Origin of the sequence: Bacillus sp. 16GRE42, from assembly GCF_019837435.1 — a bacterium.
Classification (GTDB): Bacteria; Bacillota; Bacilli; order Bacillales; family Bacillaceae_G; genus Bacillus_A; species Bacillus_A wiedmannii.
Map to the genome: position 1 here is coordinate 173,014 of NZ_JADAXF010000002.1, position 57,671 is coordinate 230,684.

The window sequence follows — 57,671 nt, forward strand, 5'->3', positions numbered from 1 at the left end:
TCGATTGAAAACTCTTTTTCCCGCAAAGCAATTTCAACAAAATGATCTTCTATCGTTGCAACCTTTAAATTTCTAATTGTCGCTATTTCATCTAAAGAGCGTCCTTGTCTCCAAAAATTATATGTTTTTTTCGTTGATAAACTAAATAATTCAGCTCTCTCATTTGGATAAGAGATAATCTCAGCTAATAGAGGAAATTCATTTTCTTTATCGCGAACTTCTTGTATAAAGAAGTGAATTGTACCCCAAAATAAAAAATACACCCGGAATATATCTTGTTTCGTAATTTCCGCTAATTGCTGCAATGTACAACCGATACGTTCATATCCTGTTAATCTATATGTTACAATCGTCGCTTCTACCACATCACCTTTTCCTAAAAGATTATGTATTTCTTTCCATAATCTTTTAGCCAATTCACTTCGCCTATATGGTATACCTGTTAAAAAACGTTTTACCCACATCATTATTTCTGTATCTTGTTGAATGGGAATAAACTTCGTATTATTCTGTTGTAAATTAGATATAGTTTGAATAATTAATGATAATCGTTTCCAAAATGTTTCACCTAATTCACCATAGTGTAAACCATGTAAATGCGCGGGAAAAGCATACACTTCCTCCCATGTATGTAACTGCATTTTACCTTTAGATGTTAACAAATATGTATTTTCATGTATTTCTCGAATCAAATCTACTTGCAACAACTTTGCAACTTCCCGATCATAGTCTGTTCTATTTAACGATTTATATATTCCAAACAAAAATGAAATTCGGAACATATTTCCATCTTGTAACGTTTGCGAAGATCGTTTTCCTTTTAATAAATAATAAATAGAAGAAACGGTCCTTTCACCATTCAATTGTTTTAAACAATACAATAAAGTATATTGTAGTTGCATTACCGCTTCCACCTTTCAATCTAGCTTAATTACTTTTTAGTATGATTGCACCATTCTATGTTACTCATTAAACTTATCATATCGGCACTATGTACTTGTATATAGTATATTGTACCAAACGAAATAACATTTACGTATTTTGAAAATCTTATGACATAATGCAAAAATTAGTTGACACTCTAATTGATAAGGATTATCATTATAATTTTATGTTGAAAAGTTTTAAAAACCGTTTTACAATAAGGTTATAATTTTTATGGCGAGCTTTTCACATACATATTATCAGGAGGGAAAAAAGATGGCAAAATATACAATCGTTGATAAAGATACTTGTATCGCATGTGGTGCTTGCGGCGCTGCTGCACCAGACATTTATGATTATGATGATGAAGGTATTGCATTTGTAACGTTAGACGATAACCAAGGTATCGTTGAAATTCCAGATGTATTGATTGAAGATATGATGGATGCATTCGAAGGTTGTCCAACTGACTCAATTAAAGTTGCTGATGAATCATTTGATGGCGACTCTTTAAAATTCGAATAGTCTTTTATTAACTTCAAAAAATATCCCTCATTAATATGAGGGATATTTTTTGTTTTCTATTTTCATTCTACTTAATAAAAAACCACTAGTAGCTCCATACTACTAATGGTTTTATTTTATATTTTATGCATTTTTCATTTTTGCAAACACCCATACTTTCAGGCGTGAGAATAACGCTACAAATACAATTGTCACAACAATTCCTTTAATCAAATTAAATGGTAAGATTGCCGTTACAACCGTTGTTCTTATAGCCTCGCTAGACATAGCTGGTGAATTTAAAAACCAAGTGTAAGCTGGGAATATAATGATGTAATTTAATACACTCATAATGAGCGCCATTGTAATTGTCCCTAGCATTAATCCTGTCGTTAAACTCTTAACAGTACGATACTTTCTAAATAAGAAAGCTGCCGGTCCAATAAATAAACACCCTGCAATAAAGTTAGCAATTTCTCCAACTGGCACTCCCGTTAAACTCCCTTGAATTCCGTAATGTAAAATATTCTTTATCGCCTCTACAATTATCCCTGCAACTGGCCCGAAAATAATTGCTGCAATTAGAGCTGGTACATCACTAAAATCAATTTTTAAAAATGGCGGAAGCCCTGGAAACGGGAAATCCAACATCATCAGTAAATATGCAATACTACTTAGCATCGCTACACTCACCATCTGCACTACACTGTTTTTTTGTTTCATCTTTCTCTCTCCTTTTCCATCGATCTTCTCATGGAAAGTGGAAAGGTTCTGCTATGCCTACTTTTTCATAGAACGAAAAAACCCTTTGTGTTTTACACAAAGGGAGAATTTAAGGCACATCAAACAGACGTTCAAATCCATATCTTTTTTGAACGCTTGAACCTCCATCTTCTCCCATCCAGACTATACTGTCGGCTTTGGAATCACACCAAATCCTGCCTTAACGGCTCGCGGGCTTAGAACAAAATTACATACTGTTCATCACCGCCGGTCGGGATTTTCACCCTGCCCCGAAGATAGACCGATATTCTATTTTCCACTTTATTATACAACAACATAATCGTATTGTGAACAAAAAAAGTGTAACTTATTAAAAATAAGTTATTAATTTTATATAATCAAAACCAATCACTATATTTTACAATACACCCCAGATTTTTTAGTATTCGGCATTTCCCCTATGAATCCCCTAGTCATATATAATGAAAAGTGATAAGATGTTGAATTGTTAAGATAAGAACATTTTCTGGATTATGGAGGAAATGTCATGAAAAAAGAAAAGAGACACTCTATTCGAGAAGCAATGAAAAAAAACTTAAGAAAAGAATACTTTTACTTAAAAAAAGAATTACTTTTCTACTGTCCAATTGATTTAGGCACATTCTCAAGCGAGACATACTATGCTGCTTTCGATGAAGATGGCATCAGTATTTATCAGTATGATAAAAAAACAGAGAGTAAATTAAAACTGTGTGAGCGTCACCCGTGGAAGAGTTGGAATAAAGTGAAGGTGGATCATTATTTGACAACTTCTCAATTTATTTTTCAAGGTGAGCGAAACTGGATATTATCCCTTTTCCAAAAAGGAAAAGAAGCTCAAAAAATAATTGAAGAGCACACATCTTTACAAACTGAAGTTGTTTCCCGTTCTTTCTTGAAAAAACTTCCAGGGTTCCGTTCTAATGCACCGTTGAATAAATACATCGGCAGCATTTGCTACACTGCACTTATTGCATTTTTATTAAAATGGATGATTCCATTTCAAGCGCCACAAATCGCCCTGTACTCCATTTCAATCGGTTGTATGCTTCTTGGTTTACTTTGTTTGACAATCGGTTTAATTGAACCGACTATTGTACTATTTCGAACGAACGAAAAAACAAGAACGAAAGTATTTTACTTATATAGCTACTTAGCTATTTCTGGATTTATATGTGTCTTTATTTTTTGGTAAAAAAAAGAGCTAGTTTAACTAGCTCTTTTTTTTACTTTACGTATAATTGTTGATTTGGATAAATCCAATCTTGCTGCAGTCCATTTTTATCTTTAACTTCCTTAACTGACATACTAAATTTCCGTGCAATACTAACTAAAGTGTCCCCTTTTTGGACGACATATAAGGATGAGGAAACAACTTCATTTCTCTGTTCATTTAGAACAAGCAATGGATTCATCGCATTCTTTTTCGCCATCGTCCATCTTCCTTGATGAACTTCTAAATGTAAGTGTGCACCTCTCGATTCTCCTGTATTTCCTACTTCTCCAATTATTTCTCCTTTTGAAATATAATCCCCTTGAACTACATATCTCTTATTTAAATGCGCATACACAGCCTCATATTCTCCATGTTTAATAAATACAACGTTTCCATAACTACTTGAATAATAAGACTTTGTTACCTTACCTTCTTGAATAGCTGCCACAGGCGTGCCAATCGGTGCCGCTATATCTATACCGTAGTGTTTTCCATGCCTTGTCCCAAAATAATCACTTATCTGCCCTTCAACAGGCCATGTCCATTGATTTCCCTCTGCGTACACATGTAATTGAGATAAAAACAATACCATCAATAACATGACGCCATATTTTAACACTTTCATATACATCCTCCGTTTTCTAATTAACACCATACCTTCTCTTATTTTGGTATATTACAGAAAAAAGTATACAAAAAAAGAAAGTGAATCACTCCACTTCCTTCTCATTTTTATCACAAAAAACGATTGCACTGCGATTATACTCCACATCTTTTACTTGTAATCGAGCGTTTATTACTCTAGCTACCGCAAACAAATAATCAGATAATCTATTTACATACTTTAGAACAACTTCATTTATTTCCCCTTCTTTTTGCAAGGACACTACACATCGTTCTGCTCGCCTTACAACTGTACGTGCAATATGAATAGCAGCTGCCGACTCGCTTCCACCCGGTAAAATAAAACGCTCTAACGGCGGTGCTTCTTCTATATACGAATCAATCCTTCTTTCTAAGCTTTCAACCATTTTGATCGTTACTTTATAAGGTATTTTCCCCTCTACTATCGCCAAGTCTCCCCCGCAATCAAATAGTTCATGTTGAATATTTTCAAGTTCATTGTAAATATCTCCAAAAGGCCCGCCTTGTAGCTTAGTCATTGCATATCCAATATGAGAATTCGCCTCATCTATCGTGCCATATGCTTCAACTCGCATATTATCTTTATCCACTCTACCGCCTATTACACTTGTTGTCCCTTTATCTCCTGTTTTCGTGTATAATTTCATCACTTCACGACACCCCTCTTATTATTCTTCATTCGACTGAGATAGAAAAAAAGTTCTACTATTATTTATTTAATTGATTTTACAAAAAAATAAAAAACAGTAGAACTTTATTCATTATCAACTTTAAAAACGTATATCTAAATTATACGATTCGGTAAATATACAGAGAATGTAGTTCCCTCTCCAACAACACTTGAAACAGCAATTTTACCATCATGGCCTTGCACAATGTTTTTTGCAATCGCAAGCCCGAGCCCTGTTCCACCTTTTTTCCCACGTGTTCTTGCTTTATCAGCTTTGTAGAAACGATCAAATAAAAATGGAATATCTTCTTCTGGAATGCCAGCGCCCGAATCTTGTACTTCAAAAGTAAGACCATTATTTTTCGTATCGATTACAAGCGTTACATGTCCGCCTGCATTCGTATGACGAATTGCGTTATCAATTAAATTCGTCAATACTTGTTCCATACGATCTGCATCAAACGGGTATTGCTCAATTGGATTTTGGAAATCAACCGTTAATGCGACTTCTTTGTCCTTTGCAATCCCTTGGAATTTACGACCTATTTTTTCAACGAAAGGATGAATATCAACTTCACCTATATGTAACTCTACATTACCACTTTCCATACGCGCTAAATCTAATAATTCATTTACAAGTTTACCTAAACGAACGGATTCATCATAAATGATTTGAACAAACTCATTAATTTCTTCTTTCGTTTGCACAATATCATCTAAAATCGCTTCACTATACCCTTGAAGCATTACCATCGGTGTACGAAGTTCATGTGATACGTTCGCAATAAAGTCTTGACGCATCTTCTCAAGACGGCGTTCTTCCGTCATATCACGTAATACAGCTACAGCACCGCGAATTTTCGTTTGGTTGTACAGCGGAGTCATAAGAACTACATAGTTCCCTTTTTGTAAATTAATTTCAACCACTTGTTGTTGTTCGCTTTCTACAACGAGATGGAATAGTTCAACAAGTTCAGAAGGTAGTTTTTTACTGAGCTCGACTTCCTTTTCCTCTTGCCAAACTTGTAAGAAATGTTCAGCCGGCGGATTAATTACAACGACTTCACCTTCTTGATTTAACGTAATAACCCCATCTGCCATACTACTTAAAATACTAGCTAACTGTTCTTTTTCTTGCTGCAGGGCATTCATATTAAACTTCAACTGTTTCCCCATTTGATTTAAGGCCGTTGCAAGCTCACCAATCTCGTCCTGAGATACCATAGGAGCCTTCGCATCAAACTTCCCACGCGCGACCTCAAAGGCAACCTCACGCATTTTACGGAGTGGTGCTGTAATTCGAGTAGATAAGAAGAATGCAAAGAACGTTGTTAATATAATCGCTATCCCTGCTGATAAGAATATAAAATCAGTCGTTCTCTCCATACCTTGTATCGGTACTTGTAAAGATTCGTATACGAACACTGCACTTTGATTTTTTGAATGCATTGGTTTTCCGACAATCATAATATCATTTTCAGTGTTTTTATTCTTTCTACTATTAGAGGCTTTTCTAATGTTATTCTTAATTTCTTTTTTGTCTATAAAAACAGCCGCTAATTCTTTATCTTCTTTCAAATCATCCATTGTAAGAGTGACTAATCCTTCTTGTTTCGGCGAAGAAGATATTTCTTTACCATCTTCTACAATAATGATCCTTGAAAGTGGATCAGAGAATTTGTACGCGATATTCTCAATCGTTTTTACATCGGCACCTTCTTCAATTAACTCTGAAACACTTGTTGCAACTTTTTGAAGCCTAGCTTCACTCATATCAACATAATATGTTCTAAAAAACTGTGAAAGTAAAATCGCAACAAATCCAAGCACAAACGAAACGAGAAGTAATATGGTCATCCATAACTTCCCTACTACACTTCTCCAAAGCATCAGTCGTTCACAACCTCAAACTTGTAACCTACGCCCCAAACGGTAACAATCATCTTCGCAGCATCTGGTGATTTTTTGCTTAACTTCTCACGTAAACGCTTTACATGCGTATCAACTGTACGTAAATCTCCAAAGAATTCATATTGCCATACTTCTTTTAACAATTGCTCACGATCAAATACCTTATCAGGCGCTTTCGCTAAGAATAATAGTAATTCGTACTCTTTCGGTGTTAAGTTTACTTCATTACCATCTGCTGTAACACGGTGTGCATCATTATCAATTGTTAAATGAGGGAACACAGTAACATCTTTTGTCGTTGTATCTTGTGTAAAGAACGTTGTTGGTACAGAACGGCGTAAGACCGCTTTCACACGAAGCACTACTTCACGTGGGCTAAATGGTTTCACAATATAATCATCAGTTCCTACCTCAAACCCTTGTACTCGGTTTACTTCTTCACCTTTTGCCGTCAACATAATAATTGGCGTCGCTTTCTTCTCACGAACCCCTTTACACACTTCAATACCATCTTTACCTGGCATCATAAGATCTAATAGGATCAAATCGTAATCATTTTGTAACGCCATTTCTAAAGCTGTATCACCATTGTCCGCTTCTTCAATTGTGTATTGTTCTCTTTCTAAATACATTTTCAACAAACGACGAATACGATCCTCATCGTCTACAATTAAAATTCTTGATTCATTTTCCATTTCTACCCGTTGCGTACTTTTACCACAACGGTTTACACCTACCCTTCTACACTAGTATGTTGCGCTATTCTCGTTTATTTAAGCAATCTTCTAAATGTTTCACTTCCCATATTATGCTTCACAAGAATAATAAAGTTTGTTCATTTTTTTTCCAAAACTATGTATTTTTTTTGAACAGTACATAATGTCCTCGACATCATTTTACAAAATCAACCGCTACTTTGTCATGTTTTTCTCAAAAAAGAAGAAAAGTTGACAAAAATAAAATAGGAAAGTGACATTCACTCTCCTATTTTATTTCTCTATGCGTATGAATGTAAACCCGCGATAATTAAGTTTACTACAATAAAGTTAAACATAATGATTGCAAAACCAATTACCGCTAACCACGCTGACTTCTCTCCGTGCCACCCTTTTGATAAGCGTAAATGTAATACCGCCGCATAAAAGAGCCAAGTAATAAGCGCCCAAACCTCTTTTGGATCCCAGCCCCAAAAACGCGTCCACGCTATTTGTGCCCAAATCATGGCGAAAATTAATGCACCTAATGTGAAAACTGGGAATCCAATTGCAATAGAACGATATCCGATTTCATCCAGTAAATCACTATTTGTATTCTTTACTAACGGCTGAAGTGCTGCCGATACTCGTTTGCGTAAAACAAGTCTTAATACAATATAAAGTAATGTCCCAACTAACACTGACCAAATAACAGTATTTAATTTTTTCGCATTTACAATCGCTGGAACTTCAACTGTCGGTTCTAATTTATTTTCTGTCAATAACTTTCCTTCGTGCGGTCCTACTAAAGCCGGAAGATTGTACTTCATTTCCACTTGTTGTTCATTTTTATCAATCCATTGAAACTTCGCTTCATATTTCATACTAGAAAATACCGTTGTCACTGCAATAAAACCAACTGTACAAACAAGTGTGAACACTACCGTTTCTAACCAAAATGTACGTTTACTTCTCGTTGATTGATCTACATTTTTCAATAAATACATAACACCCGTAATAAAACTAATTGCTAAAATTGCTTGTCCTGCTGCTGCAGTCGTCACGTGAATATGTAACCAATTACTTTTCAAAGAAGGAATAAGCGGAGATATTTCCCTCGGAAACATACTTGCATAGGCAATTAATAAAAGCGCAACTGGTAATGCAAAGAGTCCGATTATACTTACGCGATACATAAAATACATGACAATAAATGCTCCGACAAGCATCATGCCGAAAAACGTACCGAACTCAAAAAAGTTACTAACTGGTGCATGTCCTGATGCAATCCATCTCGTAACAAAATATACTATTTGTGCAATAAACCCTAAAATTGTAATCGTTATTCCTATATTTGCCCATTTATGACCTTTTTCTTTAATTGCTCCCCCGAAAAATAGAGTTGCAATTAAATATAAAATAAATGCGGTAAAGAGAAAGTTACTACTTATTTGCACCATATCGTTTCCCCACCTTAACTAATTTTTTTATCCACTACTTTATCGCTTGGCTGTGGAATTGCTGTACCTTCTAGTACTCTTTCAATATCTTTCTTTAAACCGAACCAATTTTTATTCGTATGTCCTGCAATCCACCATTCATCATTAACGCGTTGTATCCAAATACGGCGATGATTCCAATACATCCCTTGAATGACACCAACCATAAATATAAATCCTCCAATACCGAGAATCCAAAGCGTTAAATCTTTCCTTACAGTAAGTGCTGTTGCATTTTGCATTTCAACACCTGCAAAGGACATTTTATATTTGTTATTCCCATCTGGTTCTATATTTTGCTGAATACCAACAAAACTCACTTCACCATCTGGTGTTTCAGGCGTAAACATTTTAAACACAAATGCAGGGTTGTTTGGTAATTTCGTTTTCGTATTTGGTCTTCCATTCTCGTCAAAATAAAAATCAGGGAAATAGCTTAATAGTTCTAAAGAATAACCATTTCCTAAATCAAATTTTTCTGTAGGATTCGTTAAATCTACTTTAATCGGTCCCCACTTTTGATTATTTTCTTTGTTTTGCAAATGGAATGACATGCTTTTAAATTCACTTTCTTTGTAATCCACTTGATATACAGCAAATTGATCAAATTTCAGCGGTTCATTCACTCGAATTTCCGCTTCTTTTACTTTTTCTAATTTCGGTTTTTGTCCTGCTATATTTTCGCCGACCGCTTTATATAATACAGCATTCGTTTGGAAGTTTTTCGCAATCATTTTATCACCTACACGGTCAATTGCTTCATCAAAAACTTCCTTGTCCTTACTTTTATCATAAACTTCCTTTATAAATTTCTCGTTTTTTAAATAGTATTGACCATCCGTTCCTGGTATTTCTTTCGTTTCACCATCACGTAACCAAAGCGCTTCGTCTACGTACATACTCGGTAAAAAACGGAGCATTGCACCGAATAAAAAGATAATGAGACCGATATGATTCACATATGGACCCCAGCGTGAAAACCGTCCCTTTTCAGCTAAAATGTTACCGTCTTCCACTTTCACATTATAGTTTGCTTTCTTTAAATTCTTTTGCACTCTTTCCAAGTCACCATCTTGTGGTGTACCAGTCCCGTATAATCTTTGTCTCTTTAAAAAGCTAGGGTGTCTTTTCACCCCTTGCTTCTTTAAAGCTTTATAAAGTGGTATAACACGGTCTAAGCTACATATCACCAGTGAAATACCTATTGAAGCAATTAAAATCATATACCACCACGAACCGTATAAATTATTAAATCCTAATTGATAGTATAATTGCCCTAAAAACCCATATTCTTGCTTATAATACTCAGCTGGTGCAATCCCTGGAGTTATGTACATTTCTTGCGGAAAAATAGTTCCTATCGCTGATGCAGCTAAAGTGATTACAATGAGCCAGACACCCACTTTTACAGAAGAGAAAAAGCTCCAAATTTTATCGACTATCGTTTTTGTTTGTGTGAGAGATCTTCGAGCACTCCCCTCATAGCGCATATCCAATAGTTTTATATTTTCATTACTTTCAAATGGTTTCCCACATGCTTCACAAAAAACAGTTCCTATTGGATTAACATGTCCACATTCACACTTAATTTCTTTCAACACTCTCACCGCCCCTATATCTATATGTACTATTGTATATTCTAACCTCAAGTTACCGCAATACTCAGAATTTTTAAATCAGAGGCACTATAAGTATGCACCTCATATGTAAAGGCTTTCTTTATTACGGAGTAATTTTCTTTAAATATTCTTCTAACTGTTCTTTCGTTTGTTCACCTATAATTTGTTCGACTACTATTCCATCTTTATCAATCAAAAAGCTTGTCGGTAATGGTCCTACCCCATATGTGCCTATGATTTTTGTTCCTTTATCAATAGCAACTGGGAATTTCAAATCATATTGTTTCACAAAGTTCTTAACAGCAATATCTGTTTCATCTGCATCTAACGCAATGATTTCAACGCCTTTTTCTTTATACTTTGGATATAATTCGTTCATATAAGGCATTTCTTTCTCACACGGTTTACACCAAGTGCCCCAAAAGTTTAAAAATACACCTTTTCCCTTTAAATCTTTCAGTTCAATTTTCTTTCCTTCTAAATCTGTCACAACAAAGTTAGGTGCTTCTTTTCCAATTTGCATTTTCTCTTTATCAGCAAAAAATCCTTGATAAAGTGTAAATCCTACAGCACCGCTTAAAATGAGCAGAATAATAACGCGAAATAATAAGCGATTTTTTTTCATATTGTCTCCCCTCTCTTCGACGAGTGATAAATATATGTATTTTTTAATAAATCACCAGCGGAGCATTCCACTGGTGAAAGTTTCACACTATCGATTAGCGCGGCTTTGTAGAAGCCAATGCACGTAATTGTTTCACCTCATGTGGTGACAATTCTCTCGCATCACCAGGTCGCAAGTTACCCACTTCTAAAAAGGCGTAGCGTTCACGCTTTAGTTTCACTACTTTACAATCTAACGCTTCAAACATGCGGCGTACTTGACGATTACGTCCTTCATGAATCGTTAATTGTACAATCGCAGTCTCTTTACGCTTGTCCCAAGAAATAATTTTCACTTGTGCTGGTGCTGTTTTCCCATCTTCTAATGCAACACCTCGTTCTAACATGCGAATTTTCTCACCTGTTAATGGCCCTTTAATTTTTGCAACATATGTTTTTTCAACTTTATATCTCGGATGCATTAATACATTTGCAAATTCCCCATCATTTGTCATCAATAATACGCCAGACGTATCATAATCTAAGCGTCCGATTGGGAATAAACGTTGTCTAATTTCAGGGAAAAAGTCTGTTACAACACTTCTTCCTTTATCATCTGATACACTTGAAATTACGCCAGTTGGTTTATATAGTAAAAAATAAACAGGTTCTTCTTTTTCAAGAGGGATGTTATTTACTTCTACTTTATCTTGAGGAGTTACTTTCGTTCCTAACTCCTTCACTATTTTTCCATTCACTTTTACTTTTCCTTGCTGAATTAATTCCTCAGCCTTTCTTCTCGATGCAATACCTGCTTGCGCAATCACTTTTTGTAATCGTTCCATTTCTTTTTTTCACCTCGAATTTATCTTACCTTACATTAGAAAGACTTGGCAACCGCATACGCTTGACGGCTTTTCGCTTCATCTTACTTAAACAACATAGCGATGATAATAAACATATAAAGGGCAAATCATGTTTTTACCTTTTATTATTGTCCATATTCTTCATATTGCTCACAATAAAAGTTCATCATTTTGTCAAAAATACCGCATAAAAAAACCACTATTAAGCAACACCTTAATAGTGGTCGTATACGTATTATAAGCGAAATAGCATAAAAAATGAATAGCCGCCTTACTTAAACATTAAAGAAACAAACACAATTGAACAAATAATCCCGATTAAATCGGCAAAAAGTCCTACTTTTAATGCATCTCCCATTCTTCTAATTCCAACAGCTCCGAAGTATACTGTTAAAATATAAAAAGTCGTATCCGTACTCCCTTGCATCGTAGAAGCCAATCTTCCAATAAACGAGTCTGGCCCATATGTGGCAATTAAATCGGTCGTAATACTTAAACCAGCAGATCCTGAAATAGGGCGTATAAGTGCTAGTGGAACAATTTCTGCTGGGACATGAATTAAATCTAACATCGGCTTCATTACTGATATCATTGCATCTAATGCACCTGAAGCTCGAAATATAGAAATAGATACGAGCATTCCAACCATAAACGGTAAAATGGAGATTGCAATTTGAATTCCTTCTTTTCCTCCCTCAACGAACGATTCATAGGTTGGTACTTTCTTTATCGTGCCATATAAAAGGATAAAACCAATTACACAAGGGATTACCCATAATGAAATTGTATTTACAATACTCATTTTTTCCGCCCCTTCCTACTCCTTCTTCGGTAAAAATAGCGGTCAATCCAAATCGCTCCGATCATAGAGAGTACTTGTGCAATGAATGTTACCCCAACAATTTCAGTAGGATTCGCTGATTCATACGTCATTCGAATCGAAATGACAGTAGTAGGAATTAAAGTAATCGCTGATGTATTTAACGCGAGAAACGTCACCATAGAACGGCTCGCCGAATCCTTTCCTCCATTTAACTCTTTCAATTGTTCCATCGCTTTAATACCAAGAGGGGTTGCTGCATTACCTAGCCCAAAAAAGTTCGCCATCATATTCGATAAAATAAATCCCATTGACGGATGATCTTTCGGTATTTCTGGAAACAACCTTTTTACTATCGGCATAAAAAGTGCCACTAACTTTTTTAACAACCCTGCTTCCTCTGCAATTTTCATTAAACCGAGCCAAAATACCAATACACTAATAAGTCCTATACAAATTGTTACTGCGTCTTTGGCTCCGTCAAATACGGCTTTATTTATTGCTTCCATCGTCCCATTTATCATGGCATATACAATCCCTATGACTGCCATCGCTACCCATACGAGATTAACCATCGCTCCCAACACCTATCATATGAGAAAAAATTTCTTTCACATTATTCCAATACATTCCCGTCGTAGCTACTAACTTTCGTTTACTATAAAATAAATTCCGTTCTCCAACTTTCTCGTTGCCAACATAAATTTCTGTCTTTCCAACTTTTACTCCATCCTTAAGTTTTGCACTTTTATCGAGTTCAACTTTTAATATGACATTCTTTCTTTCTTGCTCAGTTAAAGGCACCGCAAAACTATTTTTCATATAAACATGATTGGCATATTTCTTTTCTGTTATTTCAGCAAGAGCTCCTTGTCCTACAACGTTCGTTTGCTTGAAACGTTCAAAACCTTTATCAAATAAATTCATATGATCATCCCAATCGCTAGAAGCGCTCAAAGTTACGACAATTAGATCTAGTCCATCTTTTGATGCTGTTGTAACAAGTGTCCGCCCTGCTTTCTTCGTAAAACCTGTTTTTCCTCCTGTCGCAAATTCATAATAAGACGTCACGAGTTTATGTTTGTTTTTCCACGGATAATCCCACGAATCTGATTTATACGTTTTCGTCCCAAAAATCTTCTTAAAGGTTTCGTTCCCCATTGCATACTTCGTTAAAAGTGCCATATCATAGGCTGATGAATAATGGGATCCATCTCCATCCAAACCATGTGGGTTTGAAAAGTGAGTATCTTTCATTCCAATTTGTTTCGCCTTTTCATTCATTAAATATACGAATCCTTCTATACTTCCTCCTACATTTTCAGCAATTACTTGCGCTGCATCATTACCAGATCTAAGCATGAGTCCATATACTAAATCCTCTAACTTTACTTTCTGTCCAGGCTTTAAATAAATTGCTGATCCTTCTACTCTCACCGCTTCATTACTAACCGATACCATTTCTTTCATTTTTCCTGATTCAGCAGCTAACAAGGCTGTCATAATTTTTGTTATACTAGCAATTTTTTGTGGCTCATGTTCTGCTTTTCCGTATAATACACGACCGGACTGTTGCTCCATTAATACAGCATTTCGAGCACTGACATTACTGTTCATCTTTGCATATGTAGGAATTGGCATAACGCTTGCGTACATAATAAGAAGCGTGATTATTACACAAATTCGTCTCATATTTCCCCCCACGTCCTTTTGGCACTTTTTGTACAAGTGTATGCTTGGCCTTTTAAAATATGAACGAAATCTCTTTCTCTTTCTCTTTCTCTTTCTCTTTCTAATAAAAAAGACGCAGAGAACCTGCGTCTAATACGGTGTCCATTCAATTTGTTTCGCACTTTCAAATCTTTTTTCTACATCAGGCCAATTTACAACATTCCACCAGTTTTTAATATATTCATCTTTTCGATTTTGGTATTGTAAATAATACGCATGTTCCCACACGTCTAGTACGAGGAGCGGTATCGTATCCCATTGTGTAAATAATTGATGAAGTGTACTCTGCAAAATTTCTAATCTTCCAGATCGTGGTACCCAAACGAGAAGCGCCCAGCCTGATCCTTCCACTTTAGAAGCTGCTTCTGTGAAATGTTTTTGAAAACGTAAAAAACTCCCAAAATCTTGTTCAATCTGTTGTGAAAGAGCCCCTCTTGGACTTCCGCCACCATCTTTTTTCATGTTATTCCAAAATATCGTGTGTAAGTAATGACCTGATCCATGAAAAGCCGCTTCTCTTTCCCAATGCTTAATTAAATCAAATTGATTTGTTTTTCTCGCTTCTTCCATCATCTTCTCTGCCTTATTTAATCCTTCCACGTAACTGCGATGATGTTTATCATGGTGTAACATCATAATTTCTCTAGAAATATACGGTTCTAACGCATTATACGGATAAGGTAATGGTGGAAGTGTATGCCCTCCAATTGGAACAGCTCGTTCACTATCCCCTCTTTCATATAGTTCATATTCCTCTTCTCCCTGCACGAATACTTCCTGCAAATGATGCTGAATATGTTCTACATCATCACTTATTTCATACATAAACTCTGCATCTGTATCATACTCATGCTCTTTCATACGATCTAATAACGTTTGAATTTTATAAGCAAGCATATGGACATCATACACTTCCATTGCACGGCTATCCAATACGTGAAGAACACTTTCACACCAGCTTTCTACTTCATGAAAGTAATCTGTAAATACACCTTGCTGACTCATGTTACACCTCCTTAATGCTATCCCCATAAATATATTCAAAGGAAATCCCTTATATAACTTTACAAAAGGAAAAGAAGCTAAGTCCCCTTAGCTTCTTTTTCGCAATTAATATTTGTGTAACATCTTTGTTTGGTAATCCGTCTCATAATATTCTAGTTCTTCTCGCATCAATTGAAATTTACCTTCTAAACTCTTCATCACTTGCTCTATAGATGCTGGTGGCGTTTGTTGAAAAACGATGGAGTTTTTCCCTGTATAGGCAGACCGACTATTTTCATACCAATGATCACTCTTTGGTGAGAAAAACTCTGCAATTACTTGATGATAAATTTTATATAAAATTTTCTCAGCTGCTGTTTTTCGAAATGGCTGGCTATTTAACAAAACAAAACATGCATCATGTCCTTCTTCACAAAAAACGAGAAGACGTCTCATTGATGCTAATAACCCTTTATAATATTGCTCGTTCCCTGCTGGTGTTTCTTCTAATAAAGAAGGCAACGTATGATAATTTACATAATTGGTTATCAAAGTAATAACATCTTCTAAAAACATAGAAACTTGTTCTGTTTGATTTTCAACCATCAGATTAGACATTTTTTCCCTCTCCTTTGCCATTTCACGCTATTTCTACTCTTTTATTTTTATGTAATTCAGCCAATATTTCTTGTACTTTCACCACTGTTCCCTCATCAAAATATTGTTGGAATGCTTCTATATTATTTAAATATAAACGTTTTTGCATGCGATGCTCATTCTCTTTCAATAAACAACATATCGCTACAATATCTCGTAAATATATGTCTTGTTCTTCTACTTTACATACTGGATTTCCTTCAAAAGGAGTAATTTCTTGTAAAATTTCTTCAAAATATCGAACGTATAAAACGGAAAAAGTTCTTTCTTTATTATTTAATATATATGTCACTTCAGATCTATTAAAGAAATCTTCTGATGTATTAGGTTTCGCTTTCTCTAACTCATATCCCGCATAACCTATTATAATCATCTACTTCCCCTCTCTTCCTTCTTTCAATTCATTTTAACTTAATTTTCTGACAAACGAAATACTCTTTTAAATATAACCCATATAAAAAATAGCTTCCCTATACAGGAATTTACCTTTTTATTTTTCTTGAAGTTTGTCATAATAATATTATTGTCTCAGTTTTCTTATACAAGGAGAGTTGTATTTATGTCGTTTTCATGGAAACGTTTCTTACAAATCGGGAAAATTATCTTCCCATTTGTTGTATTAACAATTGTATTCTTTCAAGCAAAAAAAGAATTAGCAGGCATTTCTTTTTTAGAAGCAATCAATACAATTAAAAACATTCCAACCGGAGGAGTTTTTTTAGCAATTACACTGGGTGCATTTGCCGTATCAACAATGTTTTTTTATGACTATGTTATGCTTCGTTATTTAAAAGCTGATATACCAGTCCAAAAGATTTTTCGTATCTCATGGATTGCTAATACTTTAAATGGATTTATTGGGTTTGGTGGTCTCGTTGGAGCTGGTGTACGCACAATGCTTTATCGTCCATACATAAAAGAAAATGGCAAACTTATTAAAAGTATTGCCTGGATGACAACCGCTTTTATTAACGGACTCGCAATTCTTTCTTTCCTCGGTCTTATTGGAATATTAGACACAAGTTTTATTTTGCATGAAAAACCGTGGCTATGGCCTGTTCTTATTTTCTTCGCCCTTTTCGTCCCTATATACATTGGCTTTTCTAAACTAAAAAATAGAAAATCAAAGCAAACCGAAGAGCAAGAAGAGGGGGAAGAAGAGAAAAATCCAACTGTTTTATACTCATTAGTTTCATTAGTTGAGTGGGTATCTGCCGGTATTGTTATGTACGTCATACTAATATTATTTGGTATCGATATCGAATTTCAAAAGTTTTTAGGTGTGTATGTAATTGCTGCTTTAGCTGGTGTTGTTAGTCTTGTTCCTGGTGGACTTGGTTCATTTGATCTTGTCTTTTTAACTGGGCTCGGACAATATGGCATTGATACAGGCGTATTACTACCTGCCATGTTATTATATCGCCTCGTCTATTACATTTTACCTTTCTGCCTTGGTCTTATTTTTGCAGCTTTTGAAATGACAGGCGTGGCCATTAAAAAGTTTGAAGATAAACCTTTTATTGCGCCTGCATTAGAAACAACTGGTGTTATATGGACTTTGCAGCGTGATTTTCTAGGAAAACTAGGTTCATGGGCCTCTGCTGCTTTAACAGTATTTGCTGGATTAATGGTTATTTTATCGACCATTCTACCGACAAGTATAAACAGAGCACACGCCTTACATATTCTAGCTCCAAAACATCTTATTCAATTTTCTTTTAGCTTATCACTAACATTTGGTATTCTCCTCCTAATCCTTTCACGAGGCATATATTATGGAACAAAACGTTCTTACTATATGACGATTATTTCTTTAATCGGAGCAGCCATCTTTAATACGCTAAAAGGGATTGATATTGAAGAGACGTTTATTTTATTAATCGTACTCGCTGTATTATATATGCTTCGTAAAAGATTTGTACGCGAGAAAATGGAAGTCTCACTTTCTGATATGGTAAAAGTTTTTATATTCTTACTCATCACTTTATATTTATATAAAAACTTAGGTATTTTATTTGCAGGTGCAAAAGAAGCTTTTAAACCTGATTTTGTCGTTCGTAATATTACGCAAGTGAAACGAAGTGCATTAGCAGCTGCCTTTTTCGTTCCTACATTTTTACTGATTGGTTCACTCATTGCCAATCGTTATCGAAATGAATTTCCCGGGCAACCAGCTAATGATAAAAGATTGCAAAACTTTTTAGATGAACATGATGGTAATGTACTTAGTCATTTAGGATTTTTAGGAGATAAACAATTCTTCTTCAGTAGTGATGGGAAAGCGCTCCTTCTCTTCTCTATAACTGGAAAACGTCTCGTTGTGCTAGGTGATCCAATTGGGGCTCCTTCCTCCTACCGTACTGTGTTACAAGAGTTTTTAGCTGAAGCTGATCGATTTGGATACATTTGTGTATTCTACCAAATAGAAAGTAAATGGATGAGTTTATATCATGATTTTGGTTATAACTTCTTTAAACTTGGTGAAGAAGCTGTCGTTGATTTGAACACATTTACAATAACAGGAAAAAAACGCGCCGGTATGCGAGCAACTTTCAACCGTTTTGAAAGAGAAGGCTATACATTCTCTATTCACCAGCCACCGTTCTCAAACGAATTATTTGAAGAATTAAGAAAAGTTTCAGATGCGTGGCTCGGCGGAAAAAAAGAGAAAGGTTTTTCCCTCGGATATTTTGATCGTGAATATATTAGCCGTGCTCCTATCGCTACATTATGTGATGCGGATGGAAAAATCATTGCATTCACGACCTTTATGCCCGTATATCAAGACGGATCATTGTCTGTTGATTTAATGCGCTATTATCCAGATGCGCCTAGCGGCATTATGGATGCAATTTTCATCCACCTATTCCAGTGGGCAAAAGAAAATGAATACCACTCCTTTAATATTGGTATGGCCCCACTTTCAAATGTAGGTTTATCGACACAATCTTTCTGGTCTGAACGAGTTGCTGCTGCCATCTTTAATAATGTTCGTTATACGTATAGTTTCAGCGGGCTACGTCATTTTAAAGAAAAATATAAACCAGCATGGAGCGGTAAATATTTAGCATTTAGAAAGAATCACTCTTTACCAATTACAATGCTCTCTGTAACAAAATTAATAGGAAAACGAAAAAACAGCTAAACATTTAGCTGTTTTTTCGTTTTTGAACTTGTACAATAAATTCTTTTTCATATTTCTTACCATTTATATAGAAATCTCCCCATATTTTATACGTTCCTTCTATAGGAAATGTAATACGATATTGTAATTGCTCATCTGTATCAACAGGTATTGCGTATAAAAAGTTTTCTCTCGTTTCGTCCACGATATAGAGCGCCTCTACTTCTCCTCTCTCTGAATGTAATTTCAATTTGTCACCCTTTTTCGCTTGGAATTGAAATGTTAACGTCGCTGGTTCATTCGGATGCAATGCACCAAATAAAAGAGAAACTTCATACTCCCCTATTTTTTTTGTAAGTACACTATCGATTGGAAACTTTACTTTTTTCTTATTTTTCTCCTCTATTTCTCTCCCAAAATCTTTCTTCGCAAATGATTTCACAGATTTATTTTTGTCTTCATATAAAAATATTGTATACCCTTCATCTTTCGCTATTTTGGAAAATACCTTATAGGATCCATTTCCTGCAAATGTAGGTTTCATTTGTTGTACATGCTTTAATTGTCCGTCTACAATAACTGCCCGAATTTGATCATTCACACCACGAACTTCGTTATTTTTATTATTTAGTAATTGAAACAAAATATCTACTTTCTCATTTCCTTTTCCATTTGACACATCCCATTTTACTTCCTGAACATCACCTACAGTCTCTGTAGTTTCCTGATACTTTTTTATGTAAAATCCTCCTACTACAATAAATAGCAAAGCAACAAGTCCAATGACAAGATTTTTCAAAACATCACCTACCATTTTTATTGTCTCTGTTCATACAAAACTTCTTACATATATATTCTAGATTATGATTTATGAAATCCTCCTGCTTTGCACATATTACAAATAATTAAAAGATTTTAATTGAAAGGATTGATAGTGTATAATGCAAATGATATTGATTTCTATCGATACATTATAAGGAGGACTTTTCATGAGTGTACATATTGAAGCAAAACAAGGCGAAATTGCTGAATCTATTCTATTACCTGGTGATCCATTACGTGCAAAATATATCGCTGAAACATTTCTAGAGGACGTTACTTGCTATAATAACGTGCGTGGTATGTTAGGTTTCACTGGAACTTATAAAGGAAAACGCGTATCTGTTCAAGGTACAGGTATGGGTGTTCCTTCTATTTCTATTTATGTAAACGAATTAATCCAAAGCTACGGAGTTAAAAATTTAATTCGCGTTGGAACTTGCGGTGCGATTCAAAAAGACGTAAAAGTACGTGACGTTATTATTGCAATGACAGCTTGTACGGATTCTAATATGAACCGTTTAACATTCCCAGGTTTTGATTTTGCACCAGCTGCAAACTTTGACCTTTTAAAGAAAGCTTACGATGCTGGAACTGAAAAAGGCTTACACGTTCGTGTTGGTAATGTTTTAACAGCAGATGTATTTTACCGCGAAAGCATGGACATGGTTAAAAAACTTGGAGATTATGGTGTACTAGCAGTAGAAATGGAAACAACTGCTCTTTATACATTAGCGGCGAAATACGGTGTAAATGCGTTATCTGTATTAACAGTAAGCGATCACATTTTCACTGGTGAAGAAACAACATCTGAAGAGCGTCAAACTACATTTAACGAAATGATTGAAATCGCTTTAGATGCAGCAATTCAACAATAATACATTAAAGAACTCGTCATACGTCTGTCGAGTTCTTTTTATGTGACTTTTTACTAAAAACTACTTTCGGAAGAGACAGATTTTCTCCTCTACTTTTTTGTAACGTTTGTTATAATAAAGAAATCATTTACAGTATTTCTCACAAGAGGTGACGCAGTGAAAAACAGAAGTATCGTCTTTAAACTATTTTTATTAACATCAACATTATTTACAATCATATTCCTCCTTTTTTTCTTAGGACAATCTCTATTTTTAGAGAAATTTTATATTAATAAAAAAGTAAAAACAGTTCAAACTGCTTTTGAAAAATTCGTAGCTAATTATGAAAAAAGCGAAAAAGACCCTGAGGAAGTTAGAAAACTAAAACAAGAATTTCATGATAAAACAAATGCTGATATGCAATTTTTAAATTCTGAGGGCATTATTAAAAGTGACAACAATTACTACATTGATGTAATTAATCCTAAAAATAATGAAACATATTTCATTCCACTCAATAATCTTTTAACGCCTGAAGAATATAAGAAATTCGAAAACTTAGGATTGAAAAAAGATGGCATGATAAACGTCGTCGGTTTGGTACGAGGGAAAACAATAACACCACTAGAATTGACAACAAATTATAATCGATGGCAAAACGAACGTTTCAATTCAGATTTTCAATCCATTAATGGCAACTCTTCTAAAAATAGACTTACAAACCGCTCCAAAACTGTGACTCAAATTGAGTTTACTGGTATTGTATCTAAATTACAGCTTCCATCAAAAGCCGAGGTTCGTCTTGCAAATGATTTTGAAACATTACAAGCCGTTCAATATTTTGCAGACATTATTAGAAATGGCACTGCTAACTCGCACCAATTAAACACTTATATAATAGATGGTGGAGAAAATATAAAAAATAGTATCTTTGTAAAACCTATTGTGGAAAATGGAAAAATTACAGAATACGCTTTTGCCATAGCGTCTTTGCAACCTGTTAATGAAGCAATGCTCGTTTTAAAGGATTATTATGTCTATGCCTTAATCATCGTTTTTCTCGTAATTATTTTATTATCCTTCTACTATTCAAAAATCATTGTGAAACCATTAATTAAAATGAATCGCGTTACAAAGAAAATGGCCAATTTTGATTTTAGTGAGAAATTACCTGTAACAGCAGACGATGAAATTGGTGGGCTTTCCGGCAGTATTAATACGTTATCTGTAAACTTAAAAGACCGAATCGATCGATTAAATGTTGCCAATACAAAATTGCAACAAGATATTGAACGTGAACGTCAATTGGAAAAAACGCGAAAAGAATTCATTTCTGGTGTATCACATGAATTAAAAACACCACTCAGTGTAATTAGAAGTTTCGCAGAAGGAATTAAAGATGGCGTTAGTAAAGATACGACATATTACACAGATGTTATTTTAGAAGAAACCGAAAACATGAACAGACTTATTGTTGAAATGTTAGAATTAGCAAAATTAGAATCAGGTACGTACAAACTAGATATGACGACATTCTCAATCGGTGAATTAATTCAACAAGTCTATACAAAGTTATTATTTAGCATGGAGGAAAAGCATTTACAAGTGAACATAGATGTAGACTCTTCGATAGTTGTTAAAGCGAATCGTAGTCGTATTGAGCAAGTAGTTGTGAACTTACTTAGCAATGCAATTCGCTATACGCCAGATGGAGAAAAAATACAAGTCTCCGTTATAGCAATGGAAGATACAGTAAAAGTCGAAATCGAAAACACAGGAAACCCTATCCCTGAAGAAAGTCTTGAAAAAATTTGGGATCGTTTCTACCGTTTAGATGCATCTCGTAGCCGTCATACTGGAGGTACCGGTCTCGGGTTATCTATTGTAAAAAACATTTTAGACCTCCACCATGCCGAGTACGGTGTATATAACACGACTAATAGTGTTGTATTCTACTTTAATTTACAAAAAGTAAAAGAAGTCAAATAATTTGTCTTAATTTCACTAGGAGTTCACATGAAATTCACACTCTCCCTTTATAGTAAGAAACAAGTTAATCCTTTCCTTTACACACATAAAAGAGGAGAGTGCGTGAAATGAAACAAGCAGGACAACCTATTCAAAATGAAAAACAATTAGAAACTATCAAAAATATACTTTTACAATCTTCGAAACGTGATGGCTTATTATTCGTATTAGCTGTAAATTCTGGCTTAAAAGTAAGTGAAATCTTACAATTAAAAGTTAGTGATGTAATTGATGAAAATGAAAATGTTCGCCATTCCATTTTATTTTACAATGAAAAAGTAAAAAAACATAAATGGTTTGCTGTAAATGAAGACTTACAGCACGCGATCGAAGACTACATGAAAGAACGTAAAACTTGGAAACGTAATGAACCATTATTAAAGTCTCAAAAAGGAACGAAATCTATTACGAGACAACATGCATGGTACATTTTAAACAAAGCTGCAAAAGAAGTTGGATTAGAAGGGATTAGCTCACATACACTTCGAAAAACTTGGGGATATTGTGCATACAAATCAGGTGTTGATATCGCATTTTTACAACACTTCTTTGATCATAGTACTCCATCAAAAACTTTAAAGTATATCGGTATTGCTTAATAACTCTTATACATAAAAAAGGTTACCATTTATAAATGGTAACCTTTTTTATGTTTCACATTCTCTTTTCTTGTCTTGTCTCTCCTATATTGTAGTGGTACTCTAATAGTAAGGGGGAGAAATTATGAACACATTAACAATTGAATTACCGAAAGAAACGGCTGAAAAACTTGATTTATTAAAACAAGCTTATGAAAAGAAAACAGGTGCTTCCATTTCTGAGAGTACTCTTGTTCAAACACTTATCTCAAAAGAGTTTATCCAAGCGATAACTCCTTTTGATTTACAACAATTCATCACTGGAAAAGAACAGCATTAATTGCTGTTCTTTTTTTTGATACTTTATCAATGGTTTACTGGATACCCCGAAAAACTTCTTTGCATCAGCCACACTTTTTTAGAAATCTATCTACTTTTAATGTCTCATAAAAAGTTTTTTATTTATTTTTCGGAAAACTATTGACATTGATAATGATAACCATTATCATTTATTACGAAGCCAACAATTGATGAATCAACCAAACGCTCAGTAACATTGTTACCCCTCTTTTTCATATAGAAAGGCACTGTACATTCCCCCTGTTTGTACAGTGCCTTTCTTGTTTATTATCATTCAAACAAATTTAATTGCTCGGGCTTCGGCTCACCATATGTAATGTCCATCATTTTCATAAGTTGTTTCGCATTATCCGCTGCATCTCCGCCCGAATTATTGTTAAATAGTACATATATGTCCTTTGTCTTCTTTTTTAATTGCTCTAGTCTTTCTACCCATTCTTCTAATTCTTTATTGTTGTAGCGATATAAGCAACGAACCGCTCTCCAATTTTCTCCTTTATCAAGCCAGCCATGAACATTTCGACCATGAAAACGTATTAACACCATCTCTGCATTCGTTACTTCTAATACGAGCGGTACCGAACCTGTCCCGGCCTGTGGCTCATCACAAATGGTATGAATCCATTTCTCTTGTTCCAAAAACTGTAGCGTCTTATCTCTCATTTCCGGATAAAACCATGTTTGGTTCCGAAATTCTATAGCACACGGTAAACCTTCCATTTTTTCTTTCGTATATCGAAGAAAATCCACATTTTTCTTTTTACAATCAAACCATGGTGGATATTGAAATAAAATCATTTTTAATTTATCAGCTTCTATTAAAGGCAGAATAGATTGTTTGTACACATCAAACATCTCGTCGAACGTAGAAAAAGGGATTTCACCTTTCATATGTCCGGTCATCCCTTGATATGCTTTTACGACAAAAGAAAAACCTTTCGGTGTCTCCATTGCCCATTTTGTATAGTTTCGTGCAGGTTGCATCGCATAAAATGAACTATCTACTTCCACAATAGGAAAATGCTCACTATATGTTCGTAATTTATTTCTATTTTCATAGGGATCTATATATAAAGAATCATGATCTCCCCACCCTGTCACTCCAATGAAAAGCAAATATATCCCTCCCTTTTTCACTTCACCTTCTATTCATTCTACTCACTTCCTGAACACTTCGACTAATCAATTTCATTAAGTAGCCCCTTCTTTAAGAGTATCCGTATAAAAATATGATATACTAGATGGAAGAATTTTTAAATTGAGGGGTTATTTATTTATGCTTCCAAACGATGATATTGTATCTCATGAAAAACGAATAGAAGAATTAGAAAATAAAGTACGTTTTTATGAAGAACTTGTGAATCAATTACCACATCATTTCACATACAAAAATCCACATATTGGTTTACAAATAAAGAAAACGAGAACGACTCATTCCATTCAAAACATACAAAAAGAGAATAGAGAGGCTGATTTTCAACTTACTTGCGATTCATTATTTTTATTTAAACAACTTGAAACATACTTTGTTCATATTTTTGATGCTTTTTCACATCATGTAACCTTTGTTGATAATAAAGGAAATATAACATTATGTAATCAAATTGCAGCAGATGATTTTGGTGTAGTACGAAATGATATAATCGGAAAGCCAATTCAACAATTACTACAATTACCAGAAGAAAAAATTAAAGCTCTTGAAACATTAAGAACGGGAACAGAAATATATAATGAAGAAGTTTTAGACAAAAACTATGGCATTTTAAATAACCGAATTATTCGTGATTATAACGGAGAGATTTTTAGAGTTATTAGTGTCTTTCATTATTTAAACACAGAACGTGATGCAGAAAAATTTTCGTTAGCAGGACGAATCGCAGCCGGTATTGCACATGAAGTACGTAATCCTCTTACAACCGTACGAGGTTATTTACAATTTTTACAAGAAACTGTTTCTCCATCTAATAAAGAACTATTTAAAAACTTACTTATTCCTGAATTAGATCGTGCAAATAGTATTATTACAAAATTTTTATCTATTTCAAAAACACGCGAATTTACAAGAGAACCGTTTCCTATTAATACATTTTTACGTGAGTATATTCAACAGTTACTAGCTAGTGAAGTATTTTTACATAACATTTCAATTGATTATAATTTTTCTACCGAATTAGATGATGTATTGGTCCATATTGATCGTCACGAACTTGTGCAAGTTTTTTTAAACCTATTTCAGAACGCTTTCGATGCCCAAGGTGAAAAAAAACTTTCTATCCAAATTACTAGTTATCGCCTAGATAATTTTGTTCGTATTACTTTCACTGATAATGGGATTGGTATTCCTCCAGCCATTCAAGAATACATCTTTGATCCATTCTTCTCAACAAAAGATTCAGGTACAGGGCTTGGCTTGTCCGTAACGAAGAAAATCATTCAAAATCATAACGGTACATTAAAAATGACTAGTACTGAAGATGGTACAACTTTCACTATTTCAATTCCAATCTTACCTAAAACAGCCCTTGAAAAATTAAATCAATGCAAATAAAGGACCAAGCCACAAACTGCATGCCAATTGTTAAACACTCCCAACAATTGGCATGCAGTTTTTTCTGTTGCACGTTTCTTCTTTACATTATATAAACCCTTCTCTATATCTTACTTATTTTTGCTAGATGGGCCAATTACTTATTTTTTTAGAAATGGTAGTTTGTCCATCACGAATTTAGTATGAACTTCATTTTAATATATAGTAATGACTATTGATTCTATGAAAGAAAGGAATGAAAAGATGAACAATAAAAATAAAGGAAAAGTATTTTATGGGAATGATTGTTGCGAAGTCAGAGCTTGTAGTCATATTAACATTTCTAAGTCCGAACTTACAGAATTCGTTAGACTTCTTCAAGCTCTTGGCCAAGCTATTCAAGCTGTCTTTCAAAACCCTTCTCAAAATAATATCGATAACTTAATCGCTGCCCTAAATAACTTACAAAAATTCCTCAATTGCTTAGATTTATCTCCAGCACAAAAACAAATTGGAAATTCTATTATTGCTAATCTATTAACTATTTTAAGAACAACCCTTTCTCATGCGGAGCATTGTACGTTGAACTACAAAGCCTGCTTAATTATTTATTGTATATCGCTAAGTTATTCAAAGTAGATTGTTGTACGATCGACAAATTAGTTAAACTCATAACAGAGATTCAAACTATCCTAGTTCAATACGGATCAGGTTGCCTTGGAGGAGGAGCAACAGGAGCTACTGGACCTCAAGGTGCTACTGGTGCTCAAGGTCCAGCCGGCGCTCAAGGTGCTACTGGTGCTCAAGGCGCTACTGGTGCTCAAGGTCCAGCCGGTGCTCAAGGTGCTACTGGTGCTCAAGGCGCTACTGGCGCAACAGGACCAGCGGGTACTCCAATTCCTGTAACTATCGCTGCAATTGGAAACTCCAATGCTCAAACTATATCACCTGGAATGAATATCCAATTCAATCAAGTTTTTGAAATAAATAATATTAATTTTAATGACACTACAGATACTCTAACAGTTTTAGAAACAGGCGTATATGATATTAGTTTCTCAGCGTCTACAACTTTCCCAGGATCTTCACCATTTGGATTCGGTATTTCATTCAATGGTCAACCACCTACTCGTAATTTCTCAACTAACGTTATCGGTAGTGCTGTTTCTTTCTCTACAATCGTTACTTTACAAGCTGGTACAACGATTTCTATACAGCCTACAGCAAACACTATTTCTATTCCTAACACAGGTGATACAACTGCAACACTATCCGTATTCCGAATTTACTAATTTTCAATCAATAAATAGATTTATACTAATATGTATCGTTTAACCGTGCATTAAATCTCTCTTTATATAGAAAGGAGCACTTATTTGGGAGGATAAGTGCTCCTTCTTTACGTTTCTTTACCTCAAATTTACTCTGTCTTAATCCTCATTTTGTATGATAAATAGTGAAGTCAAAGATATGAAAGAGGGATGAAGATGAGAGTTATGTCACTAATACGCATTTGGTTTGCTCTTATGGTATGCATTATTTTATGTGTAGGATTTTTTTTAACTCTAAAATATTCCACTATATCAAAAGCAGAGAGAAAAACTGTTCCATACAAACTTTTGTATACAAAACAAAGCAACATCCCTTATTCCAATACCACAAAGAATGAAAAAAAGGTTATAAAAGGAATGCTTATTACGAAAGCTTCTAGTTCCGAAGCGTTACTTCAAATTGCTGAAACGATTAAAGATCAGTATACAAATAAAAAAATCGATGAAATCACACTTTCTATCCACAATGAAAATAATGGTAATTACGAAGAAGAATTACTTTACGAGCCTATTAGTAAAGGAAAAATAATCATCACATACGATTCTCAATCCTTTGGCAGTACAAATGTTACACTTAACGAGTAATACTATTTATCCCAATTGATATGGGCTAACAACTCGTAGAGATAGATACAGCTCCTCCCACCGATTAAAAGTTCACTTAATTTCTCATACGAAAAAGAGGCGAATTTCGTTATTCGCCTCTTTCTTTTACCAAAATGAAGGAATCCATTCTTTCACTTTATCAATCCACTCTTGTTGCTCTTTTTTTCTTTGTTGTTCCTCTTCTTTTCTTCTCTTCTCTTCTTCTTTTCTTCGTTTTTCCTCTTCTATTGTATTCAATTGTTTTTTATAATCAGCCTCAGATATGAGCGATAACTGGAATGCTTTTTGAGCTGGATTGGCATTCGCTTTTTTCATAATATCCCGGAACATTGTCGTCGTAATTTGACTTCCCCCCGGAACATAATGATCACTATCTGTTTTATCATATCCTACCCAAATCGCACCTACTAAATCTGGTGTGTATCCAACAAACCATGAATCCTTTGCACCGGTGCTTGGTCCATTTACAATTTGAGTCGTTCCTGTCTTACCAGCCGTATCAACATTATTAACTTTCGCCTTTTCGCCCGTTCCCTTTTCGACAACACCTTTTAATAAATATGTCATCTTTTGAGCAATTTTCTCGCTCGTCACTCGTGTCTCTTTCTTATACCACTTTCCAATTATTTCACCTTCAGCATTTTGTATCTCTCTAATCGCATGAGCTTCCACTTGGACACCGTCATTTGCAAATGCACTATACGCTTGAGCCATTACAAATGGAGATGTCCCCACATGCATACCGCCTAAAGCGATCGGATACGTACGATCTTCTGGCACTAATGGAATACCAAATCGCTCTAAAGATTTCAATCCCTTATCCAATCCAATTTGTTCTAATAGCCAAACAGCCGAAACATTGTACGACTTTGCCACAGCTTCATACATTGTCACATCACCGTGAAAAGTGTGATCGCTATTTTGTGGTTTATATTCTTTAATATTAAATGGTTCATCTTTCAATATATCGTATACTTCATACCCTTGCTCTAACGCTGGTACATATACAGCCAAGGGCTTTAAGGTTGAGCCAGGTTGTCTTTTTAATTGAGTTGCATGGTTAAACTGTAAAAACTGATACGGCCCTCTTCCTCCAAATAAAGCTGGTACGCCACCTGTTTTTGGATTCATAAGAACTACACCCGTTTGCATAAGCTGGTCTGAGCCATTATCTTTGAAATAACTCTCATTATTCACAACGTCTTCCACAGCCTGTTGTTTTTTCGGATCAAGCTCTGTATAAATACGATAACCACCCGCTAAAATTTCATTTTGTGTTAATTCGTACTTGTCCATTGCTTCTCTAACAATATAATCTACATATTGAGAGTATTTCCCCTTGTATTTATCATCCACACCACGTTTTAACACAAGACCGCTCTCTTTTTCTTTATTATACTGTTCGTCAGAGATATATCCTTGCTCTTTCATTAAACTTAATACAACATTACGTCGTTCGATTGATTTATTAAAGTTTTTATAAGGCGAATATGCAGACGGTGCTTTAATCAAGCCAGCAATCGTTGCAGCTTCTGAAACTGTTAAATCTTTTACATCTTTATCAAAATAAGATTTAGCTGCCCTTTTTATGCCCCAAGCACCTTCACCAAAATAAATTTGGTTCATATACATTTCAATAATTTCATCTTTCGTATACGTACGCTCTATTTTTTTTGTTAAAAAATATTCCTTTATTTTTCGAGAGTATGTGCGGTCTTGTGTCAGAAATACATTTTTCGCAAGTTGTTGTGTAATTGTACTTCCCCCCGCCACGACTTCTCCTGCTGTAATATTTTTAAAAACTGCACTTATAATTCCACTATAGTAAATACCGTGATGGTTAAAAAATTCCTTATCTTCTACTGCAACAATTGCCTGAACCATAATGTCAGGAATATCTTTCCTTTTAACACCTTCTGTTTTAGAAGAAGCTAATTTCGTCGCAACTTCATTATTTGCATCATAAATTAAGGTCGGTTGCGGAACAGCTTGTTTCAATTCAGATATGTCTTGAATAGAAATTATTATATTTATAGCAATAAATAGAGTAGCAAGTAAACTTCCTAATACAATTAATGAATTACGAAGTTTCTTCCTCTTGTTGAACCACTCCCGCATTTTTTTTAAGTGAGTGTTCTTCAATTTCATTCGTTCACTTCCTTCGTTTGTTTACACTCTTCTTTTCAAAAGGAAGAATATACCTCCTTTTAAATTTATTATAATAACGTAGTCTTTCCTGTAGTGTAAAGCTTTTCTTTCACATTCATACTTTTTGCAAGAAAAGGACATTCTACAAGTAAGATATTCACTATTGATTATTAATATTATTAATACAACAATGAGAGTTATGTTAAGTTTTTGTAAACTTTTCGATAAAATGTTTTAAAAAACGACAGTTTTTTGTTAGAATTGACTAGCCAATATATTTTACATATATTACTTTTGTGGGGGTAACTAATAATGGTATTTAAATCAAAAAAAGATAAATTTTCTGAAATGTTAATGAATGTTTCCGAAAATTTAAAAGAAGGCGCGCAGTTTTTCGTGGAGTATAAAATTAAAAATGCTAGCGATTTAAAAGAGTTTTCTATGCGCATGAAAGAGTATGAGTCAAAAGGTGACTCATTTATTCACGAAATCATTATGGAGCTAAACAAAGCGTTTATTACTCCAATTGAACGTGAGGACATCCTACAACTTGCAATGAGTATGGATGATGTATTAGACGGATTAGATCATAGTGCTGGTCTATTCGAAATGTATTCTATTACAGAAGCTGATGAATACATGATTAAATTCGTTGAAGCAATTAATCAATGTGCGATTGAGATTGCAAATTCTGTTGAACTACTGTCTAAAAAGAAGTTAGTCGACATTCGTACGAACGCGATTAAGATTAAGGATTACGAATCACAATGTGATGATATTCGCCGTCATGCGATTAAGCACTTATTCTCTCGTGAGAAAGATCCGATTAAGATTATTCAATACAAAGAGATTTACGAAGAGCTTGAAGAAGTAGCGGATAGCTGCCAAAGCGTTGCAAACGTATTAGAAACAATTATTATGAAGAACGCGTAAGGAGTTTGATCATGGATACACTCTTGATACTGACCGTTTTAGTAGTCATTTGCGCTTTAGCTTTTGACTTTATCAATGGATTTCACGATACAGCAAACGCTATTGCAACGGCTGTTTCAACGAAAGCTCTAAAGCCTAGACATGCAATTATTATGGCAGCTATTATGAACTTTTTAGGTGCGATGACATTTACAGGTGTAGCAAAAACGATTACAAAAGATATCGTTGATCCATTTGCCTTGCAAAATGGTTCTCTTGTAATTTTAGCTGCTTTACTTGCGGCAATAGCTTGGAATTTAATTACTTGGTACTACGGTATTCCAAGTAGTTCTTCGCATGCAATTATCGGCTCAATCGCAGGTGCAGCTATCGCTGCTGCCGGTATTAGCTCATTAAATCTTAAAGGGTTCATAAAAATTCTTGAAGCTTTAATCATTTCACCGATTATCGCTTTTGTTATTGGTTATATCGTATACAGTATTTTTAAAGTAGTCTTTAAAAACTTTAATTTAACGAAAACGAACAAAAACTTCCGTATATTCCAGATCTTCACTGCAGCATTACAAGCTTATACACATGGTACGAATGATGCACAAAAAGCAATGGGAATCATTACGATGGCTCTTATGGCCAATAACTATCATACTTCTGACGACATCCCGTTCTGGGTACAATTATGTTGTGCAATCGCAATGGGTCTTGGTACTTCTGTCGGCGGATGGAAAATTATTAAAACTGTCGGTGGACAAATTATGAAAATTCGTCCTGTAAATGGTGTAGCTGCTGATTTATCATCATCACTTGTTATTTTCGGCGCAACATTCATTCACTTACCAGTTAGTACAACGCACGTTATCTCTTCTTCTATTTTAGGGGTTGGTGCTTCACATCGTGTGAAAGGTGTAAAATGGGGAACTGCAAAACGTATGTTAATTACATGGGTTATTACACTTCCTATTTCAGCTTCGTTAGCTGCATTATTTTACGCTTTATTACACTTAATCTTTTAATTAAAAGTCGTCTTCCTTATTTTTCTAGGAAGACGACTTTTTTGTGAACAAACCTTTTTCTTATTAAAAAGCGTGTATAATAATTGGTGGATAAGTTATATAGAGGAGTTGGAAATTTTGGAATACATCATGTTACTTTTCATCGGGTTAATCGCCGGGACAGTCGGGAGTCTAGTCGGGCTTGGTGGCGGAATTATTATTGTTCCGTTATTAATTGGATTACACAGTCTATCACCACAACTTGCAGTAGGAACTTCAATGGTAACAGTCGTTTTTACAGGACTATCTTCCACCCTTACTTATATGAAGCATAAACGAGTAGATTACAAAAGTGGACTTATTTTATTTATCGGGAGTGGCCCTGGTGGTATCATCGGCTCGTGGGCAAACAAATTTTTAAACCAAGATACATTTTCTTTATATTTTGGGATTTTCCTTATTTTTGTCTCCATTCTTCTTATGTTACGAGACAAATTAAACCCCCTTTCTTTATCCAATATGACGGTAATTAAGCGTTCTTTTACAGATAACGAAGGAAACACTGTACACTATCAATTCCCACCGCTTCTCGCTATCTTTATCGCCTTTATAGTTGGTTTTATATCTGGATTATTTGGAATTGGCGGCGGTGCCTTACTTGTTCCAGCAATGATGCTACTTTTTGCATTCCCAGCACATATTGCTGTAGCAACTTCGATGTTTATCGTATTTTTATCAGCAATTGTAAGTTCTGCAACTCACATCTCCCTTGGAAATGTCAGCTGGGTTTACGCATTAATTCTTATTCCTGGTGCATGGATTGGCGGAAAAATCGGGGCTTATATTAATACAAAATTAAGTGGTAATGCCGTAATTAATTTATTACGTATCACATTAATTATTCTCGGAACTAGATTAATCATCACTTCTTTTTTATAACGCGTTCTTTTTAGGATGCGTTTTTCTTATACACATGAATATAAAAATCCTCCTAAGAGAACAAATAAAATTAAACAAACACATAATAACATATAATTGGAAATATGTACTTTCTTCAAGTTGACCACTCCTATAACTGCGACTGTTATCTTTATGATAGCGAAAAAATAATTCACTTGCAGTTACAAAGTGCTAACAATGCAAAATCATTTATTACAAATTTTATCCTTATATTTCATTTCTTTGTATATTCTATCGTTTTAATAAAAAAAGATGTCATATTGACATCTTTTTTAGTGAAGAAGTGACCATCCCATAAAATCCTCATGTACTTGGCACGCCCTCTTATCGTTTCGATCATATAATTCAGCATAACTATCTGTTTCTTCATCATAAGCCATCGTATAAATAATTTGGCCGTCTACTTCAACGGATAACACGACTCCACCTTTCATCTCTTCTACATGAATGATAGCATTCGCCGGAATTCTCATATCCGTCATTTTTATCGCATCTAACAATATACTAAACCCCCTACAGCGTATTCATTGCTAGTACTATTACACACTAAATAGTATACTACTGTAATAGCATATATTTCGTCAATGAAATTGCTATTTAAAAGCATATTGTCTTTATACATATACGCTAAAATAGAAGAAATAGAAATGTTTAAATGGGGGGCTAACATTGATTCTACACAAAGGAGATGTACTATTCCGTCAAGGCGAGGACGGTCCTTTATATTTTATAAAAACAGGTTTATTAAAAGTAGTACGGATAGAAGAAGATGGAACACCATTTCTATTCAACATTATCGTTCCAGGTGAAACGATACCTCACCATTCTTTAATTTCACCGAAGGAATATCACGGTACAGCAATCGCTTTAATGAAAACAGAAGTTGAACCTATAATTAGTAATGAATGGTACGATCAGCTTCAGGCAAATCCTGCATCATATGCAAATATTGCTATGCAACTACAATCAAAATTAAGAATGATGCAACAGCGTATCGATCAATTGACAACCGTCTCTCCGAAAGAACGTCTACATCGTTTACAAGAATGGTTCACACTATATTTAGGTGACATTCCTATATATGAAATATTAACACAAACTGAAATCGGTCAACTCATAGGTATACGCCGTGAAACGGTAAATCGGCTGTTACGAGAACAAATAAAAAACGAGGTAAAATAATACCTCGTTTTTTTACTTATTTCAAACTTCATCTATTGTAAGCTTGCTGCTGGACCGAAAAATTCATAATGAATATGCTCTTGTTCCACACCTAAATTAGTTAGTGCAGCATTTATATGCTTCATAAATGGTACGGGACCACAAAAATAAAATTCTGCTTCAGTTGTCGGAATAATAGTTTGTAACCATTCAGCTTCAATGAAACCTTCTTTATCAAAGTTCTTCATTTCCAAATCTTTTTCAGTTGGTGCAGAATAGCAAGTGTATGCTTTAACTTGTTCGTATTCATTATCTACTGCCTCAACGTGTTCTTTCATTGCATGTGTATTACTATTTATCGCTGCTTGAACAAAACATACATTACGTTTTGAGTTTTGTTCAATTAACGTATTTAGCATACTCATCATTGGTGTAATACCTACTCCACCACTAATTAGCACAACTGGTAATGTTGAATCCATATTTAATACGAAATCTCCTGCTGGTGCACTTACTGGTAACATATCCCCTTCTTCTACATGATCGTGTAAGTAGTTAGATACTTTACCGTCCGGTGTATCTACACCTTTTTCTTTCTTTACACTAATACGATAATATTCTTTTCCAGGAGCATCTGATAAACTATATTGACGATTATGTGTATACGTTTCACCTTCTATGTTTATTTGAATCGTTACATATTGTCCTGGGATGAATGAAGAAACTTGCCCTCCATCTTCAGGTTTTAAATAAAATGATGTAATAACGTCGCTTTCCTTCACTTTTTTAACAACCACAAAGTTACGGAAATCTTTCCATCCACCTTCTTTATGTGCCGCTTCTTCATACATCTCTGCTTCAATGCTAATGAATGCATCAGCAATGACACCATAAGCTTCTCCCCATGCATTTAAAACTTCATCAGGTGCACCTGCGACCTCTTTAATTGCACGTAGTAAACATGTACCTACAATCGGGTAATGCTCTGCTTTAATACCTAAACTTCTATGCTTATGACCAATTTGTTTTACAACTGGAATAATAGCTTCTAAATTATCAATATACGTTGCAGCTGCATAAACAGCATTCGCTAGCGCTTGTTGTTGTCTTCCCTTTTTCTGATTTGTATGGTTGAAAATATTCAATAACTCCGGATGTTCCGAAAATAAAATTTGATAAAATCTCGTTGTAATTTCAACGCCTTTTTCTTGTAATAATGGTACTGTTGACTTTACGATTTCAATTGTTTTTGCACTTAACATTGTATCCCACTCCTCTATTTCCTTAACTGTTTTTAGTTTAACTGAATTGTATAGTACATATTGTGATTTTAATCACTATTAACACGGTGTTTTTGTGAATAATATATGAACATTGCACTTACAAAAGAAAATAAGCCAACTAGAATTCTAGCTAGCTTATTATTTGGACTGTATAGCTTGTTCAATTACCCTTATATCTTTCCCCTCTCCAAACTCTGTATACCCCCAGATGTTCGTTTCACCTCTATATTTATTTACAATAATATCTAAGTCATGGTATACACGATGTGCATAAACTACATACTCAATATTTTGAAGTTCCACACCTTTTTTTACAATTTCATAGCTTCTATTTACATCACGTTTTATTTTTTCATTCTTTATTTCTGTATGTATATTTTTTAAAGACGATTCTTGTTGTTGAAACCATTGTTTAAATTGGCTCCAGTCCCCTTCTGTATAATTCTCTGCTTTACCGTAATTTAAGAAATTATTATAACTTTCATGCGTCATACGAATAAAATCTAGCACTTTTGTCTCTTCTTGCACATCTTCTATTTGAGCTATTGTACTTACCTCAGCAGGCTTATTCGCATAATGTAATAGCAATTTCATAAGACTATAGCTCGCAATGATCATTACGATAATACTCCCGAATACAATTAACAATTTCTTCATATACAGAACTCCTTCTCTACTAAAGATATTACAATGTATAACTATACTTGTAACATTCTCTCGTAGAAATATAATTCCTGTATAAATTCTTCCTATCATTTCGACAATATTTTTCTATACATTTCTCGTTGGTAAATGTTCTTGTAAAACAATGTACCCTTCATAAGCTGTGTAACCGAGTATAGCCATTAATCCGATATAACAAGCAAAGACTGTCCATTTTGTTTTCATATCAACTTTATAATAGTTTTCCTGTTGTCTCTTTTCTGTCTCCCATTCCTGTAATTTTCTTTCTGACATTTCAAATGCTTCTCTTATATGAATTGTATGCGTTTCTTTTTCATCTTCATATGGAACGTAATCAAGCGGCTCAAACTTTGGTAAAAGATGCTCTAACACTTCAATCTTTTGAAGTTCTCCTACTTTTAATTCTTTCTCTCTTTCTTTTTGCCTTAATATATTTATTTCATGTTGCATCATATATATATTTCGATGCACCGCACCTGTTTCTTTTAACTCTTCTTCAAGCCTTGCAACATATTCTTTCATTCCATCAATTCTATATCCTAATTCCTTAATTGGCTCATCTCTCTTTATTACTCTATATAATTCCATACAGCCGATAATAAAAATAAATCCTCCCAAAATACTTTTAAAGTAAATGGAATAACCGAGCAATACAATAAGACCCGCTCCCCAAATCTTTGTACTTACAACTGAGATAATTCGTCCACCATCTAATGGAGAAACCGGAATCAAGTTAAAGAAGTTAATCATACTTCCAAGTAAAATAATTAATGCCCAAAATGGCTCTTTCGTTATTATATAAAGTGGAATCGCAGGTAAAAATGACAACAATCCGAAAAGAGGTCCCATATAGGCGATATAAGCTTCATCTTTTGCATTTTTTGGCATCTCTTTCATCCCAATAAGAGCACCCATAAACGGAATAAATATTGCTGGCGATGTTGGTATCCCCTTTCTTTTCGCAGCCCATAAATGGCCCATTTCATGAATAAACAATAAATAAATGAGCGCTACCCCAAATTTCCAACCATATATAACTGCGTATGCACCAAGTGATATAAACATACTAAATACCGTTGAAAACTTTGCTAATTTAAAAATTGCAAATACCCACTTTAACTTAGAGAGTAAAAATAGCCCTATTGCAACTATAATTCCCCATAATCCTTTTTTATTATTTTTCATATTTCTCTCCTTTATCTCTCATTAATGAATCATATTCATTCATCAAAACTATTCTTTTCTCTATTATGACATATTTTTTTCTATCGTTAGAAATAATGTTTATTTAATCCATTTTTAGCCAAAAATATAAATATAAGGAGGTGTTTGCAAATGAATTTACAATCTCTCATAATAGGCGCTCTATCGTTTTTAGCTTCAACTCTTATTTTTTATACTGTTAGTTACGTATTATTATTAGATTTGTTGCCCAATCACGTATTTATTGCCCTTGTCATCCTTTCCGCTCTTATGATTTCTTTTCTTATTACACGAAAATCAATGAATGAGCCATCTGCAAAAGCAAAATAATAGAGAGGGGTGTTTTCCCCTCTCTATTATCATTTCCTAGGAAAGGTCATATAGACTTTACATTCATCCCGATCCGTAAGGGCTAATTAAAGTTTCATTTTATCTTTGTAAATCCATTTTTTCACCATACTCTTTAACAATTTGAATGATATTTTGAAAAACACCTATTTTTTCTTTTTTACTATTTAATATTATCAAATCATAATTTTCATAATATGTTTCTAATGACTTTAATTGTGATTCTGAAGCATCTTTTACCTGCACAGTAGCATGCAATTCATATTGTTTATACCCTTCCTTTACCTTTTCACCTGAAATTTTTTCACTCTCTTTTGCTCCAATTAATTTTTGAACTTTTTCTGGGAAAACGACTTGTAAATAATATTCTTGTTCCTTCTCTAACTTGTTGTATAGTGATTGTGAAATCGTATAACGCACCGTATAATTCACTTTTTGATCGCCTGCTTTAATATGAAACGCAGTAATCTGCAAATCTTTTTTTGTTACTTCCGTTAAAGGACCTACCTGCATCTCATCTTCTTTTTGTTCTGAAACATTTGGAAATATAGCCAAAAGCTTTTCCGTATCTTTTTTATTCAGCATATACATAGCTTTCTTATATTGTACCCATCCTCGTCTGTCTTCTCCTCTTAGCCATGCATAATATGTTTCTTTTTTTCCATCCCTATTAATTTGTATTTCATATTCCGGTTCACCAAAACTACCTGTTACTTCTTGTTTTTCCGCTTTATCTATAATGTCTATTACTAACTTAGCTTCTGATTCCTGTAACTTTTTCTCTTTATGTTTTTTTTGTATAACGGTTGCCCCTATTGTTTCTTTCACTTCATTCACCGTCTCTTCCACTTTTTTTGTTTCTTTTTTTTGCTCTACTTGACCACAAGATGCTAGTAACATAGCAAATAACAACAATACATATTTCCTTTTCAACTTAATCCTCCTCTTACAATAAGAAATTCTTATACTCTTCATATAAAAAACAAAAACGTGACACACTATAAAATACGCTATACTAAGTATTGAAAGGAGGTCTTTTTCATGTCCATTAATTTTCACGATGCAAATAATAAATACACATACGCACAGCGAAACGCCCATATTTCTTGGGGAGAAATGATAAAAAGTATTACAAATATACAAAACAAACAAATAATTGATATTGGCTGTGGTGGCGGGATTTATACGAAAGAACTTGCTCTTATGGGGGCAAAAAATGTCATTGGACTTGATTTTTCAAAAGAAATATTACAAGCTGCAAAAGAAAATTGTAGCGGCTTTCCAAATATTTCATTCATTCACGGTGATGCACATAGCGTCCCATATTCTAATGATACATTCGACATTGTTATTTCGCGCGCAGTGATTCATCATTTACAAGACATTCCTACATTTCTACGTGAAGCTTCTCGTATATTAAAGAAAAACGGTGTACTTATTGTACAAGACCGAACCATTGAAGATTGTACAATTCCTGGAAGCCCCGAACACATTCGTGGATATTTTTTCTCTATCTTTCCAAAACTCATTGAAATAGAATCAAAAAGGCGGCCAAAAACCACCACGATACAGCAAGAATTACAAAAACATTTTCTTCACGTGTTCCCCTCTCAAACACAATGGGAAGTACGAAAAATACATGATTCTGTAGAAGCATTGCTACAAGATTTATCACCTCGAACAGGTCGATCCATTCTATATGAATTAACAGATCATGAACTTTCTCAACTTCTACAACAAGTCCAGACCGCACTACAAAGCATCTCTCCTATTATCGAAAGAGATCGGTGGACAATTTGGAGCGCCATGAAATTGTAAGGAAGGAAGCCTCACAACATAATGTGAGGCTTCCTTCTTTCATAATCTAATTTTGCAACACTCTTGATAGCCTCCACTTCTGGCCTGTGCACTTCCACACTTCGGACATACTAAATATCTAGACTGATTTGTCAACAAACTACCTTTTTGAAAGAGTAAAACTTCTGCTTGTTTAAACGAACGCGAATAATATAACCACATAAAACCAATTATAGCAATAATGCCAAATAATACTCCCATCGCAAGCATTTCAGTCACCTCTTTTGGTTTGTTCTTTCCAGCAAGTGGATTGTTGTATTATTCTCTGTAAATTCAAACAATACCTTCTTTACTCCTATAAATATCAACTTTCTCTACAAATTTTACAATTCTCTACAAATTTTCACTCCCGTTTTACAATCCACCATTCCCTTTACATCAACGAATATCACATTCAATATTTCCGTATATACATATATCTTTCAAAAAAATATTGACTTTCAAAAAAAAACATGTGACAATACTTTCAGAATACTTGAATAAAAATTCATTGACGAGAACGAGTACGTTATAGGACTGTCCCCCAGAGAGTTGGCGATTTGCTGAAAGCCAACGTTCAGTGCGTAGCCGAAAATCATCTCCGAGAAGTAGAACCGAATGTCACAGTAAGTTCTTACCGGCTGTCCCCCGTTACAAGGAACACGTATCATGTTGTACGTTGTAAAGCCGTATACATATAGACTAATTTCTACATGTATAAATTAGGGTGGTATCGCGGGTAAATATAACTCGTCCCTTTCTTTAGGGACGAGTTTTTTGTGTTCTTACAAATGAATTTAAAAAAGGAGGAAAAACAATGAACACTGTATCAAAAAAACATATTTTTTTCACGGGTCTTATGCTATTTTCTTTATTTTTTGGGGCAGGTAATTTAATTTTCCCTCCCATGCTTGGACAAAATGCAGGTGAAAACTTTTGGCCGGCAATGATTGGATTTTTACTAACAGGAGTCGGTTTACCATTATTAACTGTTATTGCAATTTCTTTATCAGGAAACGGTATGCAACAACTTGCAAGTCATGTTCACCCATTATTCGGAATTTTCTTTACTGTAGTTGTATACATCGCAATCGGTCCTTCTATGGGAATTCCACGCGTTGCAAATGTCGCTTATGAAATGGGTGTTAGTTCTTTCTTACCGGAAACAATTCGCTCTAGTAACCTAGCTCTATTTTTATACACGGTCATCTTCTTCGCTATCGTATTTTGGCTTAGTTTAAATCCATCTAAACTTGTCGATCGCATCGGAAATATTTTAACACCTATTTTATTACTCTCTATTTTCTTACTATTTGTTAAAAGTGTATTTACACCACTCGGGCAATCAGGACCAGCAATGCAAGAGTATCAAACTTCTCCAATCTTCAAAGGCTTTATGGAAGGATACTTAACGATGGATACCATTTCTGCGCTTGCATTTGGAATTATCGTTGTAAATGCCATTCGCTCTAAAGGTGTGAAAGATCGTAAATCCATTGCTATCGCAACAGCGAAAGCAGGACTTATTGCCGCTACTGGTCTCGTACTTGTATATGGTGCACTTGGCTGGCTCGGTGCAACTAGCGTCTCGCTCGGATATGCACAAAATGGCGGACAATTACTTACTGTTATCGTACAGCAATTATTCGGTCCATACGGTTTACTTCTATTATCTCTAATCGTTACACTCGCTTGTCTAACGACTTGTGTTGGACTTGTATCTGCGTGTAGTCAATATTTCTCAACATTATTGACTACATTTTCATACAAAATGTTCGCGATTATCATTTGTGCGTTAGGATTATTAGTTGCCAACTTAGGTTTAACGAAAATTATTGCCATCTCTGTTCCAATTCTACTTGTTGTATATCCAATTGCAATTGTACTCGTTCTCCTATCATTACTTCATAAATATTTCGGTGGATATCGCTCTGTTTATGTAGGTGCTTTAATTGGAGCAGCAATCGTAAGCGTATTTGATGGATTAAAGCAAGGTGGTATTTCAGTTTCATTTATCACACCATACTTTGAATTTATCCCTTTATATAAGGAAGGAATAGGCTGGTTAATACCAGCATTAGCCGGGGCTATTATCGGCCTTACAATCGCTAAGTTAAGCGGTGCGAAAAAAGTTCCCTTAATAACCGATTCCCGCGAAGTAAAAGCATCCTAAAAAACTCCCGAAAGGGAGTTTTTTTACTTTTGATAAGCAGTATGATTAAAACTGCTTATTTTATACGCTTTCGTATAATATTCGATATTTGTATCCACTGTTTCTACTTTGACAACATCGTAGCAATCTTCTTGCTTTACTAAAAATAAATAGTACTCTTCTGTCGCCTCAACAATTGCAATTTTATCTGTTTCAACATTATATTGTGCACAAAGCGCTTGTAATGCGTTCACATAATCCCCTAATTTTTTAGACTTATCCATGCCAAATATCGTTTGAACTAACATACACTCTCTCCCCTTTGTATGTACTGTTAACAAATCAATGATAACGCTCACATTTATTAACGTCAATAAAAAGATTTGGCGTTAACTAATAATCAGTGGGATAGCCCCCACTGATTAAAGTTTCACTTTATCATTTCGTCAATTGATGTCTAAACGCATAAATAACCGCCTGTGTCCGGTCACTTACATTTAGCTTATTTAAAATATTACTCACATGTGTCTTTACTGTTTTGAGGGCAATAAACAATTCATCTGCAATCTCTTGATTACTTTTCCCCTCTGCAATTAATAACAAAATTTCAGACTCTCTTTCTGTTAACTCCTCATGCAAAGGCTGTTCTTTCTTCTGACGCATACGAGACATCATTTTACCAGTAACTTTTGGCTCTAATACCGTTTCTCCATCATAAGTAGCTCGTACAGCGTCTGCTATATCACTTGCTCTTGATGTTTTTAATAAATAACTTGTCGCTCCAGCCTCAATAACAGGGTACAATTTCTCATCATCTAAAAAGCTCGTTACAACTACAATTTTCGCTTCTGGCCATTCCTGAATAATAGCACGTGTTGCTTCAACCCCATCCATCTCGTCCATGACAAGATCCATCAAAATAATATCTGGTCTTAATTGCAGTGCTAACTCTGAACCTTTTCTTCCATTTTCAGCTTCTCCAACTACTTCTATATCTGGCTGCGTTGATAAATATGCTGATACACCCATTCGAACCATTTCATGATCATCGACAAGTAACACTTTTATCATGATTCTCCCCCTCTCTCAATCATAATCGGTACTTTTACTTCTATTTGCGTCCCTTTAGCCGGGAAACTAAGTACTTTTAATGTCCCACCAATCTCATGAACACGCTCTTGCATTGATCTTAAACCATATGAACCAGCCTTATTCACTCCGACTTCAAATCCAACGCCATCATCAATAATTTTTAGAATTGCATATTGATCAATTTTCCGAAGACGTACTTCCGTTTTCTTCGCTTTCGCATGTCGTAAAGTATTGGATAAAGCTTCTTGCACAATACGAAATAAATGATCTTCTACACCTTTTTTCAATTCTATTGGCTCGATTAGCCATTCAATTTTCATATGTTGCTTTCGCGATAATTCCGTTAATAATTCCTCTATACCTTGTGTCAGTTTCTTACCTTCTAATTGTACAGGCCGTAAATGAAGAAGCAATGCTCTCATTTCTGATTGTGCATTTACAACCATATTTTCAACGAGCTGCAACTGCTTTTTTGTCGTTTCTGGAATTTCAGCTACTTGTTCATTAATAGCCGACATCATCATCGACATTGCAAAAAGCTGCTGACTTACAGAATCATGCAGCTCCCTCGCCAATCGATGCCTTTCTTGGGATATCGCTTCTTGTCTCATCTCTTCATTCCAATGAGCTCGTTCATTCGTTACTTTTTGAAAGAGTCCAGCTTGCTCCTCTAATCGACGAGCAAGACCGATTACTTTTCGTTCTACTTCATGAAATTCATCATCTGCAGTAAACGAAACATCGCTCGGAAAATTCCCTCGCTCCACTTCAAATAGAAAAGTATTTAACCCTTGTATACGCTGCTCTATATAGTAACCGATTGCATATCCTACAATTCCCCCGATAAGTAAACTTGTAGTCATAATAAACAAGCCAATTGGAACAGAAGCAATGGATTCCTTCCATAATAAATCATACACTTGTTGCTCGCTTTTCCATACGTATACAATTGTACAAATGAGTGCGATACTAACAGAAGACAACATAGAATAACGAATATACATCCACGAAATATTTTTTTGTTTCTTCATTATACTTTCCTCACTTCCGTATCGCCTACGACAAGCGAAGAAATAATTTTAATACGACGAGGAGCTTCTTTATACTGCTCTGTTCTAAATGTAACATTGCGGTTAAACCCTGTCTCTTCATGACCTGGCAGGATCACACGTCCAACAATAACAGAATGATTTAAAGACAGTTCAATATCATATGGCACATATAAACGAATATTACCAACGACACCTCGAATAACAATTACCGTCTCCCCTTCTGGGATCATAGCAGTTGTTAAATCTATTTCCACATCACAAGCACCATATTGAACATTAATATCCTCAAGTTCATAAATATGATCCATCATTCGTATATTCCCTACAAACATATTTTTTAAATATGGTTCTGTGCGATATATTTGCTTCTCTTCATCTATAATCCCTTTTTCTTTAATTTCAACCTTCATTGCTTTTTGCTGATGTCCTTGTTGAATCAGTTGATAACCAATTAAAGCTAAACAAGCAAATACGACAAGAACAAATGCTGCTGATGAAAATAAGAAGAATAGAAATACGATACCACCAACAAATAAAAATACATTTCCCCGTACGTAACGATTCTTCTTACGATAATGCCTTCCAAACATAAGCATAATAAATGCAAAAATGAGACCACCTGGTTCAAAATGTCCAAGTATCATATCAAGAAAAAGACCGAATCCAAATATGATGAGGAGCATCCCCATTAATTGTGTTTTTGAAAAATGCTTCTTCATTTCAGCTCCCCCCTTCTTGTCACATATACATAGAAGAAAAGGCATTGCTTTCCAACACCTTTTCTCCTATCACTATATCATAAGCCTGTTTTATAATATACTACTATTATTTTGTTAACTCTTTCGTTAACGATACATCATTCTTCTCTTTCATTTCACGCTCAAGCTTTGCAATCTTCATATCAAATGTGTCACGTTCATGCTCCTCATTTATACGAGATTCTAAGTCGCAAATATGATCTTCAATTTCTTCAAAGCGTAAGAACGGATTATTTTCATCCATTTTATGCATCGCTGTATTCATACGACGATTTGCATGTGCCATATTTTCACGTGCCATTAATTCCATACGTTTTGCATGCATTTCTTTTAATTTATTTTTCATCTCAGCAAGACGACGCTCTAACTCATCAATTTGATCTACAACACCTGCATACATTTCTTCTAATCGAGTTACTTGCCCTTCATAATACGCTACTTCTTCTAACGCACGCTCATGTAGTTGTAATTCGCCTGCTTCTTGAGCGACGATCGCTTGCTTTGATCTTTTATTAACGAAATAACGTGCTTGCTCAAGCTCACGAGCGAAATTAGATTTTAATGTTTTGTGGCGCTCAATTAACTTCTCAATTTTTATTATTTCACGCTCACTATCGCGTAAATATTGGTTTAACATCGCGATTGGATTCTTTCTTTCTTTCTCATCTAACACATTATGAAAATCTGCTAAAATTGCATCGCGTACACGTCCGAATAAAGATTGTTTCATTATAATCTTCCTCTCTTCTACTTTATCAATTTGATTTGGTTTTTATTAATTTTTTATTAGTTTTTTATTAGTTTTTCATTAACTTGTTCCACTCATCTTCAAAGTTGCTATATGGTTTAGAACTTTCTGGTGCAGAATCAACAACTACATTTTTTTCTTTTTTCCACTCACGGTATCCGTAGTATAAAACTACTAATGCTGCGATACCGATTAATGCTGGGGAGTGCGAAAGTGCGATGGACAAGCCGATCAAACCTACAATACCCCAAGCTAACTTTCCAAAAAATGATTGTGCTCGCACAAATGATTTATAGCTCCAGTACACAACTCCTGCTCCGATTGCGAATCCTACAATACCAGCAAGACTACCAAGAGCAATTAAAGCCAAAATAGCGGCCGCGATAAACGCTAGAAATTGTTTCATCTTGTGCTTGCCTCCCTTCGATTTGATACTCTTATCTTAACTATTTTTTCACTTTTCCATAACGAGCTTAAGAACCGTTTTCGACTCAGACTTAAGACTGAGTTGCATTCAGCCTTTTGTAAAAATATGCGGTAGGATAGGATGATTCACTCTTTTATTGCACATAAAAAGCCGTACAGAGAACATTCTCTGTACGGCTTTCGTTACGATTCATAAACTTCATTTTAAATTATGCTGTTTTGTGATACTCTTTCTTTCCCGCTACTTTAGAAAACCTCGGGAAACCAATTAATATAGAAATGATTCCACATACTCCAACTAAGATTGGATAAAACGCATATGGTAACAATTCAATCGGAGATAACGCCGCAAATCCTGCTGCCGTTAACATTTGCGCACCATACGGAATTAATCCTTGCACACAGCATGAGAAAAGATCTAATACACTCGCTGATTTACGAGGGTCAATTTCATATTGATCTGCAATGTTTTTCGCAAGCGGACCTGTAAAGATAATAGAAATCGTATTATTCGCTGTACACATATTCGTCAGACTCACTAAGCCAGCAATACCGAACTCTGCTCCTTTTTTCGAACGAATGTTACGCGTTAAAAGATTCATTAAATATTGAATGCCACCGTTATATTGAATCAGTTCGACCATACCACCAATTAAAATAGCAAGTAATACTAACTCCATCATACCGCCCATTCCAGACGTTACACTTTTAAAGAAACTCTCTAACGTGTAACTTCCATCTAAAAGACCGATAACGCCAGATAGTACAGTTCCACCAGTTAACACAATAAGTACATTCCAACCAAGCAATGCTGTAATAAGTACTCCTGCATACGGTAAAATCTTTATCCAGTCAAAGCTATGCGCTTTAATCTGCGTATCGCTTCCTAAAGTAATGATTACTAATAGTACAATTGCAATAATAGCCGCTGGTAATACAATTAAAAAGTTCGTTTTAAACTTATCTTTCATTTCTGTTCCTTGCGAACGTACAGCTGCGATTGTTGTATCTGAAATAAATGATAAATTATCACCAAACATCGCTCCGCCAACAACGGTAGCCATCGTAAGTGCAATTGAGATATCAGTTTGCCCACTAATACCTACAGCAATCGGTGCTAATGCAGCAATCGTTCCCATTGAAGTTCCCATCGCTAATGAAATAAATGCCCCTATAACAAAAATTCCAGCTACGATAAACCCTTGCGGTAAAATTGATAACGCTAGGTTAACTGTAGAATCAACGCCGCCCATCCCTTTTGCCGTTTCAGAAAATGCTCCTGCAAGCACAAAAATTAGAACCATAATCATAATATCTGGGTTCCCTGCACCTTTAGCAAATCGTTCTACTTTTACATTAAAGCTTTCTTTACGATTCATTGCTAAAGCGACCCCTACAGCAATTGAAATTGCTACAAGTATCGGCAATTTATAGAAATCACCTGTAATAATTCCAGAACCAATAAATAGCGCCAAAAATATCCCAAGCGGTAATAAAGCCAAACCATTTCCTCTCGTTTCTTTCAAAGTACCATCTCTCCCTAGTTTCAACCTTTTTCTAATGAATAACAAAAGACCTCTTCCAATGAGAAGAGGTCTTATACATCTATAAGAAACACTCTTCTCATCTTTCAAGCACATGCTTGCTGGATTTGGCACAGCACTCTGAAATCGAGTCCGCTGCCGAGGCATCGTAGGGCCAGTCCCTCCGCCTCTCTTTATAAGAAGGTTTCATATTTATTTTTTAATAATAATTTCTTCCCTAACTTTACTCGCTTACAAAACAAAAGTCAATTATTTTTTGTATAGATTTTTTTGGTAATTATGCAAAAATTTGAATACAACAATCATTTTAACTTTTTGATTTCTTCTTCCAATATTGAAATCCAATAATATTCATTATTTTTTATTGCATCTATTATCCATTTCGTAGTGTACCAAGCTAACTCATACTCTTCTTTTGTAACATCGCTACTTTTATAAGCATCCTCTAGCTCATCTTCATCCAATATATACATTTTACCGTTCGGTAATAACACTACATCTAAATATAAATCATCAAAATACGGTAAACCACGGTCGTCAATTTTATATTCTTTCGCCACATCGATATAATATTGCACTAATTTTTTCTGATCATCTAACATAGCTGTAATCGCAAAGTTTTTCCCGTCTATGAAATATTGAATCCACGTATATTGATTCCCTGCGATACAAAGTTCTTTACCATCATATTCTTTACAACTAGGTTCTCTTACCTTTTTTATTTCTAATATTCCTAGCATTCCTTCTTCTACTTGCTTAACCGTATAATTCTTCTCTATTAGTCGCTTCCACGAAGAACCGTCACCATATTTACGTTTCATTACGTCCGCTCCCCTTCTATATAGAAAAGCCCCCACATATTATGTGAGAGCTTGTTCAAATTATAATTAAGCTGCTTGCTTATTAGAAATTTCTTTCAAGTAGGCTTGTCCTTTTTCAGCGTCATACTGACCTTCCCACTTAGACATAACTACAGCTGCTAAAGAGTTACCTACAACGTTAACTGCTGTACGAGCCATATCTAAAATACGGTCAATACCAGCGATGAATGCTAAACCTTCAGGTGGAATACCTACTGTACCAAGTGTCGCTAATAATACAACGAATGATACGCCCGGTACGCCTGCGATACCTTTTGATGTTACCATCAATACAAGTAATAATGTAATTTGTTGTGTAATAGATAAATCAATACCGTACATTTGCGCTAAGAAAATAGCCGCAATTGCTTGATATAAAGTTGATCCATCTAAGTTAAATGAATAACCTGTCGGAATAACGAAAGATGTAATTGCTTTCGGACAACCGAACTTCTCCATTTTCTCCATGATTTTCGGTAAAACTGTTTCTGAACTAGCTGTAGAATATGCTAAAATCAGCTCGTCTTTTAAAATCTTAAAGAATTGGAAAATGTTAATTCCAAATATTTTCGCTGTAAGTCCTAATACGACTACAACGAAGAAAATCATTGCTCCGTATACTACAATTAATAATTTCCCTAATGGAATTAATGAAGCGAGACCAAATGTAGAAACTGTAACTCCAATTAGCGCAAACACACCAAATGGTGCAAATTTCATAACCTGGTTCGTTACGTAAAACATTGCATCAGCTACACCTTGGAAAAATTGAAGAACCGGTCTTCCTCTTTCACCAATTGCTGCTACACCTAAACCAAATAGTACAGAGAAGAAGATAATAGCAAGCATATCTCCGTCAGCTAATGACTTCATAATGTTCGTTGGAACAATATTTACAAATGTATCTGCAAAGGAATGACTTTGCACTTGCTCTGTCGTATGTGTATATTTCGAAATATCTGTCTTTGTTAACTGCTCCATATTTACGCCTTTTCCAGGTTGGAAAATATTCGCAATCAATAGACCGACAATAATTGCAATTGTTGTAATAATTTCAAAATAAAGAATTGTTTTTCCGCCTAGTCGACCTAATTTTTTAACATCGCCAACACCAGCAACCCCAACAACAATACTTGCTACAACAATCGGTACAACGATCATTTTAATTAATCGGATGAAAATATCACCAATTGGTTGTAAGTAACTCACCACTGCCGGATTGCCAAAGAAAATCGCCCCAACTGCAATACCAAGCGCAAGTCCTATTAATATTTGCCATGCAAGTCCTATTCTTTTCATATTTGTTGTAACCCCCTCTTCGATGTGTCACTCTATCTCTCATTCTATCTCTATAAAACTCGAAATTAAGAGTATTACATATTATTCGACAATTCACTACATTTTGTCCCTGTTAAAAATCATAAATCAAAATTTAAAATCTGACAACAAAATAACTTTGCCCGAATGCAAATAATTTTCTTGACAAAAACAAAACCCATGTCAGAAAACCTCACATGAGAACGATTCCTTATCAGTGTTTCATTGGATTCCTGTCTACTATTTTACTATATAAAACAAATATATTTTTCCTTTATTTTACAACAAAATCCAAAAAATACATCCTTGTTGAACGAATAAAAAAGCGCATCCAACATGACAATTATCATTAAAAAATGATAATTTCCGACAAAACTTAGCAATTTTATAAAATTTTCTTTACATTATGGTTACAACGATAGACACTCTTCTTCTTATGATATATAACATTCATAGGGAAAGGAGCCAGACAACTATGAAAAAGAAATTTGCGGCGTTTAGTGTTTTAGCAGTAGGAACGATTTTTGTTTCTCCACTACTTTCACCCGTATACGCTGAAACGAATCAAGATAAATTATCTAATATTCAATCTGAATTAGAAGGAAAACAAAATGACTTACAAAATAAATCAGCTGAGAAAGAACAAATAGAAAAAGAAATTCAAGAATTACAAAAGAAAATTGACGACTTAACTACTTCTATTAATAAAAACGAAGCTGAATTAAACGATACAAAAAAAGAAATTAACAAAACACAACAAGTAATTACTGAAAAAAAGAAACATATAGAGCAATTACAAACAAACATAGATACGCGTCAGGAAGTTATTAAGCAACGTTTACAATCTATGCAAGAAAAACCTCGTACAAATATCATTACAGAGGTAATAACAACTTCTACAAACATTGCTGATCTTGTTGATAATATGTACTCTGTAAGTTTAATTTTAAACAACGATACTGATATTGTGAAAAAACAAACAACTGATCAAAATGCTGTGACGAAAGAAAAAGAGGCTGTTGAGAAAAAAGAGCAACAACTAAAAGACGCTGAACAGAAATTAGTTCAAAAACAACAAGAGTTGCAAACGAATCAACAACAACAGCAAACATTTATTAGCGATCTACATACGAAAGTAGCAAAAGTAGATTCAGAGATTGAAGGGTTAGAAGAATCCAAAGGTATTCTAGAAAATCAGCGTCAAGCTGTTCAAAAAGCAATTGAAGAAGAAAAGCGTGCCGAAGAGGCTCGTAAAGCTGAGGAAGCTCGCAAGGCAGAAGAAGCTCGTAAACAAGCTACTACATCTGCTCAAACAGCTCAAGCAGCTCCAACACCACACGATACAAATATTGGCGGATTTATTAAGCCAGCAGCTGGATCAAAAACTTCTGGCTTTGGTGTGCGCTCTATAGATAACCATAAAGGAATCGATATCGCAGCTTCAGGAACCGTTCCAATTATTGCCGCCGCTGACGGCGTTGTTATCCGCTCGGAATTATCATCTAGTTACGGAAACGTTGTGTATTTATCTCACCGTATAAACGGAAAAACATATACGACAGTATATGCTCATATGAGTAGCCGTTCTGTATCAAATGGACAAACCGTAAAACAAGGCACTCAACTTGGATTTATGGGGAACACTGGCCAATCATACGGACAACATTTACACTTCGAACTTCACCTTGGAGAATGGAATGTCGGCAAGACAAATGCAGTTGATCCATCTCCTTATATCGGATTATAGAAAAAAACTCGGTGCACACCGAGTTTTTTCTATACCCTTCACACAATATAGGCATTCCACATAGACTACAACTAAACGCCTATATTTTACGGGGTGAATCATATGAATACACAATTACAACAAAAAATAGAAGAGGCTAGAGAAACTTACATCGGCCGGCTATTTACATTTGGCGGCTCAGCATTATTTTTAATCGGGTCATTTATCGCAGTCGTCACAGCCTATAAAGCATATAATCGTTTATTAAATACACCTACAACATAATAAAAAGACGGAGAAATCTCCGTCTTTTTATTATGCAAACATTTTAAATACGCCTATCGCATTTAAAAATACAATAATTACAGTTACTGGAATAACATAACGAAGCAAGAAGAACCAAATATTAAATAATGTTTTACCTTTCGTTTCCGTAACTTCTAATTCTTTCATTAACATCTCTTTACTCATTTTATTTGGTACGAATAGCGAAATGGCTAGTACTCCGAGTGGCAGCAATACATTACTTACCGAAAAATCGACGAAATCAAAGAATGTCTTACCAAATATTTTCACATCACTCATAATTCCAAACGATAATGCTGACGGGATTCCAACTGCAAAAATAAGAATACCAATTAATAATGATGCTGACGGACGCTTTTTCTCATTATCTTTCGCAACAGATGCTACTACAATTTCAAGCATGGAAATAGCAGATGTTAACGTTGCAAAGAAGAATAAAACTAAAAACATAATGAAGAAAAATTGTCCAAATGGTATTTTCGCAAATACTGCCGGAAGGACGATAAACAGTAGTCCTGGTCCTTCAGTCGGCTTAACGCCTAATGCGAAAATCGCCGGGAAAATTGCTAATCCTGCAAGTACTGTAACAAAAACCGTTAAACTTACAATAGATGTTGCTGATTTAGCTAAATGTTCTTCTTTCTTCAAGTACGAACTATACGTGACCATTACTGAGGCACCTACTGTTAGTGAGAAGAACGATTGTCCCATCGCGTATAAAATCGTATCTGCTGTCAGCTTTGAAAAATCTGGTTTCAAGAAGAACTCTACCCCAGCAAAAGCACCATCAAGTGTTAAAGCACGAACTATGATTGCAATAAACAAAATAAATAATAGCGGCATCATATACTTACTTGCCTTTTCTATTCCCTTCTCTACACCTTTACTTACTACAAAAATAGTACAAAGCATAAAGATAAATTGCGCTCCAATCGCACTTACTGGATTTGAAATCGTTTCACCAAATAATTTTCCATAATCAACAACACCATTCCAGAAGCTTCCTGTAACACTATAGTATAAATACAGTAAAATCCATCCACCTACAACACTATAGAAAGAGAGTACACTAAAACAAGTTACAACTCCCATACGACCAATCCAAGGATATACTTTACTATTTGGTACTAGTACTTTATAAGCTGTAACCGCCTCTTTTTGAGTGCTACGTCCAATAACAAACTCCGCTAATAGTAAAGGCATACCTATAAATAAAGTTAATAGTAAAAATACAAGGAAGAATGCGCCTCCCCCACCATTACCTGCAACATATGGAAATTTCCATATGGCACCAAGACCTACTGCGGCTCCGGCTGCTGCGAGTACAAAGCCTATTTTCGACGTCCATTGCTGTGTTTCTTTCATCATAAATTCTCCTTTTCTGAATATTTAAACTTTTATTAATTATACACTTTCATTTCATACTCGCACACCTCCTTTAGAAAATAAAAAAGTCCCCTACACGCAAATATGCATGTAGAGGACGATATATGTAATGTAAATACCGTGGTACCACCTCAATTGGATTGATAAATCCCACTTGTTCAAGTACAGGAAAACTCCGATACTCTATCCTTTTAACGGCGGAACCCGGGTTGCCTACTACAATGTTCAACATACCTCTCGCAAGCCCATTCTGTATATTTTATCGTACCGGGCTCCCACCTTACCCCAGCTCTCTGAACGTATCAAATATACATACTCTTCTTGCTCATCGATTTCATTTATTGAAGTTACTTGTGATTATAAATTATATTTTTATAGTTGTAAAGTACAATTTATTCATTATCCTATATGAACTCTTCTCTCTAATTCTTGTAAAAACAATTTTCTTTTTTGTTCATTTTGAACATATATCGAATTTAATACTTCTTGCAACAATGTATTTCTCTCTCTTTTCTCTATTTGTAATTCTTTCACTTTTATTCTAACTTCGTATAAAAAATCAAGATACGATTCATACGCCTCATCATATTTATTTGCGATATCATCACGGATTTTTTTTGCCAATTTCGGACTTGCTCCTCCAGTAGAAACAGCCACATTCAGTAATCCACGATGAATCGCCGCCGGAAAATGAACATTGCCACTTTCCGGGTTCGTAATAACATTTACTAATTGATTTTCTGTGCTATCTTCAGCAATTTTTTCATTTAATACGGCATCACTACTCGCTGCAACAACTAAAAAAGCACCTTGAATATCACTTTTTTCATACTCCCTTTGATACCAACGAATTTGCTTTTCTTCCACTAGTTTCACTAAATTCGCATCCAATTCAGGACTTATCACAATTATATCCGCACCTTGTTTTAGTAAAGGAATAATTTTAAATCCCGCGACTTTTCCTCCACCAATGACAACAACACGTTTCTTCTCAACTCGCACTGTAAGTGGATACATATTGATCTCCCTTCAATAATTTCTTCGTTTTCTGAATTAACATATATTGAAACGCTTCATTTTTTCCTAAATACGGACTTATTTTTATCTCATCCGACTCATATTGGCGCACTTCTTTTTCAATATGTTTCATAAGTAAACCTGTAAATAATAAGTAAGGCAATACAACGATATTCTTTTCTTTTCGTTCAACAACTTCCTTTAACTTCTCCTCAAATTTTGGCTCGGCAGCCGCTAAATAACAAACCTCTACTTTTTTAATTTTCTCTTCATGTTGAAATAAAGAAGCGATCCAGTTTATATCTCTTAATACGTCAGGATCACTACTCCCTCTTGCAACGAGAAGTAGCGTTACTTCATCCTTATCTTCCTGTTCAATGCCACTTCCGCTATACACCGATTTAACAAGTGTTTCTGATACACCAAACGGGTTACCGTAGGTCACTTTAACATTCAAAAATTGATTATTTAACTTTTCCAATTCAAACGGTATATCTTTTTTCACATGACCTGCCGCTAATAAAAAAACTGGAATAACAATAATCTCTGTAGCACCACGCTTCACACATGTACGGAACCCTTCATCAATCGTTGGACTCGCTAACTCTAAAAAACAAACTTCTTGAATACTTGCCTCTACACGGTTCATGCATGACGTAATAAATGCAACCGCTTCTTCTTTAGCTGCTTTCAAACGACTTCCATGACATATATATAAGATGGCTTTCATTTTATAACACTCCGCTTACTTGATACGTACTTTCTGTCTGTTTCTCAAACCAATGGATTTTTTCTCTAAAACGGACCACTTCTCCAATTACAATCATGCTCGGATTTTGAATTTGTTCTTTTTTCGCAACATCTACAATTGTTCCTAACGTCCCAACAACTGTGCGCTGCATTGATGTCGTTCCCCGCTCAATAATAGCCGCAGATGTACTTTTGTCTTTTCCATGCTTCATCAGTTGTTCACATATGTAGGGTAAATTGCTAACCCCCATATATACAGCTAAAGTCTCTACACCTTTCGCTAAATGTTCCCACTTCACTTCTTCTTCAACACCTTCTTTCCTATGCCCTGTCACAATAGCAAAACTTGCACTTGCATCACGATGTGTCACTGGAATGCCAGCATAAGCAGGAGCAGCTATTCCAGCTGAAATACCAGGAACGATTTCAAATGGTACACCTTGCTTTGCTAACGCTTCAGCTTCTTCGCCTCCTCTACCAAATACAAATGGATCGCCGCCCTTAAGCCTCGTTACAACTTTTCCCTTTTTCGCATATTTAATAAGAAACGTGTTAATCGTCTCTTGCTTCATCGTGTGATAATTTGGTAGTTTTCCGCAATAAATTAAATCTGCTTCAGGCTTTGCGTATGAAAGTAACTCTTTATTCACGAGACGGTCGTATAAAATAACGTCTGCCTTCTCAATACATTTCAACCCTTTCACAGTAATTAAATCTGGATCACCAGGACCTGCACCAACGATATAAACCTTCCCCATCATCTCTCCTCATTTCTACTATTAAAGTGAAACTTCCATCCTTATATACGAATGGAAGTTTTCATTATTTCCTATTACCTGTTCCCTACTCATGAATAACAAATGCCGCACCTTTTCGAATCTTCTTTTTTTCAAATAGAGAAATCTCCTTTACTTCTGGCAGCGGTAAAAAATGCTTTTCAAGCTCCATCTCCGCGAGCTTAAACGCCTGTTCTTCACTTTGAGCAACAACAACAATCGGAACAATACTATTTACTAACATAGCTTCAAATCGATATAAATCCATATTGTCCCTCCTAAGACGCTATTACTTCTTCTAACACGGTATTTAACACTCTTTGTAGTGTCTCTATACCAACACGACCGACAAAATCATAAAACGTTTCGGCTGGTAATTTATTCTCTTTGAAATAACTTATAAATGATGCAAGTACTTCAGGTAGGTCCTCACCATCTATTTTTCCTTTTAGCTTTTGATTGTAAGCCCCTCCATCTAACAACGTTCCACCTACATATATTTCAAATGCTTCAACAATTCCTTTTTCCTTCGTTTTCATTTTCACCCCTTGTAATCCAATGTCAGCAATTTGACGTTGACCACATGAATTCGGGCATCCTACCATATGAATACGAACTGGAACATCGAGTGCAATTTGTGTATCTAAGTATTCGGCAATTTTTCGCAATCTTTCTTTCGTTTCTACTAAAGCAAGATTGCAATATTCAATACCAGTGCAGGAAACCGCATGACCAATAAATGATTTCGGGCTTGCTGATATTGCTTCAAACAACGGCTCATTCAGTAAACCCGTTACATTTTCTGGCGGAACATTCGGAATAATGAAATTTTGAGAGTTGCATGTACGAATCTGTCCATTTCCATACCGCTTAGCAATTTTTGCAATCTCAAACATTTCTTTTGCATGTAAACGTCCTACCGGCACATTAAAACCTACATATTTAAGTCCATCTTGTTTTTGATCTTGAACACCATAAAAGTATCCAGCATTCCAACCTTTGAGAGCACTTTCTCCTTTACTTTGCAATGGTCCTGTATACTCTATTAGTTTCTCTTTAAATTTCTCTGCTCCCCAGTCTGCAACTAGAAATTTCAAACGGGCTAAATGACGTTTTTCACGGTATCCAAAATCACGGAATATCGTCGCAATCGCAATCGCTACCGTCTTCACTTCTTCTGGTAAAACGAATACATCTAATTCATCAGCTAAATATGGACGAGCTGATAATCCACCACCTACTTTTATATGAAAACCAACTTTTTTCTCACCATCTATTTCTTTCGTAGCAGGTGTAAATGCAACACAGTTAATCTCTGCGTTTGCTGAATTATAAATGTTAGAACTAATAGACATTTTAAATTTACGTGGTAAGTTAGAAAACTCCTCATTATGTTGGAAATAGTCATATACCTCTTTCACAATACCAGTTGTATCAAACAGTTCATTTGCATCAATGCCAGCAAGTGGATTCCCTGTAATATTACGCGTTATATCACCACACGCCCCTGCTGAAGATAACCCAACTCTTGCCAATCTTTTAAAAATATCTGGAATTTGATGAATTTCTAACCAGTGAAACTGAATCGCCTGTCTTGTCGTAATATCTATTACGTCACGTCCATAATCCTCAGCGATAGAAGCAAGCACTTCTGCCTGTGCATTCGTAATAATCCCTGAAGGAATATTTACACGCATCATAAAATAACCAGCTTCTTTCGGTCTTTGTAAATATAACCCTGCCCATTTGAATGCGTCCCACTCTTCTTTCGGAATAGATTCGAAGCCATTCTCTGCATAGTAAGGAATATCATTAAAGATTTCCAATCCATCTTTTTTTAATTTATTTTTCTCAGTCTGATTTAATTTTTCATTGCTAGC

Annotated in this window: 59 protein-coding genes, 1 pseudogene, 2 riboswitches and 2 other annotated features (2 of these 64 only partly in view); of the genes and pseudogenes, 20 read left to right on the plus strand and 40 right to left on the minus strand. The window is 35.0% G+C overall.

Annotated elements, in window-relative coordinates; all coding sequences use genetic code 11:
* Positions 1-902: the 5' portion of a YpbB family protein gene (locus ILS93_RS13145; protein WP_064476627.1), read on the minus strand. The gene continues 160 nt to the left of window position 1, outside the view; the window shows 902 of its 1,062 coding nt (coding positions 1-902); it begins with the start codon at positions 900-902; its stop codon lies beyond the left edge, outside the window.
* A 298-nt stretch (positions 903-1,200) separates the two neighbouring features.
* On the opposite strand from ILS93_RS13145, the gene ILS93_RS13150 reads away from it, so the two are divergent.
* A complete protein-coding gene (locus ILS93_RS13150) occupies positions 1,201-1,449 on the plus strand; it encodes a ferredoxin (protein ID WP_001151994.1) in 249 nt (82 codons plus the stop codon).
* A 123-nt stretch (positions 1,450-1,572) separates the two neighbouring features.
* On the opposite strand, the gene ILS93_RS13155 is transcribed toward ILS93_RS13150, so the two are convergent.
* A complete protein-coding gene (locus ILS93_RS13155; protein ID WP_000810851.1) occupies positions 1,573-2,151 on the minus strand; it encodes an ECF transporter S component in 579 nt (192 codons plus the stop codon).
* A 162-nt stretch (positions 2,152-2,313) separates the two neighbouring features.
* Positions 2,314-2,453: riboswitch (FMN riboswitch) on the minus strand.
* A 245-nt stretch (positions 2,454-2,698) separates the two neighbouring features.
* On the opposite strand from ILS93_RS13155, the gene ILS93_RS13160 reads away from it, so the two are divergent.
* Entirely contained in the window at positions 2,699-3,385 is a 687-nt protein-coding gene (locus ILS93_RS13160) for a hypothetical protein (RefSeq protein WP_000711800.1), read from the plus strand.
* Between the two features lie 31 nt (positions 3,386-3,416).
* Here the strand turns inward: ILS93_RS13160 and ILS93_RS13165 are convergent, their stop codons facing one another.
* The 14 genes from ILS93_RS13165 to ILS93_RS13230 form a co-directional block, all read right to left on the minus strand.
* Positions 3,417-4,031, minus strand: a complete 615-nt coding sequence (locus tag ILS93_RS13165; protein WP_088048399.1) for a peptidoglycan DD-metalloendopeptidase family protein — start codon at positions 4,029-4,031, stop codon at positions 3,417-3,419.
* A gap of 85 nt (positions 4,032-4,116) precedes the next feature.
* Positions 4,117-4,698 carry a cob(I)yrinic acid a,c-diamide adenosyltransferase gene (locus ILS93_RS13170; protein ID WP_088048535.1) on the minus strand — a complete coding sequence of 194 codons (582 nt, stop codon included), beginning with the start codon at positions 4,696-4,698 and terminating at the stop codon, positions 4,117-4,119.
* A gap of 137 nt (positions 4,699-4,835) precedes the next feature.
* Positions 4,836-6,611 carry a sensor histidine kinase ResE gene (gene resE / locus ILS93_RS13175; RefSeq protein WP_088048398.1) on the minus strand — a complete coding sequence of 592 codons (1,776 nt, stop codon included), beginning with the start codon at positions 6,609-6,611 and terminating at the stop codon, positions 4,836-4,838.
* Entirely contained in the window at positions 6,611-7,327 is a 717-nt protein-coding gene (gene resD / locus ILS93_RS13180) for a DNA-binding response regulator ResD (protein ID WP_000426862.1), read from the minus strand. The genes resE and resD overlap by 1 nt, the downstream gene beginning before the upstream one ends.
* A 302-nt stretch (positions 7,328-7,629) precedes the next feature.
* The gene (gene resC, locus ILS93_RS13185) at positions 7,630-8,787 is read right to left on the minus strand and encodes a cytochrome c biogenesis protein ResC (protein WP_088048397.1); all 1,158 of its coding nucleotides are present in this window, start codon (positions 8,785-8,787) and stop codon (positions 7,630-7,632) included.
* Between the two features lie 14 nt (positions 8,788-8,801).
* Positions 8,802-10,427, minus strand: coding sequence for a cytochrome c biogenesis protein ResB (gene resB / locus ILS93_RS13190; protein ID WP_088048396.1), 1,626 nt, complete (start codon positions 10,425-10,427; stop codon positions 8,802-8,804).
* 121 nt (positions 10,428-10,548) lie between these two features.
* The gene (gene resA / locus ILS93_RS13195; protein ID WP_064476631.1) at positions 10,549-11,070 is read right to left on the minus strand and encodes a thiol-disulfide oxidoreductase ResA; all 522 of its coding nucleotides are present in this window, start codon (positions 11,068-11,070) and stop codon (positions 10,549-10,551) included.
* Positions 11,071-11,164: 94 nt separating this feature from the next.
* Entirely contained in the window at positions 11,165-11,893 is a 729-nt protein-coding gene (gene rluB, locus ILS93_RS13200) for a 23S rRNA pseudouridine(2605) synthase RluB (protein ID WP_064476632.1), read from the minus strand.
* 292 nt (positions 11,894-12,185) lie between these two features.
* Entirely contained in the window at positions 12,186-12,716 is a 531-nt protein-coding gene (gene spmB / locus ILS93_RS13205; RefSeq protein WP_222660666.1) for a spore maturation protein SpmB, read from the minus strand.
* Positions 12,713-13,309: a spore maturation protein SpmA gene (spmA, locus tag ILS93_RS13210; RefSeq protein ID WP_000247805.1), complete on the minus strand. Its 597-nt coding sequence runs from the start codon at positions 13,307-13,309 to the stop codon at positions 12,713-12,715. The genes spmB and spmA overlap by 4 nt, the downstream gene beginning before the upstream one ends.
* Positions 13,302-14,426: a D-alanyl-D-alanine carboxypeptidase DacB gene (gene dacB / locus ILS93_RS13215; protein ID WP_064476633.1), complete on the minus strand. Its 1,125-nt coding sequence runs from the start codon at positions 14,424-14,426 to the stop codon at positions 13,302-13,304. The genes spmA and dacB overlap by 8 nt, the downstream gene beginning before the upstream one ends.
* Before the next feature lie 129 nt (positions 14,427-14,555).
* Complete coding sequence (locus ILS93_RS13220) at positions 14,556-15,470, minus strand: superoxide dismutase (RefSeq protein WP_000082674.1); 915 nt, start codon at positions 15,468-15,470, stop codon at positions 14,556-14,558.
* Positions 15,471-15,575: 105 nt separating this feature from the next.
* A complete protein-coding gene (locus tag ILS93_RS13225) occupies positions 15,576-16,067 on the minus strand; it encodes a YpuI family protein (protein WP_016133998.1) in 492 nt (163 codons plus the stop codon).
* A gap of 22 nt (positions 16,068-16,089) precedes the next feature.
* Positions 16,090-16,479 (minus strand): hypothetical protein, encoded by a 390-nt coding sequence (locus tag ILS93_RS13230; RefSeq protein WP_064476635.1) that lies wholly within the window; start codon positions 16,477-16,479, stop codon positions 16,090-16,092.
* A 186-nt stretch (positions 16,480-16,665) separates the two neighbouring features.
* Here ILS93_RS13230 and mprF point away from each other — a divergent pair, with 186 nt between their 5' ends.
* The gene (mprF, locus tag ILS93_RS13235) at positions 16,666-19,251 is read left to right on the plus strand and encodes a bifunctional lysylphosphatidylglycerol flippase/synthetase MprF (RefSeq protein WP_064476636.1); all 2,586 of its coding nucleotides are present in this window, start codon (positions 16,666-16,668) and stop codon (positions 19,249-19,251) included.
* A 4-nt stretch (positions 19,252-19,255) separates the two neighbouring features.
* On the opposite strand, the gene ILS93_RS13240 is transcribed toward mprF, so the two are convergent.
* Complete coding sequence (locus tag ILS93_RS13240) at positions 19,256-20,044, minus strand: hypothetical protein (RefSeq protein ID WP_222660668.1); 789 nt, start codon at positions 20,042-20,044, stop codon at positions 19,256-19,258.
* A gap of 175 nt (positions 20,045-20,219) precedes the next feature.
* Here ILS93_RS13240 and deoD point away from each other — a divergent pair, with 175 nt between their 5' ends.
* The 4 genes from deoD to ILS93_RS13260 all read left to right on the plus strand — a co-directional run bounded on the left by deoD (position 20,220) and on the right by ILS93_RS13260 (position 23,852).
* The gene (deoD, locus tag ILS93_RS13245; RefSeq protein ID WP_000110707.1) at positions 20,220-20,927 is read left to right on the plus strand and encodes a purine-nucleoside phosphorylase; all 708 of its coding nucleotides are present in this window, start codon (positions 20,220-20,222) and stop codon (positions 20,925-20,927) included.
* Between the two features lie 156 nt (positions 20,928-21,083).
* Positions 21,084-22,895, plus strand: a complete 1,812-nt coding sequence (locus tag ILS93_RS13250) for a sensor histidine kinase (RefSeq protein WP_088048394.1) — start codon at positions 21,084-21,086, stop codon at positions 22,893-22,895.
* 107 nt (positions 22,896-23,002) lie between these two features.
* Entirely contained in the window at positions 23,003-23,533 is a 531-nt protein-coding gene (locus tag ILS93_RS13255) for a tyrosine-type recombinase/integrase (protein WP_000806236.1), read from the plus strand.
* A gap of 124 nt (positions 23,534-23,657) precedes the next feature.
* On the plus strand, positions 23,658-23,852 hold the full coding sequence (locus ILS93_RS13260; protein ID WP_001094858.1) for a DUF3924 domain-containing protein: 195 nt from the start codon (positions 23,658-23,660) through the stop codon (positions 23,850-23,852).
* A gap of 290 nt (positions 23,853-24,142) precedes the next feature.
* On the opposite strand, the gene ILS93_RS13265 is transcribed toward ILS93_RS13260, so the two are convergent.
* Positions 24,143-24,988: a DUF72 domain-containing protein gene (locus ILS93_RS13265; protein WP_064476639.1), complete on the minus strand. Its 846-nt coding sequence runs from the start codon at positions 24,986-24,988 to the stop codon at positions 24,143-24,145.
* 160 nt (positions 24,989-25,148) lie between these two features.
* On the opposite strand from ILS93_RS13265, the gene ILS93_RS13270 reads away from it, so the two are divergent.
* The 4 genes and pseudogenes from ILS93_RS13270 to ILS93_RS13280 all read left to right on the plus strand — a co-directional run bounded on the left by ILS93_RS13270 (position 25,149) and on the right by ILS93_RS13280 (position 28,315).
* A complete protein-coding gene (locus ILS93_RS13270) occupies positions 25,149-26,420 on the plus strand; it encodes an ATP-binding protein (RefSeq protein WP_064476640.1) in 1,272 nt (423 codons plus the stop codon).
* A gap of 243 nt (positions 26,421-26,663) precedes the next feature.
* Positions 26,664-27,043: pseudogene (locus tag ILS93_RS28700) on the plus strand (collagen-like repeat preface domain-containing protein); the annotation flags it as partial.
* 309 nt (positions 27,044-27,352) lie between these two features.
* Positions 27,353-27,691: a Gly-Xaa-Xaa repeat protein gene (locus ILS93_RS28705; protein WP_240383353.1), complete on the plus strand. Its 339-nt coding sequence runs from the start codon at positions 27,353-27,355 to the stop codon at positions 27,689-27,691.
* 195 nt (positions 27,692-27,886) lie between these two features.
* Positions 27,887-28,315 (plus strand): hypothetical protein, encoded by a 429-nt coding sequence (locus tag ILS93_RS13280; protein WP_088048392.1) that lies wholly within the window; start codon positions 27,887-27,889, stop codon positions 28,313-28,315.
* Positions 28,316-28,441: 126 nt separating this feature from the next.
* Here ILS93_RS13280 and ILS93_RS13285 read toward each other — a convergent pair whose 3' ends face one another.
* Positions 28,442-30,484, minus strand: coding sequence for a transglycosylase domain-containing protein (locus ILS93_RS13285; RefSeq protein ID WP_222660670.1), 2,043 nt, complete (start codon positions 30,482-30,484; stop codon positions 28,442-28,444).
* 312 nt (positions 30,485-30,796) lie between these two features.
* Here ILS93_RS13285 and ILS93_RS13290 point away from each other — a divergent pair, with 312 nt between their 5' ends.
* The 3 genes from ILS93_RS13290 (at position 30,797) to ILS93_RS13300 (ending at position 33,345) form a co-directional block, all read left to right on the plus strand.
* A complete protein-coding gene (locus ILS93_RS13290; RefSeq protein WP_000231446.1) occupies positions 30,797-31,417 on the plus strand; it encodes a DUF47 domain-containing protein in 621 nt (206 codons plus the stop codon).
* Between the two features lie 11 nt (positions 31,418-31,428).
* Positions 31,429-32,427, plus strand: coding sequence for an inorganic phosphate transporter (locus ILS93_RS13295; protein ID WP_000380274.1), 999 nt, complete (start codon positions 31,429-31,431; stop codon positions 32,425-32,427).
* 117 nt (positions 32,428-32,544) lie between these two features.
* Entirely contained in the window at positions 32,545-33,345 is an 801-nt protein-coding gene (locus ILS93_RS13300; RefSeq protein WP_000455764.1) for a sulfite exporter TauE/SafE family protein, read from the plus strand.
* A 293-nt stretch (positions 33,346-33,638) separates the two neighbouring features.
* Here the strand turns inward: ILS93_RS13300 and ILS93_RS13305 are convergent, their stop codons facing one another.
* Entirely contained in the window at positions 33,639-33,866 is a 228-nt protein-coding gene (locus ILS93_RS13305; protein WP_000882907.1) for a hypothetical protein, read from the minus strand.
* A 169-nt stretch (positions 33,867-34,035) separates the two neighbouring features.
* On the opposite strand from ILS93_RS13305, the gene ILS93_RS13310 reads away from it, so the two are divergent.
* Positions 34,036-34,548 (plus strand): Crp/Fnr family transcriptional regulator, encoded by a 513-nt coding sequence (locus ILS93_RS13310; protein ID WP_000600574.1) that lies wholly within the window; start codon positions 34,036-34,038, stop codon positions 34,546-34,548.
* Positions 34,549-34,580: 32 nt separating this feature from the next.
* On the opposite strand, the gene hmpA is transcribed toward ILS93_RS13310, so the two are convergent.
* From hmpA to ILS93_RS13325, 3 genes are all read right to left on the minus strand, one after another.
* Entirely contained in the window at positions 34,581-35,789 is a 1,209-nt protein-coding gene (gene hmpA / locus ILS93_RS13315) for an NO-inducible flavohemoprotein (RefSeq protein ID WP_088048390.1), read from the minus strand.
* 159 nt (positions 35,790-35,948) lie between these two features.
* The gene (locus ILS93_RS13320; RefSeq protein ID WP_222660672.1) at positions 35,949-36,467 is read right to left on the minus strand and encodes a hypothetical protein; all 519 of its coding nucleotides are present in this window, start codon (positions 36,465-36,467) and stop codon (positions 35,949-35,951) included.
* A 114-nt stretch (positions 36,468-36,581) separates the two neighbouring features.
* Positions 36,582-37,679: a site-2 protease family protein gene (locus ILS93_RS13325; protein WP_088048389.1), complete on the minus strand. Its 1,098-nt coding sequence runs from the start codon at positions 37,677-37,679 to the stop codon at positions 36,582-36,584.
* Positions 37,680-37,829: 150 nt separating this feature from the next.
* Between ILS93_RS13325 and ILS93_RS13330 the strand changes: the two genes are divergently transcribed.
* On the plus strand, positions 37,830-38,027 hold the full coding sequence (locus ILS93_RS13330) for a hypothetical protein (RefSeq protein ID WP_001053356.1): 198 nt from the start codon (positions 37,830-37,832) through the stop codon (positions 38,025-38,027).
* 99 nt (positions 38,028-38,126) lie between these two features.
* Here the strand turns inward: ILS93_RS13330 and ILS93_RS13335 are convergent, their stop codons facing one another.
* The gene (locus ILS93_RS13335) at positions 38,127-38,978 is read right to left on the minus strand and encodes a YhfM domain-containing protein (RefSeq protein WP_142289430.1); all 852 of its coding nucleotides are present in this window, start codon (positions 38,976-38,978) and stop codon (positions 38,127-38,129) included.
* A 108-nt stretch (positions 38,979-39,086) separates the two neighbouring features.
* Between ILS93_RS13335 and ILS93_RS13340 the strand changes: the two genes are divergently transcribed.
* The gene (locus ILS93_RS13340; protein ID WP_064476647.1) at positions 39,087-39,863 is read left to right on the plus strand and encodes a class I SAM-dependent methyltransferase; all 777 of its coding nucleotides are present in this window, start codon (positions 39,087-39,089) and stop codon (positions 39,861-39,863) included.
* Positions 39,864-39,902: 39 nt separating this feature from the next.
* Here ILS93_RS13340 and ILS93_RS13345 read toward each other — a convergent pair whose 3' ends face one another.
* Entirely contained in the window at positions 39,903-40,112 is a 210-nt protein-coding gene (locus ILS93_RS13345; RefSeq protein ID WP_000880630.1) for a hypothetical protein, read from the minus strand.
* 271 nt (positions 40,113-40,383) lie between these two features.
* Positions 40,384-40,642 (plus strand) — a binding site (T-box leader).
* 56 nt (positions 40,643-40,698) lie between these two features.
* Between ILS93_RS13345 and brnQ3 the strand changes: the two genes are divergently transcribed.
* Complete coding sequence (gene brnQ3 / locus ILS93_RS13350; RefSeq protein ID WP_064476648.1) at positions 40,699-42,054, plus strand: branched-chain amino acid transport system II carrier protein BrnQ3; 1,356 nt, start codon at positions 40,699-40,701, stop codon at positions 42,052-42,054.
* Between the two features lie 23 nt (positions 42,055-42,077).
* Here the strand turns inward: brnQ3 and ILS93_RS13355 are convergent, their stop codons facing one another.
* The 9 genes from ILS93_RS13355 to gltP all read right to left on the minus strand — a co-directional run bounded on the left by ILS93_RS13355 (position 42,078) and on the right by gltP (position 49,812).
* Positions 42,078-42,374 (minus strand): DUF3992 domain-containing protein, encoded by a 297-nt coding sequence (locus ILS93_RS13355; protein ID WP_142289442.1) that lies wholly within the window; start codon positions 42,372-42,374, stop codon positions 42,078-42,080.
* 97 nt (positions 42,375-42,471) lie between these two features.
* On the minus strand, positions 42,472-43,104 hold the full coding sequence (locus tag ILS93_RS13360; protein ID WP_000598709.1) for a response regulator: 633 nt from the start codon (positions 43,102-43,104) through the stop codon (positions 42,472-42,474).
* On the minus strand, positions 43,101-44,156 hold the full coding sequence (locus ILS93_RS13365) for a sensor histidine kinase (protein ID WP_064476649.1): 1,056 nt from the start codon (positions 44,154-44,156) through the stop codon (positions 43,101-43,103). The genes ILS93_RS13360 and ILS93_RS13365 overlap by 4 nt, the downstream gene beginning before the upstream one ends.
* Positions 44,156-44,896 (minus strand): cell wall-active antibiotics response protein LiaF, encoded by a 741-nt coding sequence (gene liaF, locus ILS93_RS13370; RefSeq protein WP_098111206.1) that lies wholly within the window; start codon positions 44,894-44,896, stop codon positions 44,156-44,158. The genes ILS93_RS13365 and liaF overlap by 1 nt, the downstream gene beginning before the upstream one ends.
* Before the next feature lie 106 nt (positions 44,897-45,002).
* Positions 45,003-45,665, minus strand: coding sequence for a PspA/IM30 family protein (locus ILS93_RS13375; protein ID WP_098111205.1), 663 nt, complete (start codon positions 45,663-45,665; stop codon positions 45,003-45,005).
* Between the two features lie 67 nt (positions 45,666-45,732).
* A complete protein-coding gene (locus ILS93_RS13380; RefSeq protein ID WP_064476652.1) occupies positions 45,733-46,089 on the minus strand; it encodes a lmo0954 family membrane protein in 357 nt (118 codons plus the stop codon).
* A 229-nt stretch (positions 46,090-46,318) separates the two neighbouring features.
* Positions 46,319-47,635 carry a Na+/H+ antiporter NhaC family protein gene (locus ILS93_RS13385; protein WP_222660904.1) on the minus strand — a complete coding sequence of 439 codons (1,317 nt, stop codon included), beginning with the start codon at positions 47,633-47,635 and terminating at the stop codon, positions 46,319-46,321.
* Between the two features lie 94 nt (positions 47,636-47,729).
* Positions 47,730-47,835, minus strand: a riboswitch (SAM riboswitch).
* A gap of 120 nt (positions 47,836-47,955) precedes the next feature.
* Entirely contained in the window at positions 47,956-48,474 is a 519-nt protein-coding gene (locus ILS93_RS13390; RefSeq protein ID WP_088048387.1) for a ribonuclease FAU-1 family protein, read from the minus strand.
* Between the two features lie 66 nt (positions 48,475-48,540).
* The gene (gltP, locus tag ILS93_RS13395) at positions 48,541-49,812 is read right to left on the minus strand and encodes a glutamate/aspartate:proton symporter GltP (protein WP_064476654.1); all 1,272 of its coding nucleotides are present in this window, start codon (positions 49,810-49,812) and stop codon (positions 48,541-48,543) included.
* A 493-nt stretch (positions 49,813-50,305) separates the two neighbouring features.
* Between gltP and ILS93_RS13400 the strand changes: the two genes are divergently transcribed.
* Positions 50,306-51,577 carry a murein hydrolase activator EnvC family protein gene (locus ILS93_RS13400; protein ID WP_064476655.1) on the plus strand — a complete coding sequence of 424 codons (1,272 nt, stop codon included), beginning with the start codon at positions 50,306-50,308 and terminating at the stop codon, positions 51,575-51,577.
* Positions 51,578-51,679: 102 nt separating this feature from the next.
* Entirely contained in the window at positions 51,680-51,841 is a 162-nt protein-coding gene (locus ILS93_RS13405) for a hypothetical protein (protein WP_001096003.1), read from the plus strand.
* Between the two features lie 30 nt (positions 51,842-51,871).
* Here the strand turns inward: ILS93_RS13405 and ILS93_RS13410 are convergent, their stop codons facing one another.
* The 6 genes from ILS93_RS13410 to ILS93_RS13435 all read right to left on the minus strand — a co-directional run.
* On the minus strand, positions 51,872-53,227 hold the full coding sequence (locus tag ILS93_RS13410) for a sodium-dependent transporter (protein WP_064476656.1): 1,356 nt from the start codon (positions 53,225-53,227) through the stop codon (positions 51,872-51,874).
* A gap of 111 nt (positions 53,228-53,338) precedes the next feature.
* Positions 53,339-53,586, minus strand: a binding site (T-box leader).
* Positions 53,587-53,647: 61 nt separating this feature from the next.
* A complete protein-coding gene (locus ILS93_RS13415; protein ID WP_088048386.1) occupies positions 53,648-54,265 on the minus strand; it encodes an NAD(P)-binding protein in 618 nt (205 codons plus the stop codon).
* Positions 54,240-54,995, minus strand: coding sequence for a sirohydrochlorin chelatase (locus ILS93_RS13420; RefSeq protein WP_088048385.1), 756 nt, complete (start codon positions 54,993-54,995; stop codon positions 54,240-54,242). The genes ILS93_RS13415 and ILS93_RS13420 overlap by 26 nt, the downstream gene beginning before the upstream one ends.
* Before the next feature lies 1 nt (position 54,996).
* On the minus strand, positions 54,997-55,773 hold the full coding sequence (cobA, locus tag ILS93_RS13425; protein ID WP_000521275.1) for a uroporphyrinogen-III C-methyltransferase: 777 nt from the start codon (positions 55,771-55,773) through the stop codon (positions 54,997-54,999).
* An 85-nt stretch (positions 55,774-55,858) separates the two neighbouring features.
* Positions 55,859-56,059, minus strand: coding sequence for a DUF3906 family protein (locus ILS93_RS13430; RefSeq protein WP_064476658.1), 201 nt, complete (start codon positions 56,057-56,059; stop codon positions 55,859-55,861).
* A 10-nt stretch (positions 56,060-56,069) separates the two neighbouring features.
* Positions 56,070-57,671 carry the 3' portion of a nitrite/sulfite reductase gene (locus ILS93_RS13435; protein ID WP_088048384.1) on the minus strand. It continues 21 nt past the right edge of the window, so the window shows 1,602 of its 1,623 coding nt (coding positions 22-1,623); its start codon lies beyond the right edge, outside the window; it ends in the stop codon at positions 56,070-56,072.

What these genes read in the sequence shown, in the direction of transcription:
- ILS93_RS13150 (WP_001151994.1), top strand. Translation starts at nt 1,201, where the DNA reads ATGGCAAAATATACAATCGTTGATAAAGATACTTGTATCGCATGTGGT.
- ILS93_RS13155 (WP_000810851.1), bottom strand. Translation starts at nt 2,151, where the DNA reads ATGAAACAAAAAAACAGTGTAGTGCAGATGGTGAGTGTAGCGATGCTA.
- ILS93_RS13160 (WP_000711800.1), top strand. Translation starts at nt 2,699, where the DNA reads ATGAAAAAAGAAAAGAGACACTCTATTCGAGAAGCAATGAAAAAAAAC.
- ILS93_RS13165 (WP_088048399.1), bottom strand. Translation starts at nt 4,031, where the DNA reads ATGAAAGTGTTAAAATATGGCGTCATGTTATTGATGGTATTGTTTTTA.
- ILS93_RS13170 (WP_088048535.1), bottom strand. Translation starts at nt 4,698, where the DNA reads ATGAAATTATACACGAAAACAGGAGATAAAGGGACAACAAGTGTAATA.
- resE (WP_088048398.1), bottom strand. Translation starts at nt 6,611, where the DNA reads ATGCTTTGGAGAAGTGTAGTAGGGAAGTTATGGATGACCATATTACTT.
- resD (WP_000426862.1), bottom strand. Translation starts at nt 7,327, where the DNA reads ATGGAAAATGAATCAAGAATTTTAATTGTAGACGATGAGGATCGTATT.
- resC (WP_088048397.1), bottom strand. Translation starts at nt 8,787, where the DNA reads ATGGTGCAAATAAGTAGTAACTTTCTCTTTACCGCATTTATTTTATAT.
- resA (WP_064476631.1), bottom strand. Translation starts at nt 11,070, where the DNA reads ATGAAAAAAAATCGCTTATTATTTCGCGTTATTATTCTGCTCATTTTA.
- rluB (WP_064476632.1), bottom strand. Translation starts at nt 11,893, where the DNA reads ATGGAACGATTACAAAAAGTGATTGCGCAAGCAGGTATTGCATCGAGA.
- spmB (WP_222660666.1), bottom strand. Translation starts at nt 12,716, where the DNA reads ATGAGTATTGTAAATACAATTTCATTATGGGTAATCCCTTGTGTAATT.
- spmA (WP_000247805.1), bottom strand. Translation starts at nt 13,309, where the DNA reads ATGGTTAATCTCGTATGGGTAGCGATGGCAGTCATAGGGATTGTATAT.
- dacB (WP_064476633.1), bottom strand. Translation starts at nt 14,426, where the DNA reads ATGAGACGAATTTGTGTAATAATCACGCTTCTTATTATGTACGCAAGC.
- ILS93_RS13220 (WP_000082674.1), bottom strand. Translation starts at nt 15,470, where the DNA reads ATGAGTCAGCAAGGTGTATTTACAGATTACTTTCATGAAGTAGAAAGC.
- ILS93_RS13225 (WP_016133998.1), bottom strand. Translation starts at nt 16,067, where the DNA reads ATGTCTAATCTGATGGTTGAAAATCAAACAGAACAAGTTTCTATGTTT.
- ILS93_RS13230 (WP_064476635.1), bottom strand. Translation starts at nt 16,479, where the DNA reads ATGATTATAATAGGTTATGCGGGATATGAGTTAGAGAAAGCGAAACCT.
- mprF (WP_064476636.1), top strand. Translation starts at nt 16,666, where the DNA reads ATGTCGTTTTCATGGAAACGTTTCTTACAAATCGGGAAAATTATCTTC.
- ILS93_RS13240 (WP_222660668.1), bottom strand. Translation starts at nt 20,044, where the DNA reads ATGGTAGGTGATGTTTTGAAAAATCTTGTCATTGGACTTGTTGCTTTG.
- deoD (WP_000110707.1), top strand. Translation starts at nt 20,220, where the DNA reads ATGAGTGTACATATTGAAGCAAAACAAGGCGAAATTGCTGAATCTATT.
- ILS93_RS13255 (WP_000806236.1), top strand. Translation starts at nt 23,003, where the DNA reads ATGAAACAAGCAGGACAACCTATTCAAAATGAAAAACAATTAGAAACT.
- ILS93_RS13260 (WP_001094858.1), top strand. Translation starts at nt 23,658, where the DNA reads ATGAACACATTAACAATTGAATTACCGAAAGAAACGGCTGAAAAACTT.
- ILS93_RS13270 (WP_064476640.1), top strand. Translation starts at nt 25,149, where the DNA reads ATGCTTCCAAACGATGATATTGTATCTCATGAAAAACGAATAGAAGAA.
- ILS93_RS28705 (WP_240383353.1), top strand. Translation starts at nt 27,353, where the DNA reads ATGAATATCCAATTCAATCAAGTTTTTGAAATAAATAATATTAATTTT.
- ILS93_RS13280 (WP_088048392.1), top strand. Translation starts at nt 27,887, where the DNA reads ATGAGAGTTATGTCACTAATACGCATTTGGTTTGCTCTTATGGTATGC.
- ILS93_RS13285 (WP_222660670.1), bottom strand. Translation starts at nt 30,484, where the DNA reads ATGAAATTGAAGAACACTCACTTAAAAAAAATGCGGGAGTGGTTCAAC.
- ILS93_RS13290 (WP_000231446.1), top strand. Translation starts at nt 30,797, where the DNA reads ATGGTATTTAAATCAAAAAAAGATAAATTTTCTGAAATGTTAATGAAT.
- ILS93_RS13295 (WP_000380274.1), top strand. Translation starts at nt 31,429, where the DNA reads ATGGATACACTCTTGATACTGACCGTTTTAGTAGTCATTTGCGCTTTA.
- hmpA (WP_088048390.1), bottom strand. Translation starts at nt 35,789, where the DNA reads ATGTTAAGTGCAAAAACAATTGAAATCGTAAAGTCAACAGTACCATTA.
- ILS93_RS13320 (WP_222660672.1), bottom strand. Translation starts at nt 36,467, where the DNA reads ATGAAGAAATTGTTAATTGTATTCGGGAGTATTATCGTAATGATCATT.
- ILS93_RS13325 (WP_088048389.1), bottom strand. Translation starts at nt 37,679, where the DNA reads ATGAAAAATAATAAAAAAGGATTATGGGGAATTATAGTTGCAATAGGG.
- ILS93_RS13330 (WP_001053356.1), top strand. Translation starts at nt 37,830, where the DNA reads ATGAATTTACAATCTCTCATAATAGGCGCTCTATCGTTTTTAGCTTCA.
- ILS93_RS13340 (WP_064476647.1), top strand. Translation starts at nt 39,087, where the DNA reads ATGTCCATTAATTTTCACGATGCAAATAATAAATACACATACGCACAG.
- ILS93_RS13345 (WP_000880630.1), bottom strand. Translation starts at nt 40,112, where the DNA reads ATGCTTGCGATGGGAGTATTATTTGGCATTATTGCTATAATTGGTTTT.
- brnQ3 (WP_064476648.1), top strand. Translation starts at nt 40,699, where the DNA reads ATGAACACTGTATCAAAAAAACATATTTTTTTCACGGGTCTTATGCTA.
- ILS93_RS13360 (WP_000598709.1), bottom strand. Translation starts at nt 43,104, where the DNA reads ATGATAAAAGTGTTACTTGTCGATGATCATGAAATGGTTCGAATGGGT.
- ILS93_RS13365 (WP_064476649.1), bottom strand. Translation starts at nt 44,156, where the DNA reads ATGAAGAAACAAAAAAATATTTCGTGGATGTATATTCGTTATTCTATG.
- liaF (WP_098111206.1), bottom strand. Translation starts at nt 44,896, where the DNA reads ATGAAGAAGCATTTTTCAAAAACACAATTAATGGGGATGCTCCTCATC.
- ILS93_RS13375 (WP_098111205.1), bottom strand. Translation starts at nt 45,665, where the DNA reads ATGAAACAATCTTTATTCGGACGTGTACGCGATGCAATTTTAGCAGAT.
- ILS93_RS13380 (WP_064476652.1), bottom strand. Translation starts at nt 46,089, where the DNA reads ATGAAACAATTTCTAGCGTTTATCGCGGCCGCTATTTTGGCTTTAATT.
- ILS93_RS13390 (WP_088048387.1), bottom strand. Translation starts at nt 48,474, where the DNA reads ATGAAACGTAAATATGGTGACGGTTCTTCGTGGAAGCGACTAATAGAG.
- gltP (WP_064476654.1), bottom strand. Translation starts at nt 49,812, where the DNA reads ATGAAAAGAATAGGACTTGCATGGCAAATATTAATAGGACTTGCGCTT.
- ILS93_RS13400 (WP_064476655.1), top strand. Translation starts at nt 50,306, where the DNA reads ATGAAAAAGAAATTTGCGGCGTTTAGTGTTTTAGCAGTAGGAACGATT.
- ILS93_RS13405 (WP_001096003.1), top strand. Translation starts at nt 51,680, where the DNA reads ATGAATACACAATTACAACAAAAAATAGAAGAGGCTAGAGAAACTTAC.
- ILS93_RS13410 (WP_064476656.1), bottom strand. Translation starts at nt 53,227, where the DNA reads ATGAAAGAAACACAGCAATGGACGTCGAAAATAGGCTTTGTACTCGCA.
- ILS93_RS13415 (WP_088048386.1), bottom strand. Translation starts at nt 54,265, where the DNA reads ATGTATCCACTTACAGTGCGAGTTGAGAAGAAACGTGTTGTTGTCATT.
- ILS93_RS13420 (WP_088048385.1), bottom strand. Translation starts at nt 54,995, where the DNA reads ATGAAAGCCATCTTATATATATGTCATGGAAGTCGTTTGAAAGCAGCT.
- cobA (WP_000521275.1), bottom strand. Translation starts at nt 55,773, where the DNA reads ATGGGGAAGGTTTATATCGTTGGTGCAGGTCCTGGTGATCCAGATTTA.
- ILS93_RS13430 (WP_064476658.1), bottom strand. Translation starts at nt 56,059, where the DNA reads ATGGATTTATATCGATTTGAAGCTATGTTAGTAAATAGTATTGTTCCG.